Raw genomic sequence first — 57,671 nt, forward strand, 5'->3', positions numbered from 1 at the left:
TTTAAAAAGAATATGGTATAGTATATAGAAGATAATGCATATGCATTATTATAAGTACATAAGTAAAGGAGCGATTTGAATATGAAAAACATAAAATTAAGTAAAGCTAATTTAAATAAAATTAGAATAAATAATGTTATAATTGCAAAAACACAACATATTCATGGGGGAACCTATGAAGGAGGAAGAGTTGATGGTAAGAAACATGGCGAAGGCACTTTTAGTTATAGCGATGGAAGTAAATATGTAGGCCTTTGGAAAAATGATCAAATGCATGGCCAAGGTACACTGGCTTTTTCAGGTGGAGAAAAATATATAGGAGAGTGGAGTAATGATGAAAAACATGGATATGGAATATATACATGGCCTGATGGTGAAAAATACATAGGATTTTGGGAAAATGGTGAAAAATGTGGTCAAGGTATTTGTACATGGCCAGATGGAGACACATATGTAGGTGACTTAAAGAATGGACTTAGGCATGGAGAAGGAATTCATACTTGGGCCCAGGGAGAAAAATATATAGGGCAGTGGCAAAATGATGAAAGAGAAGGGCAAGGAATGTATATTTATTCAGATGGAGAAATTCAAATTGGAGAGTCTAAAAATAACAAATTAATAAGGTGAAGTAATTGTTGAAATAACAGATGAAAAATTCTGTTATTTTTTTATCGTTAATGACATTTCAGCTTCGAAGATGATTTAAGTGGAACCTTTTTGTAATAAGCATAATATTATATAACAACAAAAGAAGCATTAATGGTAGGAACTTAGGAAAAATGACTTTAAACAAAAATATTTGCCTTCGGAGAGGGGGGGAATATATATGTGTTGTTGGTGGATAATATTATTATTACTAGCTGATGATTGTGGCAGGAATGATTGTGACAGAGATGATTGTTGTTGCAATACTGTTGTAATAAATTGCAATAAGAGACATCATAGAAGAAACCGTAATAGATGCGATTTCTAAAATTGTTATAAGGGTTTTGAATGTTAGTATAAAAAAACTAAATTAAGCATTTAAAATTAAGGAGACTTTAGATATTTATTCTAAAGTCTTCTATTTACTATTAAAAAGTATATTTATACTATACTAATCTATTCAAATAAATAAGAACAAGCTGATTAGTATGAATATTTATTGGACAAAATAAAGGTTATGGAGGTGTGAAAATGCTTGAAAGTATATTTTTAATAATGCTTAGATTATAAGGAAACAAAAAAATATGGAACAAATTTATATGTTCTTTTTAATAGATAAATTTTCAAGTAGAATAGTTTATTATGGTTAGACCTTTAGTGTATTATGCAATAACAATATTGATGGGATGCCTTACTTGTTTGATTTTAATAAATAATCCTATTTTAGGTGCAGTTATAGCTGCATCCTTTTTAGCTATAATGTTTTTTACTATATATAAAAAGTTTTTTTATATAGTAGTTTGCTTTTTTATTATTGGAACTATAAATTATTATTCTTATTTTAATACTAATCTACCAAGTAAGCAAAAGTTAAAAGTGAGGATTTCAGAAAAAAGTACATATTATTGCACTGCAAAATATGATAATAAGAAAATTGTTTTGGAAGGCGATATCTTTGAGTTAACGCAGGGAAGAAGTTTTTGGATAAATGGTAATTTTCGAAAATTGGCAGTGTATGAAAGAGGCATCGTTGGAACATATACAGTTAAAAATTATAAGATTTGTAATGAAGATTTAATATCGAAAATTGAAAGTTTTAGAAGAGGCTTATATGAAAAATTTTCAGAAGTATTAGGAAAAGAAAAATCTGCTTTAGTTATGGCAGTATGTTTTGGAGACAGTGGGTACATAGAAAAAACGCAAAAAGAAGATTTTAAAAAATTAGGTATCAGTCATGTTATAAGTGTATCAGGACTACACATGTCAATAGTATATAAGGCTTTAGAAATTATTATGGGTTATAAAATAGCTTTATTATTTTCTTTTGGATATATGATATTTACGGGAGGTCAAGCATCTACAATAAGAGCATTTATAATGATTTTTATATTGAAAATATCAAGTATGGTTTATAAAAAATATGATAGCTTATCTTCTCTTAGCCTAGCGGCAATTATACTATTAATAATTAGACCTTTTTATATTCTTGATATAGGCTTTATGCTCTCATTCCTTTGTGTTCTGGGAATTATAGTATATAATAAGAAAATGAAAAAGGTGCTATACAAATTACCATCTGCTTTAAACGAATCTTTTAGTTTAAGTCTAAGTTCCCAAATATTTTCTATGCCTTATGCAATTGGAGCCCTTAAAACTTTTAGTTTAGGATTCCTTTTTAGTAACTTATTGTTATTGCCATTCTATACGATAGTTGTGGTACTGGGGAATATGGGTTTAGTACTTAGCCCCATTTATCAATTGTTCAATTTAGTAAACTACGGACTATATACTGTTTTAATGATTATAGAATTTATTCAAAAAATGCTAGGTATATTATTACCAGAAATAATTTACTTCTCTTATATAGAGAGTTTAGTTGTATTTGGACTATATCTGTGCTATGTTGGAATTAAAAAAGGTTATGGGCAATTTAAGTATGTTCCAATTTGCATTGTTTTTATTTTTGCTTTTCAAAATTATAAGGTTTTTCCTGAGATTAGCTATATAAATATAAATAAGAATGATATAGTTTTATTACAATATAAAAAAACTACAATTGCGGTGACTACAGGCAATATTAATGTGAAGGATTTAAAAGTGCCTGTGAAGGTAGATAAAGTTTTTAAGGGTTACACGGGAGATTCAACTATCAGACTTTCACAGAGGTATGCAATTAGGCTAATTGGTAATGGTAATAAATTAGAAGCACAAGTGTGTTTTGTGAAAAACACAAATATAGAACCCGATAGGGCGGTATTTAATGATAATGCATCATCTAATAATATCGGTGAAGAAATTATACCATTTAAATGTATTGTAAAGCTAAAAAAGGATGAAACATACACATTGCCAGGTACAATAATAAATAAATATGTAATTATAGGAAACAGAACATTAAAATTTTCACAGGGGTTGGAGGAAATATTTTGATTAACTTTACAGAACTTGAGAAAAAAATCAAGAAACATGAACTAGATAATTGTTATATATTTTGCGGAGCGGATGAAAAACTAATAAAAAATCATGTTGATTTTATAACCGATAATGTATTAAGTAAGGATTTCATGGATTTGAATTACTCGAAATTTGATGGTAGCAAAATTGATTTTGAGACAATTATTGATGCTTGTGAAACCATGCCGTTTATGAGTGATAAAAAGGTTGTGGTTGTATACAGGGCTTCATTTTTAGATGATAGTGGTGGAAGTAAAAATTCGGGAGATATAAAAAGCAAAAATTTCGCTATACTAGGCGAATATTTGAAAAACCCTTCACCACATTGCATTTTAGTCATATATTATGTGTTTTTAAGTGACAGAGAAAAACCAAGCAATAAAATAAAAAAACTAGATAAAAAATCATGTGTCATAAAAGTTGATAAATTAAGGGGGGAATCGCTTCAAAAAAAGTGCAAGAATTTATTTGAAAACGCTGGAACGAAAATTGGGAGATCAGAACTTACTTTATTCTGTGGCCAGGTAGACAATAACATGGATATAATATTAAATGAAATAGAGAAATTAGTTTCATTTACGCAGGGAAGAGAAATTACTAAAGAAGATATTTTGGAGATGATGCCTCAAAAGAGTGAAAATGATATTTTTAATTTAGTTGATTATTTGTCTCAGAAAAATATTAAGAAAGCTCTAGACGTTTTAAATGAACTTATATACAAAGGAGAGAAGATACCACTTATCTTATTTATGCTAGGACGACAATTCAATCTTTTATTTAATCTTAAATTAGGCATTGATAGCGGGAAAACAAAAGAAATTTTGGCGAGTGAATTAAAGCTTCATCCGTATATTTGTGAGAAAATGATCTCGCAGTGTATGAAGTTTACAATAAAGGCACTAAAGAGAAATATTGAACTATGTGTCGATACAGAAAAAATCTTAAAAAGTGCGTCTACTGACGATAAGCTAAATATTGAAATTTTTATGATAAAAACTGTTATGTAACATTACAGCTTCGTATATGACGATTTAATATCATTTCTAAGACTGTCTACCTTTGAATTATTATTCTTTTAAATATCTTATACAAAAAAAACAAATAACCGGTGTAAATCACCGGTTATTTATTATGCTGTTAAACTTAAAGCATTTAACTTAGCTGCTAGTCTAGATTTTCTTCTTGCCGCTTTGTTTATGTGAAGTATTCCTTTTGTTACAGCCATATCTAAAGCTTTAACCACGCTTGCATATGTAACTTTAGCTTCTTCAACATTGCCAGTAACGACAGCTGTCTCAAATTTCTTTACCTTAGTTTTTAAAGCAGATTTAATCATTGTGTTTCTTTGTGTTTTAACTGCAGTAACTCTAATTCTTTTTTTTGCTGATTGAATATTTGCCATTTAATTTCACCACCCTCGTATTTAATAACATGTCAGCAGTCTTGGGTAAAACTGCGTACGAATCTTTTTAATTATTCAACTGATATTATAGCATTAAAATTAAATCACTTCAAGTGAAATTTAATCTATATATATAATTTTTAATATAAGGCACATTTTAAATAAGTGAAAAGGCTAAAAAAATATTTTTGAAGGGATAGGAAAGGGCTATTAGGAAAAGCTAATATTAAAAATATAGTTGAGGTGAAATTATGATAAGTGTAAGAACAGATTTAGCTGTTGAAGCTAAAGAAATATACAAGGCAGAAAACAATGGTGAGATGCCAGGTGTTGATGTAGAAGAGTATAACAAGGGTGATATTAAAATTACTAATGTGAAAATAGTAAGTGATATTGGGGAAGAAATGATGGGAAAACCAAAAGGTACATATATAACTATTGATATTCCAGAATTTGTTCACTATGATGGTGATGCTATGGACAGAGTAAGCATTGTAATGGGAGAGGTGCTCGCTCCGCTAATAAAATTAGAGGATAGTATGACAGCACTCGTGGTTGGACTAGGTAATTGGAATGTTACGCCTGATGCTGTAGGACCAAAAGTTGTTTCGAAAATAATGGTGACTAGGCATTTAAAACAATTAGTACCCGACTCTATAGATGAAGGGATAAGACCAGTATGTGCCATATCCCCTGGAGTACTAGGAATAACCGGTATGGAAACTGGTGAAATTATCCGGGGCATAGTGGAGAAAATCAAACCTAATTTAGTTATTTGCATTGATGCATTGGCTTCTAGAAAAATGGATAGGGTGAATAGAACTATACAAATAGGGACTACTGGTATTTCTCCAGGAGCTGGAATTGGGAATCGGAGGATGGAAATAAGTGAAAAAACCTTAGGAGTGCCAGTTATTGCTATTGGGATTCCAACAGTAGTTGATGCGGCAACACTAGCGAATGATACCATTGATTTAGTACTTGATGAAATGATTAAATCGTCAAATGAAGGCAAAGAATTTTACAATATGCTTAAGTCAATTGATAAGGTAGAAAAGCAAAAGATGATTGCTGAAATATTAAATCCATATGTTGGTAACCTTGTAGTTACACCAAAAGAAATTGATATGGTTATAAATTCAGTTTCTAAAATTATTGCAAATGGTATTAATATAGCGCTACAACCAGCATTAGACTTAGAGGACATAAATAAGTATTTGAACTAGTAATAACTTGATATATTCCCTCATATATATTGTATAAGCGGGGGGGATAAAGATGAGTTACAAAGGTATAGAAATTAAAGGTAAATATAAGAATATGCTAAGTAAAAAAATGAATTTTTCAAAATATGCTATTAAAAAAAATAGTAATGTGAGGATATTTTTTTGTGTTTTCATATTACTCATTATTTTTTTATTAAGCCTCATTTTACCTAAAAGTGCTAAGGCGGACAATGAAGGAAAATATAGAAATTACTTTTATGTTAATGTTATTAATAATTCATTAGCAGTAATTAAGTCCTCAAACACAGAGCAGCAGTATACTAACAGTGAAAATAGCATGAAACTTTCAGCATTATCATTTTTAGGAGTAGATATTTTAAATCCTATATCTATAATAGTGAAAGAAATTGCATTTTTGGATAATAATGACGCTAGCGCTGATGTAAGCAATTCAAAATTTAGTCCTAATCCCTTTAAATTAGAAGATAAACAGGTAAGTAAGTCGGAAGCGGAAGCTAAAGATTCTAATCTGGTAGCGCCCCTTGATAATCCTGCTTTGAAAAAGGCTTTAAATAATGCAAAGCCTAGAGTGCTAATATATCATTCTCATACCTGTGAAGCTTATCGCACATCAGATAATGATAAATCTAATATTGAAAATAGTATGGATCAAACAAGAAATGTTTGTGCTGTAGGTGATGTAATAAAAGATGAACTAGAAAAAAAATATGGAATTGCAGTTATACATGATAAAACTGTGCATGATAAAGGAGATTATAATAGTTCATACAAAAAATCTGGAGTTACTTTAGACAGATATTTAAAGGAATATGAAAAATTCGATTTAATTATAGATTTACATAGAGATAGTGTACAGAATAAGGGTGCAGTAACTACTAAAATAAATGGGCAAAATGTAGCTAAGTTTATGTTCGTAGTGACAGATGGAAACCCTAGATACGCAAAACAAAAGAAATTAATAAATTCCATGATAGGAATATCAAATAAATTATACCCAAATCTTATAAAAGGTGACCCAATTTTTACTTATCATCGTGGAATTAGGTTTTATAGTCAAGATAAAAGTGATAATGCTTTGCTAATTGAAGTAGGCGCAGATAGGAATACTGTCCAAGAGGTAAAAAATACTGGTAAGTATTTATCAAGAATCATTGCAGAGCAATTAAATGGAAAAAAGTGAATAATTTATTTTAAAAAGTGCATCCTTACTAGGGAGATGATAATAATTAGTAATTGTTATCTGTTTAGGGCAATTGTAAGGAGGCACTTTTTATGCTTAAAAAGGGTAGAATTAAATATTTTCTTGTGATTTTTATTTGTTTTTCTATTTTAATTTATGGATTCATCAAAGTTAATATTAATAAGACAGAACTTGCGAGAAATAAGTCGAAATTTACAATAGACTTAAAATTAAAACCTGTCGATTTTAGAATAGAGACTAAGGACTATGGTTTTTATGTGAATAATAAAATATTTGATAAGATGAAAAAAAAATTCATTAGTACATATAATGGTATTTTTTCAAAATAATATAAAAACGCATATATTAAGCGAAATAAGTATAATCATAATACGCTTACAAAACTAGAGATATTTATGATATAATTTAATTTATAAAAACTAATATGCTTTAGGATAAAGTATGTTTATGTTAAACTAAAGCAAATGATTTGATTCATATAGAATAACGGGGGTACAAATTAATGCAGAGTAATAGACAAAAATACATAAGAAACTTTTCGATAGTTGCACATATTGACCACGGCAAGTCTACTCTTGCAGATCGATTATTAGAAAAGACAGGTACTTTAACTAAAAGGGAAATGGAAGAACAAGTACTTGATAATATGGACCTTGAAAGAGAAAGAGGTATTACTATTAAATCTCAACCAGCAAGGCTCGTTTACAAAAGTGAGAATGGAGAAGAATACATATTCAATCTTATAGATACTCCAGGACATGTAGATTTTAACTATGAGGTTTCAAGGAGCTTAGCTGCTTGTGAAGGTGCAGTGCTTGTAGTAGATGCATCACAAGGGATTCAAGCTCAGACTTTAGCAAACTGCTACCTTGCTCTGGACAACAACCTTGACATTGCACCAGTTATTAACAAGATAGATCTTCCTAGTGCAAGGCCAAGCGAGATAATTCAGGAAATTGAGGACGTAATAGGCATTGAAGCTCAGGATGCTCCGCTAATCTCGGCGAAAACAGGGCTTAATATAGAAGATGTTCTAGAAGCTGTAGTAAAAAAGATTTCGCCTCCTAGTGGAGATGAAGAAGCACCACTCAAAGCTTTAATTTTTGATTCTTCATATGATAGTTATAAAGGTGTTGTATGTTATGTAAGAATCAAAGATGGAATTATTAAAACAGGAACAAAGATTAAACTAATGAATACTAATAAGATATATGATGTAGTAGAAGTTGGAGTATTTGTTCCGAATTATCTTCCAGTATCGCAGCTAAGGGCTGGGGATGTTGGATACATAACAGCATCTATAAAAAATGTTAGGGATGCACGAGTTGGAGATACAATAACAGAAGCAGCAAGGCCGGCGTCTAAGCCACTTAAGGGATATAAACCAGCAGTGCCTATGGTGTTTAGTGGTATTTATCCGGTAGATGGTGCTAGATATGGAGAATTAAAAGAGGCACTAGAAAGGCTTCAGTTAAATGATGCAGCGTTAGGGTTTGAACCAGAGACATCTATTGCTTTAGGTTTTGGATTTAGATGTGGATTCTTAGGCCTTCTTCATATGGAGATAATACAAGAAAGAATAGAAAGAGAATTTAATTTAGAAATCATTACGACAGCTCCATCAGTTATATATAAAGTAATGAAAACTAATGGAGAATTAATAGAAATAACAAATCCTACAAATCTTCCAGAACCAACAGAAATTAGTTATATGGAAGAGCCAGTAGTTAAGGCGTCTATCATAACACCATCAGAATATTTAGGATCGGTTATGGAGTTATGTCAAGAAAAAAGAGGCGTATATATTGATATGAAATATATAGAAACCACTAGAGTAGTGCTCAATTATGACATGCCTCTTAATGAAATAGTATACGACTTTTTCGATGCTTTAAAATCAAGAACAAAAGGATATGCATCTTTTGATTATGAATTTAAGAATTATACCACGACCCAGCTCGTAAAACTAGATATTTTACTTAAAGGGGATAAAGTAGATGCGCTGTCTATGATTGTTCCGGAGGAAAGAGCTTACCATAGAGGAAGAATTATGGCTGAAAAACTGAAAGAGCTTATACCAAGACAAATGTTTGAAATACCAATACAAGCATCTATAAACTCAAAGGTAATCGCAAGAGAAACTGTAAAGGCACTTAGAAAAGATGTTTTAGCTAAATGCTATGGTGGAGATATTTCAAGAAAGAAAAAATTATTGTCGAAACAAAAAGAAGGTAAAAAGAGAATGAGACAAGTGGGAAGCGTAGAGGTTCCACAAGAAGCATTTATGGCTATACTTAAAGTAGATTAGGAATAAAGTGAGGCTTAAACTATGAAGAATGTTGCGTTGTATATACATATTCCTTTTTGCAAGCAGAAGTGTTTATATTGTGATTTTCCGTCATTTGCAGGTATTGAGGAGTGTATGCTTGATTATGCCGCAGCTCTAGCAAAAGAAATAAATAGTATAAGAGATAAAAAAATAAAAACTATATTTATAGGTGGGGGAACTCCCACCTATTTATCTTTAGCGGGCTGGGAAATAATAGGGAAAAGTATTGATAGATTGGATATGTGTGACGATTTAGAGTTTACAGTGGAAGGAAACCCCGGAACATTTACAGGGGAAATATTAAACTTTTTAAAAAAAATAGGAGTAAATAGGATCAGCATTGGACTTCAAGCCTTTCAAGATACTTTGCTTAAAAAGCTGGGTAGAATCCATACTATTGAAGATTTTAAACAAAGCTTTCAAATGGCTAGAAATCTAGGTTTTGATAATATCAATGTAGATTTAATGTTTGGACTTCCGTCTCAAACGCTTAAGCAGTGGATAGAGACTTTAGAGAATGTAACTAACCTTAATCCAGAACACTTATCTTGCTATAGTCTAATAGTGGAAGAGGGAACGGCTTTTTATAAAGGACTTGAAGAAGGCACATTAAAGCTTCCGGATGAGGAAATAGAACGAACTATGTACGCACAGACAATAGAATATTTAAGAGAAAAAGGGTATATACAATATGAAATTTCAAATTTTGCAAAAATCAATAAGTCATGTAGACACAATTTAGTATATTGGGAAATGGGCGAATATATAGGATGCGGCGCTTCCTCTCATTCATATAGGGATGGGTTTAGGTATAGAAATGAAGAAAATATAGAAAAATATATTAAGAAAATAAATGTTGATTGTTGTGCAATAGTGGAAAAAATAAAGAATTCATTTAAAGATGATATGGAAGAGTTTATGTTTATGGGTCTTAGAAAGAATGTAGGCATAAGCAAAAGTGAATTTAGGAAAAGATTTGACAAAGATATAGATAGTGTTTATAGGGAAGTAATAAATAAATATGTAAGTAATGGATTCATGGAGGAAAATGATAACAATATTTTTTTAACTTATGAAGGTATTGAAATATCGAATGTGATTATGGCAGAATTTCTTCTATAAATACATTGCCATAAATTTCTGTCTAAAGATATTAATATTATATCACCACGAAAATTAAAGGAAAGCGTAGTATGCTTAATTTAAACCGATATAATCAACATATAGTGGCTGAATTAAAAAATTAAGGTTATTGACAAATACATTAGCAAATGATATTTTTAATACATACTCGTTAGCACTCAACTGTAGTGAGTGCTAATAAAAGAGGTGATATTATGGAAATGGATGAAAGAAAAATTAAAATACTTCAGGCTATAATTACAGATTATATAAATAATGGTGAGCCTGTTGGATCCAGAACCATAGCTAAAAAGTACGATTTAGGTATTAGTCCAGCTACTATAAGAAATGAAATGTCAGACCTCGAAGAGCTGGGATATATAGAACAGTTGCATACATCATCTGGTAGAAAACCATCAGATAAGGGTTATAGATTATATGTTGATAGACTTATGGAACTTACGAAATTATCCAATGAGGAAGAATATATGATCAAAAATCACCTTATTAATGCTGCTTTATATGAGGTTGATAAAATTGTTAAGCAAGCAACACAAATGCTTTCTCTTCTTACAAATCTTACATCTATAGTTAAGGCACCATCTGTTCAAAAGAGCTGTATAAAATATATTCAACTAATGAATCTAGATGCTGAGAGTATTTTGTTTGTAATTATTACAGACAGTGGTATCATCAAAAATAATGTTATTAAGATTAGAAAACCTATTGGTAGTGATAGCATTGCAAAACTTAACAATATGCTTAATTTTAGATTGAGAAAGCTTACAATTGAGCAAATAAATTTAGAAGTTATTAATAATTTAAAAAGAGATTTAGCATTTTATCAAGAAATTTTTGATGGAATTATTCCAGCTCTATATGATAGTTTGTCTGGTGTTGAGACTTCGGAAGTATATATTCAGGGTGCTGCAAATATATTTAACTACCCGGAATATAACAATATTACTAAAGCTCGTGAGTTCTTAGTTTTAGTAGACAATAAAGAGAGTATAAATAGTTTACTAGGAGTAGGGGACATTACAGGTAATATTACAATTAAAATTGGTGGAGAAAATTTTGTTGAATGTGCTCGCGAATGCAGCATTATAACAGCTGTTTATAGCGCGTCCGGAATACCGCTCGGATCTATTGGCGTTATAGGACCAACAAGAATACCTTATGGAAAAGTTATATCTGTACTAACTGGGATAGTTAAAGAATTAAATGATAATATAGCTCAAATTTATGATGACCATAGATAAATTTTAAAATTAAAAGATTTACTTTGAGCCAGAAATGGAGGGATGATTTAGTGAATACAAATAATCAGGAAATTTTAAAAGAAGATTTAAAAGAAGAAAACACATCAATACCTAATAATGGGGCTTCAAGCTCAGTTGATGAAGCTGGCGAAAGTCAAAGCACTATGGAAGAGACAGAGGGTTCTATAGAGGAAACTGCAGAAGAAGCTGAAATAGTAGAAGAAGTTGAAGAACTTTTAGAAAGTGAAAAACATATGAAAAAAAATAAGAAAAAATTAGAAGAAGAAAACATTAAATTACAGAGTGAGCTAGATGATTTTAAAGATAAATATTTAAGGACATCTGCTGAATATGAGAACTTTAGAAAAAGAACAGTAAAAGAGAAACATGGTATATACACAGATGCTTGCGCCGATGTTTTAAAAGAGGTTTTGCCAGTACTTGATAACTTAGAAAGAGCACTTTCTGTTGAAGGAACTGGGGAAGATCTAAGAGTCGGTGTGGAGATGACGGTAAGACAATTTAATGATGCCTTTACTAAATTAGGGGTAGAAGAATTAGTCTCAGAAGGTGAATTTGACCCAAATCTTCATAATGCAGTAATGCATGTTGAAGATGAACAATATGGAACTAATGAAATAGTAGAAGTATTCCAAAAAGGTTATAAAAAAGATAACAAGGTATTAAGGCATAGTATGGTTAAAGTTGCAAATTAAAGATTTGTATTATAAAAAAAATATTATAAAAAAATATTATAAAAAAATATTATAATAAAATATAAGAATTATAACAATTATAATTGTTATGGTCTAAAAGGAATATGAGGAGGAAATAATAATGGGAAAAATTATAGGAATAGATTTAGGTACAACAAACTCATGTGTAGCAGTTATGGAGGGTGGAGAACCCGTAGTAATTTCTAATTCAGAGGGTGCAAGAACTACACCATCTGTAGTTTCATTCCAAGCTAATGGAGAAAGATTAGTAGGTCAAGTAGCAAAGAGGCAAGCAATTACAAACCCAGACAAAACAATAATGTCAATTAAAAGAGAAATGGGTTCCAATCATAAAGTAGATATTGATGGAAAATCACATACACCACAAGAAATTTCGGCGTATATTTTACAAAAAATAAAAGCTGATGCTGAGGCTTATTTAGGAGAAACAGTTACAGAAGCTGTAATAACTGTACCTGCTTATTTCAATGATAGCCAAAGACAAGCAACAAAAGACGCAGGAAAAATAGCTGGACTTGAAGTTAAAAGAATAATAAATGAGCCAACAGCGGCAGCTCTAGCTTATGGTTTAGATAAAATGGATGTTAACCAAAAAATATTAGTATATGATTTAGGTGGCGGTACATTTGATGTATCTATATTAGAACTTGGTGATGGTTTATTCGAAGTAAAATCAACTAATGGTAACACTAAACTTGGTGGAGATGACTTTGACGAAAAGGTTATGAATCACATAGCCGACACTTTTAAAGCAGATAATGGAATAGATTTAAGAAATGATAAAATGGCACTTCAAAGATTAAAAGAAGCTGCTGAAAAAGCTAAAATTGAGTTATCATCATCAATGCAAACAAATGTTAATCTACCATTTATTACTGCAGATGCAACAGGTCCAAAGCATATAGATATAAATTTAACAAGAGCTAAATTTAATGAGTTAACTCACGATTTAGTAAATGCTACAATAGAACCAATGAAAAAAGCACTTGCAGATGCAGGGTTATCACTTAATGAAATAGATAAAATTGTACTTGTAGGTGGTTCAACAAGAACACCAGCAGTTCAAGAAGCAGTTAAAAACTTTACTGGAAAAGATCCTTCAAAGGGAGTAAATCCAGATGAATGTGTAGCACTCGGTGCAGCAGTTCAAGCGGGAGTATTAAGTGGGGAAGTTAAAGATGTTTTACTTCTTGACGTAACTCCATTAACACTAGGAATTGAAACTCTAGGTGGAATAGCTACTCCTTTAATTGAAAGAAATACTACAATCCCAGCTAAAAAGAGTCAAGTATTCTCAACAGCTGCAGATGGTCAAACATCAGTTGAAATTAACATTGTTCAAGGTGAGAGACAAATGGCTGCAGGTAACAAGACTTTAGGAAGAGTTACCCTTTCAGGAATTGCTGCAGCACCAAGAGGAATTCCACAAATAGAGGTTACTTTTGACATAGATGCTAACGGTATAGTCAATGTATCAGCTAAAGATAAAGGAACAGGAAAAGAAGCTAAGATAACAATTACAGCATCAACTAATTTAAGTGATGATGAAATTGATAAAGCAGTAAAAGAAGCAGAAAAATTTGCAGAAGAAGACAAAACTAGAAAAGAAGAAATTGAAGTTAAGAACAATGCAGAACAGTTAGTATACCAAACTGAAAAAAGCTTAACTGAGCTTGGAGAAAAAGTAACAGAAGATGATAAAAAAGATATTGATGCTAAATTAGAAGCTCTTAAAAAAGTTAAAGACGGAGAAGATATAGAAGCTATTAAGAAATCTACTGAAGAATTAACTGAGGCTTTCTATGCAGTAACTACAAAAATATATCAAGCAGAAGCTGAAAAAGAGCAAGGAGCAAACCCAGGCGAAACTAACGCAGATGGAAATGCTCATCAAGATGACAATGTAGTGGATGCTGACTTTAAAGTAGAAGAAGATGAAAAAAAAGAAGATAAATAATTAGTAAAATCAATTTAAAATAAGGGATGGGTAACTACCCTTCCCTTATTTTAATGACATTTCAGGAGGAAAGACTCCCACTTATATAAGTGGGAGTTAAATACCTTAACAAGAATAAAACTTCAGTGGGAGTAAAAATATCCCTATGAAGTCATTGATATGCAGCTCCGCAGGATATGATTTAATGTAAACAGCTCCGCAGGAGATGAGTTATGTAAAGAAATATTAGCAATATGCATAGAAAAACTATATAATAGTGATGGTTAAATTATTTTAAGGATTACTTTATATTAGAGATTAGTTTATAATATAGAAGTATATATATTTTAGGTGGTGAAAAGCTAGATGTCAAAAAAAGATTATTATGAAACTCTTGGCATAGAAAGAGGTGCCAGTGAGGAAGAAGTTAAGAAAGCTTTTAAAAAGGGTGCATTAAAGTATCATCCAGATAGAAATCCAGATAATAAAGCGGCGGAAGACAAATTCAAAGAAATGAATGAAGCGTACCAAGTTTTATCTGATTCAGAGAAAAGATCAAGATATGATCAATATGGTACAGCTGATGCAAATGGAGCAGGCTTTGAAGGTAGCTCTGATTTTTCAGGATTTGGTGGTTTTGGAGATATATTTGGCGACATATTTGGAGGTGGAGGATTCTCTTCAAGAAATCAGAATGGACCTAAAAAAGGTGCAGATTTAGAATATAATCTAAACCTGCATTTTGAAGAGGCCGTTTTTGGGGTAGAAAAAGAGATATCCATTACAAGAAATGAAAAATGTGGGGATTGCAGTGGTAGTGGTGCTAAAGCCGGTACTTCGCCTAAAACATGTGATAAATGTGGGGGAGCTGGGCAGATAAAAGTACAGAGAAACACTGCCTTTGGAAGTTTTGCTAGCATGAGCACTTGTGATAAGTGTGGTGGCAAGGGGCAAATGATTTCTGAGCCATGTAAAACTTGTCATGGTTCTGGGAAACAGAGAAAAAACAAAAAAATTAAAATTGATGTTCCAGGTGGAGTTGATACTGGAAATGTTATGCCTCTAAGAGGTCAAGGGGAACAGGGTGAAAAAGGTGGCCCATCAGGAGATTTGTATATAAATATTAGAGTAGCTCCTCATAAAAGTTTTAAGAGGAATGGAACTGATATTCATATAGAATCTCATATAAGCTTTGGGTATGCAGCTATGGGAACTGAGATTAAAGTGCCAACCGTTGATGGAGACGTTAAATACAAAGTTCCAGGAGGAACACAATCTGGGACTGTATTTAGACTTAAGGGTAAGGGAATACCTAGAGTAAACGGACATGGAAGAGGAGATCAATACGTAAAGGTTATTGTTGATATTCCAAAAGCGATGAATGATAAGCAAAAGGAAGCTTTAAAACTATTTATGGAAGCTAGTGGCGAGAATGTAGATTTTTTTGAAGAAAATAAAAAGTCTATTGTAGATAAAATATTTGGCAAATAATAATAAAAACTCCGTTTTGTAAAACGGAGTTTTTTATTATAAATAAGGAGATTAATAATGAATAAAGATTGGATTGAAGTAACTATAATAACAAGTAGTGAGGCTGTTGAAGCTGTATCTGCAATGTTATACAATACGGGAGTCGAAGGGGTCTCTATTTTAGATCCTTTAGATTTGATTTTTAGACGGGATCATACTACAGATTGGGACTATTTTGATGAAACTATTATAGATACAAAGAGTGGGGTTGTAATTAAGGGATACTATAAAAAGGATGAAAAATTTGAAAAGCACTTAGAAGATATTAAAGCAGGGGTAAATAATTTGCCAAAGTGTGGGTTAGACAAAGGTGCTGGATCTGTAACGGCAGATAAAGTAAATGAAGAAGACTGGGAAAATAACTGGAAAAAGTATTATAAACCAATAAAGGTAGGGGAAAAGATAGTTATAAAGCCTATATGGGAAGAATACAATAAAAATACCGATGAAATAATTGTGGAACTAGATCCAGGTATGGCTTTTGGAACTGGATCTCATGAGACTACTAGAATGTGTATAAAGGCACTTGAGAGGCACGTGGACGCTAACTCAACAGTTTTTGATATAGGAACAGGTTCTGGGATATTAGCTATTGCTGCGGCTAAGCTTGGGGCTAAGAAAGTCATAGGAGTTGATTTAGATCCAGTAGCAGTAGACTCTGCAAAACAAAACGTTAGCTACAATGATATAGGTAACATTGAAATATTATACGGAGACTTAATGGAAGTTGTTAAAGGAAAAGCGAATATAGTTATAGCTAATATAATGGCTGATATAATTATATTTTTGACGCAGCAAGTTAAGGCGTTTATAGTAGAAGGTGGATATTTTATATCTTCAGGGATAATTTTAAGTAAAAAAGATGATGTAATAAATAAGTTAACTGAGTGTGGCTTTAAAATTGAAGAAATAAATATAGAGGGTGAATGGGTTTGCATAGTCGCAAAGTTATAGCAAAATAAGGTGCATGAAAATAGAACAGTGTATTTATTTGAATGTACCAAGGCTTAAGGAGAATAAATAATGCATAAATTTTTTGTATCAAAAAATAGTATAGATGGAAACAATGCTGTTATTGATGGTGAGGATGTAAAACATATATATAAGGTATTAAGGCTTCAAATCGGGGATAAGGTAAGTGTTAATAACTGTGAAGGTAAAGAATATGTAGGTGAAATAACCTTTATAGATAAAAAGGCAGTAAATATAAATTTATTAGAAGAAAATTCTATAAATAATGAAAGTCCTATTGAAGTATACTTATTTCAAGGTATGCCTAAATCAACAAAAATGGATTTAATAGTTCAAAAAAATACGGAACTTGGGGTTAAGGCAATAACACCTATAATTACAGAGAGAGTAGTAGTTAAAACTGATCTTAAGGAGTTCAAAAAGGTGGATAGATGGAATAGGATAGCACTTGAAGCCTGCAAGCAGTGCAAGAGAAGTCTGGTGCCTCAAATTAATGTTCCTATAGAGTTTGACAACTTGTTACAAGAACTAAAGTACATGGATTTAGTAGTGGTTCCCTATGAAAATGAAGAAGGTTATGGTATAAAAAAATTAGTAGAAAATATAGAGAAGATACATATTAATAAAGTTGCTATTGTAATAGGGCCAGAGGGTGGATTTGAAGAAAGTGAAATATTAAAACTTAAAGAAATAGGAGCAAGGATCGTTACTTTGGGACCGAGAATACTTAGAACTGAGACTGCAGGCTTTACATGTTTAAGCCTTATAATGTATGAACTGGGAGACTTGGGAGGGAAGGTGTAATGAAAGTTAAATCGCTGCCTTAGGATGTACGGTAAATTAGTATTAATCAGAAGCAATGATAGGAAGTGCAAGAATTATAAAATTTTTGAGCAATAAATATATGTAGCAGGAGAAAAAAAAAATATGTTGAATACTATAATATAACTAAGGTTATGCAAGGAGGTGATTATGTGGAAGAGGAAGATTGTATTTTTTGTAAAATAGTAAAAAAGCAAATCCCTTGTGAAATGGTTTATGAAGATGAAAAAGTTATAGGATTTAAGGACATAAGCCCTGAGGCACCAGTACATGTTATAATTATTCCAAAGCAGCATATTGCTGACTTAAATTGCTTAAAACAAGAGGAATCAGAAGTAATAGGTCATATATTTATTGTCGCAAAGAAAATTGTAAAAATTCTAGGAATTGCTGATAGTGGATATAGAATTATAACTAATTGTGGAGAACAAGGGGGACAAACCGTTCAACATATACATTTTCATCTGTTGGGTGGAAGAGTGCTTAAGTGGCCACCTGGTTAGCATATAAGGTTTATTCAAACAAATAATGAGGCGGTATTCTAATTTACTTTACAAAATGTTGAATTTTTAAAAGTATTTTATATATAACAAAACAGCAATGAAAATGTTGACATAATGTAAAAGTGTGTTGTATAATAAAAAATGTGCTATTTAGGCCCCGCATTAGCTGCTTTTAAATTGAATTGAGCTAGCGGAGGGAGGGATAATGATGTCAGAAATTAAGGTTGGAGCAGACGAGACAATTGAGAATGCTTTAAGAAGGTTTAAGAAGAAGTGCGCAAGAAGTGGAGTGCTCGGAGAAGTAAGAAAAAGAGAACACTATGAAAAACCAAGCGTTAAGAAAAAGTTGAAATCAGAAGCTGCAAGAAAGAGAAAATTTAAATAAAATTTTTAAAATGGAAACAGGCAATGTTAGAGTGCCTTCCTCAGCAGTTAACTAGATTAGAAATTATAGAGCTATTCAAAAAGGCAGTTGTGTAATTGGTGGATAATGGCATAAAATACATTGAAAAAATTATGTTTGCCTTATTGCTTAAAGTTATAAGCAATGCAGATGGTAAGCTTATTAGTGAAATAGTAAAATAGTAAAATAGTAAAATAGTAAAATAGTATTTGAATAAATGAAAGACTCAGCGGTTGCTGAGTCTTTTTTTTTATTGAAAAAAATTTTAAAATTTAAAAACTGTAATTTGTTAGACTTTTTTTTCATAAATTTAATATGAAGTATAGTATAGTCGGAAAACAATAATTAACAATTTCCATATTTAAGTATTAAAAGTGCTTATTTGAATGAAAAGTTATATTTGAATTAATTACGGACATGACAAAAAGACTTTTTTATACACTATTTTAAAAAAGCCGTAGGCTGGTTATTGAATTGAAATTTATTTTAAATTACGCAGCTATATTTTTAAGAGTTGGGAAAATATCGGCAAGGGCTATTAATCTTTCTGATGCCCAAGCATCTATGAAACAGCAAAATGCACCAAGAAATACCCTTGTTATTCTACACCCAACAGAATAAATAATTGCATCTTCAGCATGAAAATTGTTATTTATTCTATCCCAACATCTTTCAGTAGTTGAACGTCTTTTATAAAGAGATTTCCATTGTTTTGAACCTCTTAATATTGGAGTGAAATACCTTGGGTTGTCTAATGTTTTAGTGTAATAAGATTTATTGCTTTTCATAGGACATTTTTCACAGTTTTCACATTGAACTGGGAATAACCATTTATGTCTATATTGTTTACTAATAATTCCCCAATTACGAAGCTGATGTCCACAAACAGTTCCGTGTGGAATAGCATTCTTATCAAGTTTAACAAATTCACTATTTGATGAAGGTTTTGAAGAACGTGAATTTAAATCAATAATAGGATTTATTCCATAATGCATGCATAAAAGATAAAAAGCATTAGCATCATAAGCAGAATCTAAGGCTACAGAATGAAATTTAATTTCAGGATATAAATCCACAAGTTCTTTAAGTGCATAAACGCCAGTAACAGCATCATGGCGTGCCGCGCTAACAAATTTAATATGGATAGGTAGGCTGTAAAAGCTATCACAGGCAGTAAATCCGTGATAGGTATGACCATAGTAATAATGTTCATTAAAGCTATCCCAACCCCAGCTAGCACTGGGGTCGGTAAACTTTCGATAACAGTCACAATGTTCTCCTGGTTTAAGTTTGCAATCACAAACTTTTTTACCGTAAGGCGAAGCCTGTGTTGGCATACAGGTTCCGTCGCCAGCAATATTTAGTTTAGAAGGATCGCCCAAAATACCCATTGATAAAGAAGGAATAACAAATAATTCTTTAAGTATGTTGTTCATTTTGGATTCGCTTCTGTCAAGGAGCTTTGAATTATCATATTTTAAGATTCTTTTAACTAAACGGTCAACTACACCAGACTTGGAGTTATTCATCTTTTGGTTTTTCTTTTGTTTTTTACGTGGTTTACGTTTAATTTTACGCAGTTTGGATTTATTAAGGATCTTATCCTTATGAATCAGCCTATCCATAAAATCATAAAAAGTACCTACACCAGGAATTCGGTCAACATGTATGCCTTCGGCTTTAGAGTCTGAATAGCAAGCGGGTATAAAGCCAGATAAAATTGAATAGAAAGGGTCTGAACGTAATGTTTTTACCCAAGATGATATACTAGTTTCTTTACAATAAGCCATGATAATAAGTGACCTGAGTAATGCTACCGCATCTTTGGGCGGAGCCCCTTGATTAGATTTAGAGTAAGTACTTTCTATTAGAGGGACAATTCCGGTTAGGTCGGTAGACCAGATTTTAGTTATTTGTGAACTACGCTCAAACAAAGTGATTTGTTGATTGGTTTGAATATAGAATTTTTCTAAAAATGTTTCAAGAAAATATTGATATTGAGAATGAGAAACCTTAACAGTTAACATAAAAACACTCCTCGCAAATGAAATAATGTAAAAAAATATACATATTTAATTTTGCGAATTTTTACTAGCTGTCAAGTCTTATTTCACAATGTTTAAGTAAAAAAGATTAAAAGTAATACGAATAGCTTAAATTTTCTAGGTTATTCGTACAATATGAGGCACCACGAATTTTTGAGGTGAAGTTGATTTTTGAGCAAAATGAATCAAGAGTTAGCAGTACCTTAAGAGTTTCCGAGAGTGCACGAAGTATTTTATGAGGTGAGTGTATGGATAATAAATTTTATAAAACGAAAGAAATTATAGCAAGTAAGTTAGAATTGCCAAGAGATATCCTGTTAGATTTACCGAAAATAACTATTTTAGCTAACAGTGAAATAAATATAGAAAACCATAAGGGTGTAGTAATCTTTGAAGAAGAAGAAATAAAAATAAATTCCAATGTGGGTCCGATTTCGATATACGGTAAAAATTTTAAAATACTATTTATAGGGGGAAACACAATAACTTTGAGTGGCAACTTTAAGTCAGTTGTGTATGAAAGTCATGAATAATTTTAAAAAATATAAAAAAGGTAATATCACAATGGAAATACAATCATTAATGCCAGAAAAATTTATAAATTTACTGTGGACAAATGGTATTCCAGTTAAGAATATAAAAAAAATAAATATAACAACTGTAGTTTTAGAAGTGAGATTAAGCGACTATGGAGAGATTAGTAAAGTGGCAAAACGGACAGACACTAGAGTTAAAATTATAGTAAGGAGCGGAGTATCATTTTTTTTAATAAAACTAAGAAGTCGATCTGCACTTCTACTCGGAGTAATCTTGTTTGGGAGCGTAATATATTATTTATCTACATTTGTATGGAATATAGAAATCAATACGGAAAATTATATAAGCCCATATGAATTGCGTCAACAAATTAAAGGATTTGGGATAAGACCAGGACTTAAAAAGAAAAATATAGATGTTTATGATATTGAAAATAAAATCACAAGAAGTAATGATGAAATAATGTGGGTAAAAGCAAGGATTGACGGTGTTAAGCTAAAAGTCGATGTAATAGAAAGACAATCACCGCCTATTATAATTAGTAACCAAACACCCTGTAATTTAGTAGCAAGCAAACATGGTATGGTAGTTAGAGTATACACTACGGAAGGTACAGCCGTTGTAGAAGCCGGGAAAATGATACAAAAGGGGGAGCTGTTAGTTAAAGGAGAGCAGGGCAAGGAGGAAAGTGTTTATCCTGTACATGCTAAGGGGGAAGTTATAGCAAAAACTTTTTACGAGGAGATTAAAGAAGTCCCATTAAACAATATATCAAAGGTTAAAACAGGAAACAGTATAAGCAATCTATATATTAAATTTGCAAATAAAAAAATTTATCTAAAAAATAACATAATTCCATATAGTAATTATGATAAAATAGAAAATAACAGTAAGTTTATAAATAAAGAAATCTACTATGAAATTGAAGAAAAAAATATACCTGCGGATGAGGGTAAGGTAGTAGAGGGGATGTATTCTAATATTTTAAAAAATTTAGATAAAAGTGTAAAGGTAATAGATAAAATTAAAGATGTAAAAAAGGAGAAAGATAAGTATCTAATAAGAGTGGTGGTAGTTGCTGAAGAAAATATTGCTTCAGAAGGAGAAATAACACCCGAAAAAGTGAGTATACCCGAAAAAAAATAATGCATCTCAAAAACATTAAATATTAAGAAAAAAATATGTTTTTATAGTTTACTCGAGAAGAAAAGGTGGGGATGGGATATGAAAAATATAAGGGAACTTATGAAGCTTAATAAAGCAAAACCATATTTGATTTTTATAGTTACGGCGATTATAATGTATTCAATTTTAGTAACAGCTTTAGTTCCAAAAAAGTATACAATAAATGTGGGAAGTATTGCAAAAGTAGATATAAAAGCTCCTAGGGAAGTTGAAAATGAAGGAGCCACAGAAATCAATAAAACAAAAGCTGTAGAGAGTGTAGGGAAAAAAACAATTAAAGTTTCAGTAAATGACAAGGCTATAGAAAATATCGGTAAATTATTTTCAGCAGTGTCCCAGTTAAACACTAGTAAATCATCCACAAATAATAGCGTAGACGCCTCTAAAAAAACATTATCGGAAAAGGAAAAAATAGATTCACTCAAAAAGAGCAACCCAATTCCTAATTTTACCGATGAAAATTATCAGACTTTAGTAAATTTAGAAATTAAAAAAGCCAAGGAATTAGAAATATTTCTTAAAGATACGATAACAACCCTTTATGATATAACAACAATAAATGAAAATAAACCTGAAGAAATTATATTGGCAAAGGGGATTATTGCTACACTTATTAATAACTCAAATTTTCCTAAGGAAATAAGAACAATAGGGATGTCTGTCGCAAATGTAGAAGTTCGTCCTAATTCGATTTATGATAAAAAAAGTACAGATGTCTTAATAGAAGAAGCAAGGAAAAATGTTAAACCTGTTATGATTAAGAAGGATCAGATCATTGTAAAAGAGGGCGAACCAATAACCTCAGAGCAAAAAACACTTTTAGAATCATTAGGGCTTCTAGATAATACTAGTAATTTTGAATGGTCATTATATACAAGTGTAGCAGCGCTTGTATGTCTAGTAATATTACTTCAATGGTTTTATTTATATAAGTATCATACGGCAATTTTTAATGATACAAAAAAATTAGTTATGATTAATCTTCTTAGCATCATAGCTATACTACTGGCTAGGACATTAGGCATAATTTCTTTGTTTGTAATTCCATTAGCTTGCGTGCCAATGCTTATGACCATTTTAATTGATGATGAAGTATCAATAGCTCTAAATATTCTTAATTGCATTCTAATTAGTGTTGCAGTTAATTTTAATTTTGAAATAACAATATTAGCTGTGCTAAATTCTATTGTTGGGGTAATGATATTAAAGAAAATGCAACAAAGAAACGATATATTATATTCAGCTATATATATTGCAATAATAAACCTTATGGTGTATCTATCTATGGGATTTTTGCTAAGCAATAGTATAATTGATGTTTTAAAAAAGGCAGGACTAGTGTATCTTGCAAGTCTTATATCTGGGGTACTTACTATAGGATTTTTGCCGTTTTTTGAAAGCTTTTTTGATATAGTGACTACAGTGAAACTTTTGGAACTATCAAACCCTAATCACCCACTACTAAAGCGGCTACTTTTGGAGGCGCCAGGAAGTTATCATCATTCTGTGCTTGTAGCTAACTTGTCAGAGGTTGCAGCAGAAGCTGTTGGAGCGAATCCGGTTCTTGCAAGGGCTGCTGCATATTATCATGATATTGGGAAGATAAAGAGACCATATTTTTTCAAAGAAAATCAATTAGGGAATGATAATCCACATGATAGAATAACTGCAAATTTGAGTACACTTATAATTATTTCTCATGTAAAGGATGGGTTAGAGCTTGCAAAAGAATTTAAAATACCTAAAGTAATTCAAGATATCATTAGGCAGCATCATGGGACGACTTTAGTTAATTATTTTTATATAACTATGAAAAACTCTAGTGACAATCCAGATGAAATTAAAGAAGAAGATTTTAGATACCAGGGACCGAGTCCTGAAAGCAAGGAAGCGGCAATTATAATGTTGTCAGATATAGTGGAAGCAGCTGTAAGATCAATTCCAAATCCTACGAAAGGTAAAGTTGAGGAAATGGTTAATAAGCTAATAAAAAGCAGACTTAATGATGGGCAACTAAATAATTGCGATTTAACTTTAAAAGATTTAGAAAAGATAAGAAAGGCATTTTTAAAAGCGCTTTCTGGAATATACCATGAGAGAATAGAGTATCCAATGGACAAATGGCAAAAAGATAAGGAACATGAAGATAAAAAGATGAGGCTAGAATAAAGGAGTAAAAATAAGTATGATTTTTATTGATAATAGGCAAAATAAGATTGAAGTTTCGAGTGAACTTGAAACTATTATAAAAGATGTCATTGAGTATACGCTTAAAGAAGAAAAACTTTTTATAGATAATGAGGTAAGTGTTATATTTATTGACAACGAAGAAATCAGAAAAATAAATCTAGAGCATAGGGGAATAGATAAAATTACAGATGTGCTATCTTTCCCTATGTTACATTATCCAGAAAATAAGGTGTTTAAAGATGTGTATGTAAATTATGAATTTGACCAAAGTGATTTATATGATGAAAGGCTAGTAATTGGGGATGTTGCATTATCCCTGGAAAAAGCGAAGCAGCAAAGTGAAGAGTTCCGTCATTCATTTACTCGCGAATGTGCGTATCTTACAGTGCATTCAATTTTACATCTGTTAGGTTATGACCACATGGAGGAAGACCCAAAAGATATTATGAGAAAAAGAGAAGAAGAAATATTGAACAATTTTAAAATATCTAGGTAGGATACACTTATGGTTAGTTTCATGTGTCTTACTGCATGAGAATATTTTTAAAGGTGGTTAAGGATGAAGGTTAAGAAATTAGTTGATAGTTTTAATTATGCTATTGAAGGAATCATATATTCCATTCGCACGCAAAGAAATATGAAGATACATATGTTAACTACAATAGTAGTGCTTACTGCCACTTTTTTTTATGATTTGTCAAAGATTGAACTTTTAATTATTACCATGACTATAACAATGGTCATAGTTGCTGAAATGATAAATACGGCAGTAGAATGTGCCATAGATGCTACAACAAATTTTTATCATCCACTAGCCAAAATTGCTAAAAATGTCGCTGCAGGCGCAGTACTAGTAACCGCTATAAATTCAGTCTTAGTTGGTTATGTGATATTTTGGGATAGAATAACTCCCTTTAATATGACAGTTATGTTAAAACTTAAAAAATCTGACCCTGACATGATTTTTTTTATGCTGGTTATAATTTGCATTGCTACAGTAATAGTTAAGGCAATTTATGGCGAAGGAACACCACTAAGAGGAGGAATGCCTAGCGGTCACAGTACCATAGCTTTTTCAGTAGCTACAGCCATAACATTATTAACGAATGAACCTTTAATTATGGTGTTATCATACTTGCTAGCTGTAATTGTTGCACAAAGTAGGGTTGATTCAGAAATTCATTCTATCTTAGAAGTGGTTTTTGGTGGTGTTTTTGGGACTTTATTAACATTGCTACTATTTAAAATTTTAGGATAATTAATTTTTTTATGTCTAATGACTAATATCCGAAATATAATTATAATATTATTGAAATACTAATATTTAGTGATATAATTGGTATACGTGATTTTTCGTGTATATGTGAAGAATAACTGTCAAATTATTTGAATAGGAGTGTACTAATGGATTATAAAAAGTTAGCTAGAATAGCAATAGATGCTAGAGTAAATGCATATGTGCCATATTCGAAATTCAAGGTAGGCGCAGCAGTTGTTACTGAAGATGGGTCAATATATACTGGATGCAATATTGAGAATGCTTCCTATGGAGCTACTAATTGTGCCGAAAGAACAGCAATTTTCAAAGCTGTATCTGAGGGGCATAAAAAAATCAAGGCTATTGCTATAGTTGGAGATATGTCAACTAATACCTATCCATGTGGTATTTGCAGACAAGTTATAGTAGAATTTGCCACAAATGATATTGATATTATATTAGTAAAAAATGAAGAAAATTATATAATTAAGACTATGGATGAAATTTTACCAGGTGCTTTTACTAAAGAAGATTTATTAAAGTAAGATAACAAATAATTAATAAATACTATTTACTAAAGATAATCAAAAGGAGGATATATGTTTAAATCGGGATACGTAACTATTATAGGACGACCTAATGTAGGAAAATCTACATTAATAAATTATATTATGGGGGAGAAATTATCAATTGTGTCTAATAGACCCCAAACTACAAGAAATAACATACAAACCATTTTAACTACTAAAGAATCTCAAATAATATTTGTAGATACTCCAGGAATGCATAAACCTAGACATAAACTAGGAGAATATATGGTTAAAGTAGCAAAGCAATCTGCTAGTGAAGTAGATGTTATATTATTTATAACTACGCCAGGAGATGAAATTGATAAAGGTGATATGCATATTCTTGAACAATTTAAAGATACTAAGATACCCGTGTTTTTATTAGTTAATAAGATTGATGAGAATACTCAAGAGAGGGTAGCTAAAACTATTCAAGGTTATTCTGAGTATTTTAATTTTAAAGAAATAATACCAATTGCGGCCATAAAAGGTAAAAATATTGATATAGTTACTAAACTTGTAGAAGAGCACATTCCAGAGGGACCTTTATATTACCCAGAAGATATGATTACAGATCAGCAAGAAAGATTCATTATTACTGAAATTATAAGAGAAAAAGCTTTGAAATTATTATCGCAAGAAGTGCCTCATGGAATAGCAGTAGAAATTATTTCTATGAAAAGAGATAAAAAAGAGATCTACAATATTGAAGTTAATCTGCTTTGCGAAAAAGATTCTCATAAGGGAATAATAATTGGAAAAGGTGGAAAAACCCTAAAACAAATTTCTACTTATGCAAGACAAGATATAATGAAATTATTAGGAGAAAACATACATCTGAGATTATGGGTAAAGGTAAAGAAGGAATGGAGAGATACTTCAAGTATATTGAAAGAGTTAGGATATAAATAGGGGATGATTTTCTGTCAATTTTAAAAACTAGGGCCATTGTTATAAAGACACAAGAGTTTAAAGAGACTGACAAGTTAGTTTGGCTTTTTACTGAAGAATTTGGAAAAATAACAGCCATAGCAAAGGGAGCCAGAAAAAATAAAAGCAGATATATATCATCGACCTTACCTTGCTGCTATGGAGAATTTGTGCTTTTTAAAGGGAAAAATTTATATACAATAAATGAAATTACAATTATAGATTCTTTTCAGCAATTATTAAGGGACCTAGATACAATTACTTATGCCTCGTATTTTAATGAATTAATTGATATAACAATGGAGAATGAAGAGGTTAATAAAGAACTTTTTATAAATTTAGTTACTGCCTTTTATTTCATAAAAAATGACGTTATGGATATAGAAGTCCTAGCCAGAACTTTTGAAATAAGAATTCTAAAGGCAACAGGTTATGCATTAAATTTTAACTACTGCGTTAAATGTAGAAAAAAAATAACCATGTCTAATAACATTGATTTAATATCTTATGGTCCAATTTGTAAAGAGTGTGAAAAATTAAATAGTATATATATTTCAAATCCTACATATAATACATTAAAATTCTTAAACAATTTTGGTATGGATAAAATTAATAGAATTATTGTTTCAAAAACATCCAAGCTCGAGTTGTATAAAATTTTATCCTTTATTATTTCCCAAAATTATACACGTAAGCCGAAGAGCTTAGAAATGTTTAATTACTTAATGACATTTCAAAAGGAAAGTCGCCCACTTTTATAAGTGGGTGAATAACAATGAATAATTGTTATTTACAACTGGATAAATTATAAGGAGGAATATTTTAATGGCAGAAATTACACTAGAGAAGATTGATATTGTTAAAGAACGAACAGGAGTTACGTACACTGATGCTAAGGAAGCTTTAGAAGAATGTGATGGTGATGTAGTTAATGCTTTGATTTATATCGAAGCAAAACAAAAAAAAACTGAAAAATTTAATATGAAAGAAATGTACACGACTAAGGATGAATTTGTAACTTGGATAAAGAATATAGCACGAAAAGGAAATGTAACAAGAATAAAAATAAAAAAAGATGAAACTGTGATTATAGATATACCTGTTAATGCTGGTATTGCAGCAGGTCTCGTTGGATTATATATGCCTTCTTTAATTGGCATAGGATTATTAACAGCAGTAATCACAAAGGTTAATATTGAGATAACTAAAGAGGACGGTTCTGTGGAGTTTATTAATACTATTATAAAAAACACAGTTGAAGATGTAAAAGGCAAAGTGAGTGATATAAGTGAAGATGTAATAGAAAAAATTAATGATACAAAAGACAGTCTTAGCAAAGGTAGCAAAGATATCAAAGATATCAATAATGAAAATGTATATCAATATACTGTAAAATTTGATGAGCAGAAAAAAGAAGAAGAAAAAGAGTAACTAATGTACTCTCTTTTCTATATTTTAAAACTTTGATCAATGCTATTTTCACTTATATAAAGCCAGCAACTTATTAGTTGCTGGCTTTATATAAGTGAAAATCTAACTATATCTTAAACAAAAAGTGATTAAATTATGATACATTTGATTGTAAAAACGTGGTATAATAGTAGGAAGGGTATGTAAAAATTTAGTATAATATCATTTTGTGGAAACGTTTTATTTCAAATATATACCATTTTAAAAAGCCTGAGTATAGTTAAATAATCTTCTGCGAATCTGTAACATTAACGAATTCATAAGGGGACTTTCCTTCCGAAATCTCGTTAATATGGTGTTGATTGTAGTTAATGGTATATTTATATACTAATTATCATATATAATTTAGAAGGAGTTGGGTTAAAATGGAAAACAGAAAATATGTATACTTATTTAGCGAAGGTAATATGTCAATGAAAAACCTTTTAGGTGGGAAAGGTGCAAATCTTGCAGATATGACAAGTCTTGGGATTCCGGTTCCACAGGGATTCACAGTAACTACAGAAGCTTGTAATAAATACTATGAAGATGGTCAATTGATTGCATCCGAGATTACTCATGAAATTCATGCTAAAATGGCTGAACTTGAAAACATTACAGGAAAGAAGTTTGGAAGTTTAGAAAATCCATTACTTGTATCAGTTAGATCTGGGGCAAGAGCATCGATGCCTGGTATGATGGATACGATCTTAAATCTTGGATTAAATGATGATACAGTAGAAGTTATGGCAAAATTAACGAATAATCCAAGATTTGCTTATGACTCTTACAGAAGGTTTATCCAAATGTTTGCTGATGTTGTTATGAATATTGAAAAAAGAAACTTTGAAAACATGATGGATAAAATGAAAGAAGAAAAAGGCGTAAAATTTGATACAGAATTAGATGCGAGTGACCTAAAAGAATTAGTTAAACAATTTAAAGAATTCTACAAAGAATATAAACGTGAAGAATTTCCAAGTGATCCTAAAAGTCAGTTAATAGAGGCTGTTTCGGCAGTATTTAGATCATGGGATAATCCTCGTGCAAATGTATATAGAAGATTAAATGATATTCCAGGAAATTGGGGAACTGCGGTAAGCGTTCAAGAAATGGTATTTGGTAACAAAGGAGAAACATCAGGAACGGGTGTTGCTTTCTCAAGAAATCCATCTACAGGAGAAAAAAGGATATATGCTGAGTACTTAATGAATGCACAAGGGGAAGACGTCGTTGCAGGGATAAGAACACCACAAGATATATCACAACTTGAAAAAGATATGCCAAAAGTATATGAAGAATTCATGGGAATTGTTAAGACTCTCGAAACTCACCACAAAGATATGCAAGATATGGAGTTTACAATCGAAGATGGAAAATTATACTTTTTACAAACAAGAAACGGTAAGAGAACGGTGCAAGCTGCACTAAAAATTGCGGTAGAACTCGTTGAAGAAGGAATGTTATCAAAGAAAGAAGCTATAATGAAGGTCGAGCCAAAACAACTAGATACATTACTCCACCCTAACTTTGATGCAAAAGAATTAAAGAAAGCTATAGTAATAGCTAAAGGCTTACCAGCATCTCCTGGAGCTGCCTGTGGAAAAGTTTACTTTACAGCTGAAGATGCAAAAATTAAACATGAAGCTGGAAATAAAGTTATCCTTGTAAGGCTTGAGACCTCACCAGAAGACATCGAAGGTATGGTTGCTGCAGAAGGTATCTTAACAGTGAGAGGTGGAATGACATCGCACGCTGCGGTTGTTGCAAGAGGAATGGGGACTTGTTGTGTTGCTGGATGCTCAGACTTAAAAGTTAATGAACAAGCTAAGAGTTTCCAAATTGGACAAACGATATATAATGAAGGCGACTTTATTTCAATGGATGGAAGTACAGGGAATGTATACGCTGGAACAATTAAAACGGTTGAGCCTGAAATAAATGGTTATTTTGAAATATTTATGGGCTGGGCTGATGAAATAAGAAGATTAAAAGTTAGAACTAATGCCGACACTCCAAGGGATGCTGCTCAAGCAGTTAAATATGGAGCTGAAGGTATAGGACTATGTAGAACAGAGCATATGTTCTTTGATACCGATAGAATAATGGTTATAAGAGAAATGATTGTTGCTAAAGATGAAGATTCAAGAAGATTAGCATTACAAAAATTATTACCAATGCAAAGAGAGGACTTTATAGGAATCTATGAAGAAGTTGAAGAAAGACCAACTACAATCAGATTTTTAGATCCACCGCTACATGAATTTTTACCGCATGCTGATGAAGATATAAAAGAATTAGCAAGAGACATGGGAATAACTTTTGCAGAGTTAAAAGCTACTGTTGAATCATTGCATGAAGTTAACCCAATGATGGGACATAGAGGATGCAGACTTGCAGTATCATATCCTGAGATAGCTGAGATGCAAACTAGAGCGGTTATTGAAGCAGCTATAGATGTTAAGACTAGAAAAGGATACAATATTGTTCCAGAAATAATGATTCCTTTAGTTGGGGAAGTTAAAGAATTAAAATATGTTAAAGAGATAGTAGTAAGGGTAGCTGATCAAATCATAGCTGAGTCAGGCATTGATTTAAAATACATGGTTGGTACAATGATTGAAATACCAAGAGCCGCACTTACAGCTGATTTAATAGCAAAAGAAGCTGATTTCTTCTCGTTTGGAACAAATGACTTAACACAAATGACTTTTGGATTTTCAAGAGATGATGCTGGAAACTTCTTAAAACATTACTATGAAAAGAAAGTTTATGAATTTGATCCATTCCAAAAATTAGATCAAACAGGAGTAGGCAAACTCGTCAAAATGGCAGCTGTTCTTGGACGAGAGGCTAATCCTGGTATAAAACTTGGGATATGTGGAGAACATGGTGGAGATCCATCTTCTGTTGAATTCTGTCATAATGTAGGACTTGATTATGTATCATGTTCACCATTTAGAGTTCCGGTTGCAAGACTTGCAGCGGCTCAAGCTGAAATAAATAATCCGAGAAAAAAATAATATTTAAATGTAATTAATCAATTAAAAGTAAAAAGCCACTGCAAAGCAGTGGCTCAGACCGTTGACAAACATAAAATGTAAAACACTCTAATTTAAAATTGGAGTGTTTTTTTCATATTCAAAAAGGATTTTAGGACATCAATGTCGAATATATATAGTATACAAACTTTATAATTCGGAGGGCATTATTATGATTAATGAAAAGAACTTCACACAACAAAAACTAGAAATGGTGTATTTAGAAGATTTAGTTCCTAAAGACCATATTCTGAGAAATATAGATAAATACATGGATTTCTCTTTTATAAGAGAACTGACTAAAAAATATTACTGCTTAGATAATGGAAGACCTGGCGTAGATCCTATTATACTTTTTAAAATGCTGTTTATTGGGTACTTATTTGGAATAAAATCTGAACGACAACTTGTAAAGGACATTGAAGTAAATGTGGCTTATAGATGGTTTCTAGGACTAAGTCTTACTGATCCTATTCCAGATCATTCAACAATTAGCCAAAATAGACGTAGACGGTTTAAAGGTACAGATGTGTTTCAAAAAATATTTGACAAAGTAGTATTTAAGGCTATAAATCTTAAGATGGTAACCGGTAAAATACTTTACACAGATTCTACACACCTAAAAGCAAATGCTAATAAGCGAAAGCTTGTGAAAATTGAAGTTGAAAAAACGCCGAAAGAATATGTAGCTGAACTTAATAAAGCAGTGGAAGAAGATAGAATAAACCATGGTAAAAAACCTTTAAAAGAAAAAGAACCTGTTACCAAAATAAAAGAAACTAAAGTTAGCACAACCGACCCCGACAGTGGATATATGATGAGAGATGGCAAGCCGGAAGGCTTCTCATATTTAGATCACAGAACTGTCGATAGCAGACATAATATAATTACTGATGTGTATGTTACTCCTGGAAACATAAATGATGTTGATCCTTATATCGATAGATTAGATGTGCAAATAAAAAAGTTTAATTTTAATACAAAATATGTTGGTGCAGATGCTGGTTATGCTACAAATCTTATATGTAAAAAACTATATGAGAGGGAATTAAAATCTGTAATGGGATACCGTAGGTCTCCACATACAAAAGGAATGTACACAAAAAATAAATTCCAATATGTTAAAGAGCAGGACATTTACGTATGCCCTGACTTAAGGGCTTTACATTATAAAACAACAACAAGAGAAGGATATAAAGAATATGTTGGTAATGCAAAATATTGCGACATATGTCCAAACAGAGCTCAATGCTTTTCTGCAAAAAGCAAGTTTAAAACTATTAGAAGACATGTTTGGGAAACGTATAAAGAAGATGTTGTAAAGTTCACCAGAACAGATAAAGGCAGAAATATATATAGAAGAAGAAAAGAAACTATAGAGCGAAGCTTCGCAGATTCAAAACAACTGCATGGGCTTCGCTATTGCCATATGCGTGGATTAGAAAATGTGCAAGAGCAGTGTCTGCTTACAGCAGCAGTGCAGAATATGAAAAAGATAGCTAGCCTGCTATCTTTAAGGTTTTTTGATTTTCTAACTAAGAACATAGTTGTTATTTTAAATTTATCCATAACTCAAAATGCTATCGCATAATTGCATGTAAAAAGCCCAGTATAATAAAAAAATTATACTGGGTTTGTAAACAACCTGAGCCACTGCAAAGCAGTGGCTCAGACCGTTGACAAACATAAAATGTAAAACACTCTAATTTAAAATTGGAGTGTTTTTTTCATATTCAAAAAGGATTTTAGGACATCAATGTCGAATATATATAGTATACAAACTTTATAATTCGGAGGGCATTATTATGATTAATGAAAAGAACTTCACACAACAAAAACTAGAAATGGTGTATTTAGAAGATTTAGTTCCTAAAGACCATATTCTGAGAAATATAGATAAATACATGGATTTCTCTTTTATAAGAGAACTGACTAAAAAATATTACTGCTTAGATAATGGAAGACCTGGCGTAGATCCTATTATACTTTTTAAAATGCTGTTTATTGGGTACTTATTTGGAATAAAATCTGAACGACAACTTGTAAAGGACATTGAAGTAAATGTGGCTTATAGATGGTTTCTAGGACTAAGTCTTACTGATCCTATTCCAGATCATTCAACAATTAGCCAAAATAGACGTAGACGGTTTAAAGGTACAGATGTGTTTCAAAAAATATTTGACAAAGTAGTATTTAAGGCTATAAATCTTAAGATGGTAACCGGTAAAATACTTTACACAGATTCTACACACCTAAAAGCAAATGCTAATAAGCGAAAGCTTGTGAAAATTGAAGTTGAAAAAACGCCGAAAGAATATATAGCTGAACTTAATAAAGCAGTAGAAGAAGATAGAATAAACCATGGTAAAAAACCTTTAAAAGAAAAAGAACCTGTTACCAAAATAAAAGAAACTAAAGTTAGCACAACCGACCCTGACAGTGGATATATGATGAGAGATGGCAAGCCGGAAGGCTTCTCATATTTAGATCACAGAACTGTCGATAGCAGACATAATATAATTACTGATGTGTATGTTACTCCTGGAAACATAAATGATGTTGATCCTTATATCGATAGATTAGATGTGCAAATAAAAAAGTTTAATTTTAATACAAAATATGTTGGTGCAGATGCTGGTTATGCTACAAATCTTATATGTAAAAAACTATATGAGAGGGAATTAAAATCTGTAATGGGATACCGTAGGTCTCCACATACAAAAGGAATGTACACAAAAAATAAATTCCAATATGTTAAAGAGCAGGACATTTACGTATGCCCTGACTTAAGGGCTTTACATTATAAAACAACAACAAGAGAAGGATATAAAGAATATGTTGGTAATGCAAAATATTGCGACATATGTCCAAACAGAGCTCAATGCTTTTCTGCAAAAAGCAAGTTTAAAACTATTAGAAGACATGTTTGGGAAACGTATAAAGAAGATGTTGTAAAGTTCACCAGAACAGATAAAGGCAGAAATATATATAGAAGAAGAAAAGAAACTATAGAGCGAAGCTTCGCAGATTCAAAACAACTGCATGGGCTTCGCTATTGCCATATGCGTGGATTAGAAAATGTGCAAGAGCAGTGTCTGCTTACAGCAGCAGTGCAGAATATGAAAAAGATAGCTAGCCTGCTATCTTTACTGTTTTTTGATTTTCTAACTAAGAAGATAGTTGTTATTTTAAATTTATCCATAACTCAAAATGCTATCGCATAATTGCATGTAAAAAGCCCAGTATAATAAAAAAATTATACTGGGTTTGTAAACAACCTGAGCCACTGCAAAGCAGTGGCTTTTTACTTTTAACAGAATTTAAATATCAAATTTATTATGTTATTTTAAATTTATTTTTAATATACGTTTTAAACTTTTCAACAAAATCTAATTGATATTCATTATTGTTAGTTGCGTTATCTAGCAGGCGTAAGAAGGCTTTTTTATTACACTTGTTAATATTACCATAATAATCTCTTGATATTTTCCAATATCTTTGTGGGAATGCCAAATAAACAAAAATATATTTGTAATCATCCAAGGTTAAAGGTAGGATTTTATCATATAATTCTAAAAAATTTATTGCTAGCTCTAAATCCCATTTTGTACTATCTCTTTTCAGTAAGCGCCTTAAACAATAGGAAATATCATGGGCGCAAAAGTCATTTCTACATTTATCAAAATCAATTACCCATATTTCATTATTAGTATCAAATATAATATTTTTATTAACATAGTCAAGGTGGCATAATGATTTTGTAAGATTATTGGGGTTGATATCATAAGCAATGTTTGCAGAATATTTAGCTAGCTTACTACTTATTTCAAAATGATTAAGATATAGATTTGAAAAGGCATCATTATATTTATAAGCCAAATTAGAGGAATTAAGAAGGCCTTCATAGTGTTTATATATGGAAGGGCTCAAAGGGCTAAAGTCCTCTTTTATGGAACTTCCATATATAGGCATAAAGTTAATGCTGACTTTATGCATATTTGCAAGATTGGTACTACATAATAGAATATGATTAATATTATCATAATCACATTTTATACCATTAATCCAGGGGGTGAGTATAAATAACATATTATTATAGTTTACAAATCTGTTATTTGTGTTTGTGGGAAGGATGCGAGGTACATGGATATTATTTCTGTATAACCACTCTATAGCTGAGTATACAAATAATAAATCGTTTATAGAATAATAAACTTTTTTTAAACAATAGCATTTATTAAAGTCTTGAACTTTATATACAGCCCTTTGTTTATCTGTATCTTTAAATTTGATTTGCGTGATATCAGCATTAGTTAAGTTATATTGAGGCAGAATGTGTCTTTTTACATTTTCGGCAGACAATAAATTTATGTTATTAAAGTTTTTAGCCGTAGATGGCATCTTAACACTCCTAAAAAATTATTACATTATTAGGATATTAATAAAACTTTAATATTATACATTTAACATTAAAAAAGGGAAATTAATTTAATTCGTAGAATACTAACTAAGGCGTCTTTAAAAAATAATAAGTATACTTATCAGCCGTTTTTAGAAGATGCCTAAATTTAGGAGGAAAACCATGGATATTCGCAAAAAAATAGAAACTAATGAAGGTAATAGCATTATACGATATGGGGCGTTATCTCTAAACTCAAAAGGACGGAAAGTATTAGAGGATAAGGATGAGGTAAGAACCTGTTATATGGTGGATAGAGATAGGATAATACATAGTAAATCATTTAGAAGATTGAAGCATAAAACCCAAGTATACATAAAGACTAGTAGTGATCACTATAGAACAAGATTAACACATACCTTAGAAGTTGCACAGATAGCTAAAACTATAGGGAGAGGCATAGGCTTAAATGAAGATTTAATAGAAGCTATAGCAATGGGTCATGATATAGGGCACGTACCTTTTGCTCATAATGGTGAAGAGGTGCTTAATGATATTTTGCCACAAGGATTTAGGCACAATGAAAATAGCATTAGAGTTTTAACAAAAATTGAAAAATTAGGTGCTGGGCTTAATTTGAGCGCGGAAGTACTAGATGGAATTCTCAATCATAGTGGGTTTTCTTCTAAAATTGGAAAGGCTTCAACACTTGAAGGTCAGGTTGTTAGGTATAGTGACAAGATTGCATACGTAAATCATGATATAGACGATTCTATAAGAGCAGGATTGTTAACTGAAGCAATGCTACCTCCAGGTGCTATTGAAGTATTAGGGGCAAATCATGGCAAGCGGATAGATACTTTAGTTAAAGACTGTATTTATAACACTATAAATAACTTAGATATAGGGGATATAGATGTATCACTTAGTGAAGGTGTTGGAAGTGCATTGGGTGATTTAAGAAATTTTATGTTTGAAAATATATACAAAGGTGAAATCTTAAAGGCAGAAAGACAAAAATCACAATTTGTGGTAACACATGTATTTAAACATTACTATAATAATCCACTGGCTATGCCGGACTTTTATAAAAGCATAGTTAAGTATGAAGGTCTACATACAGGGGTAGCAGATTATATTTCTGGTATGAGTGATGACTATTGTTTAATGCTTTTTAATGATTTATATGTGCCTAGGGTTGTTATTTATTAAATTACGATAGAAACAAATATTGGGTTTGGAAAACATATTAATATAAAATTTATAAATAAAAAATAAAAAATAAAAAATACAAATATTGAAGGAAATTTGTGTTTTATAAAGAATATAGTATAAGCAAACATAATTTTTTTTAAAAAAAATGATTTTAAAGAAGGATAATACACTTTTTTGTCGAATAAAATTATATTGTAACTTATATAAGTAAGGTGGTAATAATCTATTGATTGCTGAAGATGTTATCCGAAAAATTAAGGAACAAAATGATATTGTGGATGTAATATCTGAAAGAGTTAAACTTAAGAAAGCGGGGCGAAATTATATTGGTCTTTGTCCTTTTCATAATGAGAAGAGTCCTTCTTTCACAGTGTCTGAGGAAAAGCAAATTTATAAATGCTTTGGATGTGGTGAAGCTGGGAATGTAATCAGTTATATTATGAAGGATAGGAATGTAAATTTTCCTGAAGCAGCAAGGGTACTCGCTGAGAGAGCTAACATTAGTATAGAAATGGACAATGAGGAAAATAATGTTCAAAAAGACATGTATAAAAAAATGTACAACATTAATGTAGCAGCGGCTAGGTATTTTTATGACAATTTAAGAAAGGACAAGAAGGCTGAAACATATTTATTAAACCGAGGCATTACGGAAGTTACTATGAAAAAATTTGGTTTAGGGTTTTCGTTTGATAAATGGGATGGATTGTTATTATACCTGAAAAGGAAAGGCTACTCCGAATTAGATTTACTTAGTATAGGATTAATTATTAAAAGTTCTAAAAATTCCTATTACGATAGGTTTAGAAATAGAATAATGTTTCCTGTGTTTGATTATAAAGGCAGCGTCATCGGATTTGGAGGAAGGGTTTTAGATGATTCAAAACCTAAATATTTAAATTCACCTGAGACACCATTATTTCATAAGGGGCTACACCTTTATGGATTGAATTTTGTAATAAAAAATAATAGGTCTCGAACAATAATAATTGTAGAGGGATATATGGATTGTATTTCACTTCATCAATATGGGTTTTCAAATGCAGTTGCGTCCCTTGGGACGGCACTTACTATTAATCAAGCAAAATTATTGAAAAAACATGTAGACAAAGTTATTATTTCATATGATGCTGATGTAGCAGGCCAAGCAGCAACATTAAGGGGACTTGAGATATTAAGGACTGAAGGTTTTGATTTAAGGGTGCTGATAGTTCCAAAGGATAAGGATCCTGATGAATATATAAAAAACAACGGAAAGCAGGCTTTTCAGAAATTAGTGGATGATGCTCTCCCCTTAATATATTATAGGATTAAAAGAGCAGGTGACGGAATAAATTTTTCAAATAGTGAAATGATAATACAATATGTGAAAAAGGTTACTGAAATTATTGCAGATTTAGATCCTGTCGAAAAAGATGTTTATATAAAAAAGGTTTCTGAGGAAACAGGCATCAAAGAACAGGCAATATATGACCTACTAAGTGACGAAATCAACAAAAATGCAAAAAAAACCAAAAAAATGAATATGCAACAAGATTTTGGACAAAAATTATACTTAGAGCCAGCTTATATTAAGGCTGAAAGAAATTTGTTGAAATTTATGTTTATAAATGAAGAAAATTGTAATTATATCACAGAAAACTTGGACCTAGAACAATTGGTACTTCAAAGTCATAAAAGTATATATACATTAATTGTTAAATATAAAAACTTAACAAAAGATGAAAAAACTAAAAAAATTGAATTTATATGTAATGATATAGAATGTACAAAAGAGTGGATAAATACTATGGAAATTGAATTTTCAGGAGATGAAGAGGATCATAAAAAACTTATAAATGACTGCATTAAAGAACTTAAAAAATTCAAGTTAGAGGAGTCGAAAAAAGAAATTATGAATAAAATCAAACAATATGAATCAAAAGGTTTGTTAGAAGAATCTATACAATTAGCTCAAAAACTTATAGAAATGCAAAAAGATCTAAAACAATTATAGTAATTTGAAAGGAGGTAATATGATGAAGGATAAAAGTTCGAAAATGACTATAGTCAAAAAACTTATGGAAAAAGGGAAGAAAAAAGGATCTTTAACTTATAAAGAAATAATGGAAGAACTTTATGAAATAGATTTAAGTCCAGAACAAATAGAAAAGGTTTATGAAGTTTTAGAATCAATGGAGATAGAGGTTATTGGGGATATGCATCAAGCTGCTGCACCTGCGACTGGAGCTCAAGCTGAAACTGAACCAGAAACTGAAGAACTGGATGTTAGCATACCAGAAGGCGTATCTATAGACGACCCTGTTAGGATGTATTTAAAAGAAATTGGAAAAGTTGCTTTATTATCATCAAGTGAGGAAATTGATCTTGCTAAAAGAAACGAAGAAGGAGATCTAGCTGCTAAGAAAAAACTAGCAGAGGCTAATTTAAGACTCGTAGTAAGTATAGCTAAAAGATATGTTGGTCGCGGAATGCTATTTTTAGATCTTATTCAAGAAGGTAATTTAGGACTAATAAAAGCCGTAGAAAAATATGATTATAGAAAGGGCTTTAAATTTAGTACTTATGCTACATGGTGGATTAGACAGGCAATAACTAGAGCAATAGCCGACCAAGCAAGAACTATAAGGATACCTGTACATATGGTTGAAACTATAAATAAGCTTATTAGAGTTTCAAGGCAATTGCTACAAGAACTCGGACGTGAACCCCAACCAGATGAAGTTGCTGAAAAAATGGAAATGCCTGTAGCAAAAGTTAGAGAAATTATGAAAATCGCACAAGAGCCAGTATCGCTAGAGACTCCTATAGGTGAAGAAGAAGATAGTCATTTAGGCGATTTTATTCCTGACGATGATGCTCTTGCACCAGCGGAAGCTGCTGCATTTACAATGTTAAAAGAGCAATTAATCAACGTTTTAGATACTTTGACTCCTAGAGAAGAAAAGGTTTTAAGATTAAGATTTGGACTAGATGATGGAAGGGCAAGGACCCTCGAGGAAGTTGGAAAAGAGTTTAATGTAACTCGTGAAAGAATTAGACAAATTGAAGCAAAGGCTTTACGTAAATTAAGGCACCCAAGTAGAAGTAAAAAACTAAAAGATTACTTAGATTAGAACAGTATACTTAAGAAAACACCTTATTTAAGGTGTTTTTTCTACTCCATGTAGAATCATGTATGAATATTTACAAGGTCGGTTTAAATATGCTATAATATGCTTTAGAAGGTGATTAAATGGGAAAGTACATATCAAAGAGGGGACGCGGTTTAGGGTTTATTTTGCTCACGACTGCATTATATAATATATTAATATTAATAGTGCTCAGGTTTACTAATTCATACATTGTAGTTAGTTTATTAAAGGTCTTATTAGTGTCTTGTAATATATATCAAGTATATTACATCTTGCTTTATGCATCACTTAAATGTACTATTGATGACGAAAATCTTAAAATTTATGCTGTTGGATCATTAAAAAAAATAATTATACCATTAAATGAAATTGGAGGATACACTATCTCAACTGGTACAATTGAGGGAGTTAAGCTTAATGGTATAGCTACGAATAATTTTGCAATGGGTAGATTTGTAATTGAAAAAATAGGAATGTGTAGAATGTTTGTTACAAATAATAAAAATGTTTTTTACATAAAAACTAAAAACATGAATTATGCAGTTTCGCCTCTAGATTATAAAAAATTTGAGGAAACTTTAATACATCATGATATACATGTGGTAGAGTGGAAATATAAAGTAAATAATAGCTATAATCTTCATAAAGACAAGCACTTCATTTTACCTTTAATGGGTGTAAGTATAATAATAATAATATTAACCTTAAATCCACTTATACTATATTTGAAACGTAATATACCTAATATTATGCCCTTAAACTTTGATGCGAATTTTAATCCAATACAAATGGGGACAGGCAAACAATTTGCATTTACTCAGATGATTTACGGGGTATTAAATATGGCGTTGCTTTTTTGTATGTATTATGCAAGTTATTTTTGCGCAAAACATGATAGGAAATCAGCATATAAATATATTTATATGGCACTAATTGTGGCAATGATATTTTTAATATTGCAGTTTAAAATATTAATAAATTTTAGATAAGGATGAGAGATATGGAGCTTAGTATAAGATTAAAATGGATTGCAAGTATGATAGAAGAATGTGATAGTGTTATCGACGTAGGCACGGATCATGGGTATGTTCCTATTAATTTAGTGAAAAATGGTGTAATAAAAAAAGCTATTGCCTCTGATATAAATAAAGGGCCTGTTGAGAAGGCCAAAAATAATATTATTCACAATAATATGTGTGGTCAAATTACTTGTAGACTGGGAAGTGGACTATCTACAGTTGAAAAGGGAGAAGTCCAGGTAGCTATTATTGCAGGAATGGGTGGTAATTTAATAAGAGACATTTTAGAAGCTGACTTAGATGTTGTTAAACAATTTAAATATATGATACTTCAGCCAGTTCAAAATGCTGAGGTTTTGAGAGGATATTTATATGTCGCTGGATATGATATCCTTGATGAAGAAATTTGCAATGATGATGGTAGATTTTATGAAATTATCAAGGCAAGGTATAATACTAAACCAGTAGAAGTAGACAGTATATATTACGAGATAAGTAAAATATTATTAGATAAAAAACAATTAGTAATGCAAAAATTTATAGAATATAAGTTGCAAAAATATTCAAAAATATATGATACTTTAAATGAAGATACAATTTTATCTGAAAATAGGAAAAAACAACTTTATCTTGTTATAATACGGCTTAAGGAGTTTTTGAAATGCTTTTAAAAGTAAGTACTATTGAGCATATTATGCAGCAGGTTGCTCCACATATACTAAAAGAGGATTATGATAATGTAGGATTAATGGTTGGGGACAAAGATGCGCAGGTTACAAAAATTTTAATTGCATTAGATTGTACAATGGACGTGATTCGCGAGGCAAAGAATAAGGGGTGCAATTTTATATTGACTCATCATCCTCTTCTTTTTGTTAAACCCAAAACTATTACCACAGACACTTTAGTAGGAAAAAAAATTATTGAGCTAATTGTGAATGGTATAAATGTATATGCTAGTCATACAAATTTAGATTCAGTTAAAGGTGGACTTAATGATATTGTCACAGAAATTTTAGGGTTTACTAATTATAAGGTAATAGAGAATTCAACAATTCAAGGGTATAATAATGGTGATAATGGTATTGGAAGGCTAGTGATTCTAGATACCCCAATTTTATTAATGTCCTTATGTGAAAAGGTTAAAGAACTTTTAAATACTGAGTATATTAGGTATGCAGGCGACCATAATAAAGTAATAAAAACCATTGCAATTATAAATGGCAGTGGAGAAGACTTTTTTGAGGAGAGCATAAAATTGGGTGCAGATTGCATTATTACAGGAGATACTAAATACCATCATGTTAGTAATTTATTAGAAGAAAACATAGCGCTGATTGATGCTGGGCATTTTGCAACTGAGTGGACACCACTCATAATATTTGCAGAAAAGTTCAAAAAGCAACTGATAGAAAATGGATATGACAATGAGGTTATAATTTCTAAAAATACACATGATCCATATAAAGTTAAGTAATAATAAAATACTATTTGCTTTTATTTTAATAGTATGATATCATTGGTTTTACGAGTAAGCCAGACAATCGCTGCTAATTATTGCGTGCGATAATTAGGAGAGGAAAGTCCGAGCTCCATAGGGCAGGGTGCTGGATAACACCCAGTGAAGGTGACTTTAAGGAAAGTGCAACAGAGATATACCGCTAAAGGCATTCAAAAGTTTAGTTTTTCTAAATTTTTGAATGTACTAGCAAGGATGGAAAGGCGAGGTAAGAGCTCACCAGCGCAATGGCGACTTTGCGGCTATGTAAACCCCACCTGGAGCAAGATCGAATAGGAGAACATTATGAGGCTGCCCGTCTCGTTCTCGGGTGTATCGCTTGAGCCTATTGGTAACAATGGGCCTAGATAGATGATTGTCTAATACAGGACTCGGCTTATAGGCTTAGTCGTACCAAAAAACACTCACTTTATAGTGAGTGTTTTTTTATTGACTAAAAATGAATAATATGGTATAGTCATGCGAAGTATTACAAATTAATAATTTCGGGTGAAGATATTTGGAGAGAGATGTATAACATCCACCGAAGAAGTTAAACTTTCAGGTATCCATTTTTGGAGAAGTACTGATATCGGACGAACCTCTGGAGAGACTTATATAAGCACCGAAGGAGAAAGCTAAACATTATTTAATTACATATTATTTATATGCAATTAAATAGTGCATTAGTGAAACTCTCAGGTAAAAGGACAGGGTTATTTTCAAGAGGTCATTTCATTTTGATCTCTATTTTTTTGCGTGTTTTAAAAAATAATGGTCTCACAGAGTATTAATTGGTATAAATATATTCTTTACACAAGAAATTTTTTATCTGAAAAAATTTTAATAACTAGAAGGAGCGTGTGTTTATGGACTTTTTATCAATTATTAAAGGTATTAACGGTGTTTTGTGGGGGTATGTACTAATATTTTTGTTATGTGGTACTGGAATTTATTTTACGATAACGTTAAAATTTGTTCAAGTAAGAAAATTTAAAGATGCATTTAAAAAGACTTTTGGAGGAGTTAAATTCGGAAATAAAGCAGGAAAAGATGGAATGTCATCCTTTCAAGCAATGACAACTTCAATAGCGGCTCAAGTAGGAACAGGAAATTTAGCAGGAGCCGCAACGGCTATAGCATCAGGAGGACCGGGTGCTATATTCTGGATGTGGCTAAGTGCTTTCTTTGGCATGGCAACTATTTTTGCGGAAGCAGTGCTTGGTCAAAAGTACAAACAGACAGTTGACGGTGAGGTGACGGGAGGACCTGCTTACTATATTAGTAAAGGCCTTGGGAGTAAAAAGTTGGCAGCATTTTTTTCAGTAACTATAATAATTGCATTAGGATTTATAGGAAATATGGTGCAATCTAACTCAATAAGTGCAGCAATAAGCTCAAATACCAATGTTCGTATATTCATTGGTGTGATAGTTGCAGCATTAGCGGGTATGATTTTTATTGGAGGAGTAGGCCGAATTGCAGCCTTTACTGAAAAAGTAGTTCCATTTATGGCTATATTTTATATATTAGGTAGCTTAGGAATCATTATAATGAATTTTGCTAATTTAGGACCGGCATTTAAAATGATATTTGTAGGAGCTTTTAACCCTAAAGCGGCTACTGGCGGTTTAATAGGAGTTGGCGTAAAAGAAGCTATGAGATACGGCATTGCAAGAGGTTTATTTTCTAATGAAGCTGGAATGGGGTCAACACCACATGCACACGCAGTTGCAAAAGTTAATCATCCAACTGAGCAGGGACTCGTTGCAATAGTATGTGTATTTATTGATACCTTTATAATTTTAACATTAACTGCACTTGTTATATTAACTACAGGAGCATTAGATGGAAAAACTACTGGTATAGCGTTAACTCAAAAAGCTTTTTCGAATGGTATGGGAAGTCTTGGAGGTCCCTTTGTAGCTATAGCGTTATTTTTCTTTGCTTTTTCTACCATAGTAGCCTGGTATTTTTTTGGAGAGGCAAATGTTAAATACTTATTTGGGAAAAAAGCGTTAACGATATATAGAGGATTAGTTCTTGTGTTTATAGTATTAGGTGCAGCTCTAAAGGTTGATCTAGTTTGGGAACTCGCTGATACTTTTAATGGATTAATGGTTATACCGAATTTAATTGCATTATTAGGTCTTGGAGCTTTAGTTAAAAAGACTTTGAAAAATTACGAAAATGATTTTGAAAAGAAAAACTAAATTTTATAATTTACGTTTTAGAATAAAACAGGATGGCATATTTATGCCATCCTCAGACCGTTGACAAACATAAAATGTAAAACACTCTAATTTAAAATTGGAGTGTTTTTTTCATATTCAAAAAGGATTTTAGGACATCAATGTCGAATATATATAGTATACAAACTTTATAATTCGGAGGGCATTATTATGATTAATGAAAAGAACTTCACACAACAAAAACTAGAAATGGTGTATTTAGAAGATTTAGTTCCTAAAGACCATATTCTGAGAAATATAGATAAATACATGGATTTCTCTTTTATAAGAGAACTGACTAAAAAATATTACTGCTTAGATAATGGAAGACCTGGCGTAGATCCTATTATACTTTTTAAAATGCTGTTTATTGGGTACTTATTTGGAATAAAATCTGAACGACAACTTGTAAAGGACATTGAAGTAAATGTGGCTTATAGATGGTTTCTAGGACTAAGTCTTACTGATCCTATTCCAGATCATTCAACAATTAGCCAAAATAGACGTAGACGGTTTAAAGGTACAGATGTGTTTCAAAAAATATTTGACAAAGTAGTATTTAAGGCTATAAATCTTAAGATGGTAACCGGTAAAATACTTTACACAGATTCTACACACCTAAAAGCAAATGCTAATAAGCGAAAGCTTGTGAAAATTGAAGTTGAAAAAACGCCGAAAGAATATATAGCTGAACTTAATAAAGCAGTAGAAGAAGATAGAATAAACCATGGTAAAAAACCTTTAAAAGAAAAAGAACCTGTTACCAAAATAAAAGAAACTAAAGTTAGCACAACCGACCCTGACAGTGGATATATGATGAGAGATGGCAAGCCGGAAGGCTTCTCATATTTAGATCACAGAACTGTCGATAGCAGACATAATATAATTACTGATGTGTATGTTACTCCTGGAAACATAAATGATGTTGATCCTTATATCGATAGATTAGATGTGCAAATAAAAAAGTTTAATTTTAATACAAAATATGTTGGTGCAGATGCTGGTTATGCTACAAATCTTATATGTAAAAAACTATATGAGAGGGAATTAAAATCTGTAATGGGATACCGTAGGTCTCCACATACAAAAGGAATGTACACAAAAAATAAATTCCAATATGTTAAAGAGCAGGACATTTACGTATGCCCTGACTTAAGGGCTTTACATTATAAAACAACAACAAGAGAAGGATATAAAGAATATGTTGGTAATGCAAAATATTGCGACATATGTCCAAACAGAGCTCAATGCTTTTCTGCAAAAAGCAAGTTTAAAACTATTAGAAGACATGTTTGGGAAACGTATAAAGAAGATGTTGTAAAGTTCACCAGAACAGATAAAGGCAGAAATATATATAGAAGAAGAAAAGAAACTATAGAGCGAAGCTTCGCAGATTCAAAACAACTGCATGGGCTTCGCTATTGCCATATGCGTGGATTAGAAAATGTGCAAGAGCAGTGTCTGCTTACAGCAGCAGTGCAGAATATGAAAAAGATAGCTAGCCTGCTATCTTTACTGTTTTTTGATTTTCTAACTAAGAAGATAGTTGTTATTTTAAATTTATCCATAACTCAAAATGCTATCGCATAATTGCATGTAAAAAGCCCAGTATAATAAAAAAATTATACTGGGTTTGTAAACAACCTGAGGATGGCATATTTATGCCATCCTGTTTTTTTTGTTAGTATTAAAACAATAAAAGTATGGAACTTATTAAGATAAGAAATTTCATAATTACTATACGTGTTAAATTTCGTAATTTAATAATATTATAGAAAAATTAAAAATCACTTTATTATAAAATATGCTTTTATAATTAGACGAAGTATATTATAATGTGATTATAACGAATTATAATATAAAATCATTGCTTAATATTCGTATAAATTTAAATTTTGGAGGTATTAATCATGAAAAATAAGATATATAGGTTATATGTAGAAAAAAAAGCGAACTATAATGTTGAAGGTGAAAAAAGATTAAGAGATATAAAAACAAATTTAGGTATATCGAACTTGGATGGGCTTAGACTAGTTAATAGATATGATGTTATGGGAATAACCAAGGAGCAGTACCTAATGTCAAGGAATACAATATTTTCTGAACCTACAGTAGATCAGGTTTATGATGAAGAGTTAGATATTCAAAAGTACGATACTGTATTTGCTATTGAATTTTTGCCTGGACAATATGACCAGAGGGCAGATTCAGCTGCTCAATGTATACAAATTTTAACTCAAGAGGATAAACATATAGTTAAAAGTGCAAGAGTTATAGTGTTAAAGGGAAATATTACTAATGACGAACTAAATAAAATTAAAGAGTATTGCATAAATGCTGTAGACTCAAGAGAAGCAGAGTTGGGAAAACAGAATGATTTACAGCAAAGGTTTAATGAGCCAGAACAAGTAAAAACAGTAGAATCTTTTATTGAGATGAATGATACGGATTTAAAAGAGTTCTTAAAAAGTAATGGACTTGCTATGAGCTTTGAGGATTTGAGATATTGTAGAGATTATTTTAAAGAAACTGAAAAGAGAGACCCATCTATAACGGAGATAAAAGTTATAGATACGTATTGGTCAGATCACTGTAGGCACACAACTTTTAATACTGTAATTGATGATGTTTACATAGAAGATGGTAAATATTCTAAACCAATTAAGATGGCTTACTCGGAATATTTAAATACTAGAGAGTTTGTTTATGATAAATCAAATAGGGACGTAACACTTATGGATATGGCTGTTATTTCCATGAAAGATTTAAGGAAACAAGGGAAATTAAAGGACCTTGATGTTTCAGATGAAATAAACGCCTGCAGTATAATTGTGGAAGCAGACATTGAAGGAGAGAAGGAAAAGTGGCTAGTAATGTTTAAAAATGAAACCCACAACCACCCTACTGAGATAGAACCTTTTGGTGGTGCAGCTACTTGTCTTGGTGGATCAATAAGAGACCCATTATCAGGTAGAAGTTACGTGTATCAGGCAATGCGTGTTACTGGCTGCGGTGATCCAAGGGCGAAAATTTCAGATACAATAAAAGGCAAACTTCCTCAAAGAAAAATAACACTTGAAGCTGCTCATGGATTTAGTTCTTATGGAAATCAGATAGGACTTGCTACAGGACTCGTTTCTGAAGTTTATGATGAAGACTTTGTGGCTAAAAGAATGGAAGTAGGGGCAGTTATTGGAGCTGCACCTTATAAGAACGTAGTTCGGGAAAAACCAATGGCATCTGATGTTGTTATACTTCTTGGTGGCAAAACAGGACGTGATGGATGCGGAGGAGCTACGGGGTCATCTAAGCAGCATAGCGAGAGCTCAATACTAACTTCAGGATCAGAAGTTCAAAAGGGTAATGCGCCTACAGAAAGAAAGATTCAAAGATTATTTAGAAATCCAAAGGTTACGACGCTTATAAAAAGATGTAATGATTTTGGTGCAGGCGGAGTATCCGTAGCTATAGGGGAACTCGCAGATTCACTTATAATAAATTTAGACAAAGTCACTAAAAAATACGAGGGCTTAGATGGTACGGAGCTTGCTATATCAGAATCCCAAGAACGTATGGCTGTTGTTGTTAGGCGCGAAGATGCTATCGTATTTATAAAGCTAGCAGAAGAAGAAAATTTAGAAGCTGTAGTGGTGGCGAAAATAACTGATGATAATAGGCTTAAAATGGTATGGAAGGGAAAAACTATTGTTGATGTGAGTAGAAGTTTCTTAGATACAAATGGAGTTAATCAGCGTATTAATGTAAAAGTAGCAGCACCTAAAGAGAATGAATACTACTTTTCAAAAAATTCAAAATGGAGCGAAGGTAATTTAAAATCAATAAAAGATTTATGGAATTCTAATCTATCAGACTTAAATGTTTGTAGTCAAAAAGGATTAGCTGGGAGGTTTGATAGCACAATAGGAGCAGGAACGGTGTTAATGCCTTTTGGTGGAAAATTTCAGAAAACACCAATTCAGTCCATGGTAGCAAAATTACCTGTACTTCGCGGAGATACAACCACTGGTACAATAATGTCCTATGGGTACGATCCTAAATTATCAAAATGGAGTCCATTCCATGGAGCTGCTTATGCAGTAATAGATTCTGTAGCAAAGGTAGTGGCTAGTGGTGCTAATTATGAAAATATTAAACTAACATTTCAAGAGTATTTTGAAAAATTGTCAAAAGAACCGTATAAGTGGGGTAAACCATTTTCATCACTTTTAGGGGCATTACATGTACAAAAACAATTCAGCATAGCGGCTATTGGTGGAAAAGATAGTATGTCAGGTACATTTAATGATATGAATGTACCACCAACGCTTATATCCTTTGCTGTCGATGTTATAAATACAGATAAGGTTATATCTCCAGAGTTTAAAAATGGAGATAGTCAGGTTGTTTTAGTTTACGCAAATACTTGTGAAGGTGGATTACCTGATTTTGGAGAGCTTCGTCAAAACTATAAATTGGTAAAGAAGTTAATAGATAGTGGCAACGTGTTATCAACCTATGCAGTAGGGATGGGAGGTCTGTCAGAAGCTATATCAAAAATGTGTTTTGGTAATAAAATAGGATTTGAATTTAAAGAGGATATTCAGGTGGAAAGCATATTTAAAGAGGATTATGGCAGCATTGTAATGGAAATAGATAAATGCACGCTTTCAGAGCTAATTAAAGAGAATTTAAATATTAAGATACTTGGACATACTCAGGTAGAACCATTTATCAAAGTCTTAGGGGAAACTATTAGTCTAGAAGAAGCGTTAAGTAATTGGGAAGGACCTTTAGAAAGTGTATTTAGCACGAAAGTAAATACTAGTAAATTAAATATCAGAAATGATAAAATTTATGCAAGTGTTGAAAATCCAAAATTCAAATCGGCTCCTGCAATTAAAATAGCAAAGCCTAGAGTTATAATTCCTGTGTTTCCGGGTACTAATTGTGAATATGATTCTATGAGAGCCTTTGAAAGGGCTGGAGCTGAAGTGGAAATTATGGTAATAAAGAATCTATCATCAAGGTATATTGAAGAATCTATAAAAGCTATAGCAGAAAAAATAAAAAGCTCTCAAATTGTTATGCTTCCAGGTGGATTCAGTGCTGGTGATGAACCAGATGGGTCTGGTAAATTTATTGCTACATTCTTTAGAAATCCTATAATACGCGAAAGCATACATCAGTTATTAAAAAATAGAGATGGGTTAATGCTCGGAATATGCAATGGCTTTCAAGCCTTAATAAAACTTGGGTTACTTCCCTTTGGCGAAATAACGGATATAACACAAAACAGCCCAACCTTAACGTATAATGAAATTGGTAGACATGTATCTTGCACAGTGCAAACTAAAGTGGTTTCAACCCTGTCTCCTTGGCTTAGTAATTTAAAAGTTGGAGATGTGCATTCCATTCCAGTATCACATGGAGAAGGTAGGTTTGTAGCAAATGAAGAAGTAATTAAAAAATTATTCGCAAGTGGTCAAGTAGCCACTCAATATGTAGATTTTGACGGAATGCCAAGTTATGATATAAACTTTAATCCTAATGGTTCAATGCATGCTATTGAAGGAATCACTAGTTTGGATGGAAGGGTTTTCGGTAAAATGGGTCACTCTGAAAGAGTAGGCGTTAACACTTTAAAAAATATTATTGGTGAGAAGGATCAAAAGATATTTGAGGCAGGAGTAAATTATTTTAAATAAAAGATAAGAAGCAGTAAGGGTACAAATTGTGCCCTTGCTGCTTCTTTTTTATTTTTTTGGAATTCGGATATAAAAAACTGGTTGAACTTAAAAATGCGAACAATTTATTAATGATAGTAATTAAATGTACATATATGCAGAAGAAACACGAACGATAATAATAAAAATAGCATTAATGAATTGACTTAACGAAAAAAAACTGTTAAGATGAAATTATAAAAGTTGTTATTTAATTACATTGGGGAGGTAATAAAATGAAGGTAGGAATTATTTTTGGAAGTAAATCAGATAAGGATATAATGAAAAATGCAGTGATAGCACTTAAGGAATTTGATGTAGATTACGAAGTACATATTCTCTCAGCTCACAGAGTACCAGAAAAATTAAAAGAAGTAATAAGTGGAATGGAATATAATGGGGTGGAATGTATCATAGCAGGGGCAGGACTTGCAGCGCATCTTCCAGGTGTAATTGCATCACATACAGTAATGCCGGTGATTGGAGTGCCCATTAAAGCGGCTCTTGGTGGTATAGACTCACTACTTTCAATTGTTCAAATGCCAAAAGCAATTCCGGTTGCTACTGTGGGTATCAATAACAGCTATAATGCTGGAATGCTTGCAGTTCAAATTTTATCCCTTAAGTATATTGAACTTAAAAATAAATTAATTAAATATAGAGAAGAAATGAAAGAAAAATTTATAGCAGAGAATGAAGAAGATATAGAATTTTAAAATGAAATTTAAGGAATGCGGGTTATAAATTAAAATTTGAGGAGTGATTGTTAGTGGAAAATTCAGTATTGTTATATGAAGGAAAAGCAAAAAAAATGTTTAGCACAGATAATAAGGATGAGGTCAGAGTATATTACAAAGATGATGCAACAGCATTTAATGGAATTAAAAAAGCTCAAATTGAGAAAAAGGGAATTTTAAATAATAGCATAACTACTATGTTATTTGAGTTATTAGAGAAAAAAGGTATAAAAACTCACCTTATTAAAAAAATAAGCGATAGAGAACAACTTTGTAAAAAGGTTGAAATAGTGCCTCTAGAAGTAATCGTAAGAAATGTGGCCGCTGGTAGCATGGCAAAACGATATGGAATAGAGGAAGGAACTAAGCTAAAAACAACAGTCCTCGAGTTAAGTTATAAAAATGATGAATTAGGTGATCCACTTATAAACGATTACCATGCAGTAGCAATGGGGCTTTCGACTTTTGACGAATTATTAGAAATATATAAAATGGCTTCAAAAATAAATGATATTCTAAAGGAAATTTTCTTTAAAAAAGATATTAATTTAATAGATTTCAAATTAGAGTTTGGGAGATTTAATGGAGAAATAATTTTGGCAGATGAGATATCACCAGACACTTGTAGATTTTGGGATGTTAAAACTGGAGAGAAATTGGATAAAGATAGATTTAGAAGAGATTTGGGTAATGTTACAGAAGCTTATGAGGAAATATTAAGCAGAATAAATAATAAATAAGATATATACAAGAAATAGTGAGGAGGGATTTCTTTGAATAAAGTTGTAGGATTAAACCAAATATCCATTAATGATGAAAATAAGCTAAAAGATGAAGATAAGTTTAAAGAGGAATGTGGTGTTTTTGGGGTTTTTTCACCGGATAAAGACTTAGATGTTGCATCTTTAACTTATTATGGACTTTATGCTTTGCAGCATAGGGGAGAAGAAAGTGCTGGGATAGTATATTCGAATGGAACTACCCTCACTTGTGAAAAGGATATGGGCCTTGTGTGTGATGTTTTTAATGATGAAAAGATTAAACTAATGAAGGGTCATGCTGCCATAGGGCATGTTAGATATTCAACGACAGGAGGCAGTGAAGTAAAAAATGCACAGCCACTTTTAAGTAAATTTAGTCTTGGGGACATAGCTATAGCGCATAATGGTAATTTAGTAAATGAAGATGTCATAAGAGAATTACTAGAGGATTGTGGATATATGTTTCAAACATCCATAGATTCAGAAGTTATATTAAATCTAATTGCTAGAGGCGCAAAAAAAGGCATTGAAAAGGCCGTAGTGGATGCAATACAGGCTATTAAAGGGTCTTATGCAATAGTAATGCTTACAAAGGAAAAGTTAATAGGAGTTAGAGATCAAAATGGTATTAGGCCTCTTTGCATCGGGACAATAGGTAATAATTATATTCTTGCATCGGAAAGTTGTGCACTTGATGCAGTAGGTGCAGACTTTTTAAGAGATGTAAAGCCTGGTGAGATAGTAATAATAGATAAAAATGGACTTACATCAATTAATTTTGCGGAAAAAACTAAAAATGCAACTTGTTCATTTGAATATATATATTTTGCAAGACCAGACAGTACTATTGATGGGATTAATGTGTACACTTCAAGAGTGGCAGCTGGAGAACAGCTATTTAAAGAATCACCAGTCGATGCCGATATGGTTATAGGGGTTCCAGATTCAGGTATGGCCGCAGCAATAGGATATTCTAAAATATCTGGAATACCTTTTGGAATGGGTCTTATAAAAAACAGATATGTAGGTAGAACCTTTATAAGTCCCACTCAAGAAATTCGGGAAAGGGCAGTGTCTGTAAAACTAAACGCATTAAAAATAAATGTAGAAGGTAAAAGAGTTATTCTAATAGATGATTCAATAGTTCGCGGAACCACAAGTAAAAGATTAGTTGAAATATTAAAAAAAGCTGGAGCGAAAGAAGTTCATTTTAGGGTTTGCTCACCAGTAGTGAAATATCCATGTTATTTTGGAATAGATACACCTTATAGAAAAGATTTAATTGGGGCGAATACTTCCGTAGATGAAATTAGACAAGAAATAGGTGCAGATAGTTTAGGATATCTAAGCATAGATGGATTATTAAAATCTCTTGGTCATACTGAATTTTGTTTAGGGTGCTTTAATGGTACATATCCAGTATCAGCTCCATATGAAAATGAAAAAGAAAGATTAGAAAGGTAGGGGATATTCATGATAACTTATAAAGATGCAGGTGTTAATATTGAAGAAGGATACAAATCAGTAAAGCTTATAAAAGAATATGCGGCAGCCACATTTACAAAAGGTGTTTTAAACCATTTAGGAAGTTTTGCTGGTATGTTCGAAATAGGCGAGGGTTATAAAAATCCTATTTTAGTTTCTGGCACTGATGGAGTAGGTACAAAACTTGATATTGCATTTAGAATGAATAAATATGACACTGTAGGAATTGATTGTGTTGCTATGTGTGTAAATGATGTCCTTTGCAATGGTGCAAAACCACTTTTCTTTTTAGACTATATAGCTTGTGGTAAATTAGATTCTAAAGTATCATCACAACTGGTAAAAGGTGTATCTGATGGATGTATTCAATCAGGATGTGCACTTATAGGTGGTGAAACTGCGGAAATGCCAGGGTTCTATAGAGATGGGGAATATGATATGGCGGGATTTACTGTTGGCATAGTGGATAAACACAAAATTATTGACGGCTCTGCAATCAAAGATGGGCATTCACTTATAGGTATTGAGTCAACAGGTCTTCATAGCAATGGGTATTCATTAGTTAGAAAATTAATACCAGATTTAGATATTGATTTTAATGGTGAAAAGATTGGAAAGACACTTTTGACCCCAACAAAAATTTATGTGAAAACTATATTAAGTCTTTTAGAAAAATTTGATATAAAGGGAATGGCACATATAACAGGTGGTGGTTTTTATGAAAACATACCTAGAATGTTTAGTGAAAAATTCACAGCAGTGGTAGATAAAAACAGTTTTAATACTCCAGATATTTTTAGGCATCTTATGTCTCTCGGGGTAACGCAGGAACATATGTTTAATACATATAATATGGGAATAGGATATGTATTATGCGTTGAAGATAAGGATACTTTAAAGATTATAAAGACAATTAATGATTTAGGGGATAGAGCATATAAAATTGGGCACGTTGAAGCTGGGGGTGCAGGAGTTTGCTTAAAATAGCTGTACTGATATCAGGGAGCGGAAGCAATCTTCAAGCTATAATAGATAATATAGAAAGTGGATACTTAAACTGCTCTATAGAAGCAGTAATTAGTGATAAAAAAGATGCATATGGCATAGAAAGATCAAAATCTAAAAATATAAAAACATATATATTAGATAGAAAACAGTTAGGTACTGGGGTTTCAGATGAAATATTAAGAATTGTCAACGGAAAAGTAGATCTAATAGTGCTCGCTGGGTTTTTATCTATACTTCAAGGGGAACTTCTTTGCGTATTTAAAAATAAAATTATTAATATTCACCCAGCGCTTATTCCATCTTTTTGTGGGGAGGGAATGTACGGTATGAAAGTTCATGAAAAAGCTATAGAATACGGTGTTAAAGTTTCAGGATGTACAGTCCACTTTGTAGATGCTGGTACAGACTCAGGACCAATTATAATTCAAAAAGTTGTAGAGGTTTACAGCGGCGACACGGCAAAAGATTTGAAGCTAAGGGTTCTAAATGAGGAACATAAAGCACTACCAGAAGCTATTAAATTAATAAGTGAGAAAGAAATAGAAATTAAAGGAAGAAAAGTATTGGCTATTGGAAAGGTGGAGTAATAATGATTAAAACAGCACTTATAAGTGTTTTTGATAAAGAGAATATTTTAGAACTTGCTACATCCCTTCAAAAAAGTGGAGTAGAGATTATATCTACAGGTGGAACTTTTAAGTACTTAAAAGAAAATGGCATAAAAGTTTCGGAAATATCTGATGTTACAGGATTTGAAGAGATATTAGGTGGAAGGGTTAAAACATTACATCCAGTTATTCATAGTGGAATACTAGCAGTGAGAGATAATGAAGAGCATATGGCAACTATAAAAGCTAAAGGAATAAAACCTATTGATATGGTAGTAGTTAATCTTTATCCTTTCTTTGATAAAGTATGCGAAGAGATAAATTTTCAAGAGAAAGTTGAATTTATTGATATCGGTGGACCAACTATGCTAAGGGCAGCAGCTAAAAACTTCAAAGATGTTATTGTACTAAGTGACACAACAGATTATCAAAATATTATAAAGAAAATGGATGCTAAAGAAGAAGTGGATTTAAAAACTAGAAAATATCTAGCAGGCAAAGTGTTCAATTTAATATCAGCTTACGATGCGGCAATAAGTAATTTCTTACTGGGTGAGGATTCATATCCAGATTATTTGGCTGTTTCTTATAAAAAACAAATGGATTTAAGATATGGTGAAAATCCTCATCAAAGCGCAGCTTATTATGTATCGGCTGCAGGAAATGGAGCAATGAAGGATTTTAATCAATTAAATGGCAAGGAATTATCTTATAACAATATAAAGGACATGGATATTGCTTGGAAGGTAGTCTGCGAATTTGATGAAATTGCTTGTTGCGCGTTAAAACACAATACCCCTTGCGGCGTAGCTACTGGTAGCAGCGTACTTGATACATATAAAAAGGCATATGAATGTGATCCAATGTCTATTTTTGGGGGCATTGTTGCTTTTAACAAAAAGATAGATAAAGAAACTGCAAAAGAACTTATAAAGATATTTTTAGAGGTTATTATTGCACCAGAGTTTGATGAGGAAGCATTACTAGTTTTAAAAGGTAAGAAAAATTTAAGAGTCATAAAATGTTTAAGTAAAGCAGTTGGCACAAAAAATATTGTTAACGTCGATGGTGGAATATTGGTACAAAGTTCAGATGATAAATTAATAGATGATATAAAAGTAGTTACAAAGAAGGGCCCAACAGAAGATGAAATGAAAGATTTGATATTTGCCATGAAAGTAGTTAAGTATGTTAAATCAAATGCTATTGTAGTGGTTAAAGATGGGGTTACTAAGGGGATTGGTGCAGGTCAGGTAAATAGAATATGGGCAGCAGAGCAATCATTAGAAAGGGCAGTAGATGCTACAATAATGGCATCAGATGCATATTTCCCATTTGGAGACGTTGTGGAGCTAGCTGCAAAATACAGCATAAAAGCAATTATACAACCAGGTGGATCTATAAATGATCAAAAATCAATAGATGCATGTAATGAAAATGGAATTTCCATGGTGTTTACGGGCACTCGACATTTCAAACATTAGGAGGCTTATTTATGAAGGTATTAGTTATTGGTTCTGGAGGACGCGAGCATGCTTTAGTATCAAAGGTTGCAGAGAATTCCATTGTCGAGAAGGTGTATTGTGCTCCTGGTAATGGTGGCACATGCAGAGAAAATAAGTGTGAGAACATTAATATTAGGCAAATAGATGAGCTTTTAGCATTCGCTATAAAAAATAAGATAGATATCACAATAGTTGGATCAGAGGAATGGCTTGTACAAGGTATAGTAGATAAGTTTAAACAAAAAGGACTTAAGATATTAGGTCCTAGTGAAAAAGCGGCAAGGCTTGAAGGTAGTAAAGCTTATTCTAAAGAATTTATGAAAAAATATGGTATAAAAACAGCTGTATATGAAGTTTTTGAAAATGAGAATGAAGCTATAGGGTATTTGAAAAACTGTGAATATCCTATAGTAATTAAAGCAGATGGCTTGGCAGCAGGTAAAGGAGTTATTATATGTAATGACTTTACTGAGGCTGAGAAAAGCATAAATGATTTTATGGTATTAGATATATTTAAAGGTAGCGGAAAGAAAATTATAATTGAAGAGTTTTTAGAAGGCGTAGAATCGTCGATACTCT

At 31.7% G+C, this 57,671-nt stretch carries 48 protein-coding genes, 1 other RNA gene and 1 riboswitch (1 of these 50 cut by a window edge); of the genes, 46 read left to right on the forward strand and 3 right to left on the reverse strand.

Annotation, left to right across the window (positions count from 1 at the left end; genetic code table 11):
- Positions 1-81 precede the first annotated feature (81 nt).
- The 4 genes from ACWJKP_RS07460 to holA all read left to right on the forward strand — a co-directional run bounded on the left by ACWJKP_RS07460 (position 82) and on the right by holA (position 4,106).
- Positions 82-627, forward strand: a complete 546-nt coding sequence (locus tag ACWJKP_RS07460; RefSeq protein ID WP_165413722.1) for an MORN repeat-containing protein — start codon at positions 82-84, stop codon at positions 625-627.
- 199 nt (positions 628-826) lie between these two features.
- Complete coding sequence (locus ACWJKP_RS07465) at positions 827-973, forward strand: hypothetical protein (protein ID WP_165413723.1); 147 nt, start codon at positions 827-829, stop codon at positions 971-973.
- 314 nt (positions 974-1,287) lie between these two features.
- Positions 1,288-3,075 (forward strand): ComEC/Rec2 family competence protein, encoded by a 1,788-nt coding sequence (locus ACWJKP_RS07470; RefSeq protein ID WP_462961475.1) that lies wholly within the window; start codon positions 1,288-1,290, stop codon positions 3,073-3,075.
- Entirely contained in the window at positions 3,072-4,106 is a 1,035-nt protein-coding gene (gene holA / locus ACWJKP_RS07475) for a DNA polymerase III subunit delta (protein ID WP_165413725.1), read from the forward strand. Before ACWJKP_RS07470 ends, holA begins: the two co-directional genes overlap by 4 nt.
- A gap of 122 nt (positions 4,107-4,228) precedes the next feature.
- Here holA and rpsT read toward each other — a convergent pair whose 3' ends face one another.
- Entirely contained in the window at positions 4,229-4,501 is a 273-nt protein-coding gene (gene rpsT, locus ACWJKP_RS07480; RefSeq protein WP_165413726.1) for a 30S ribosomal protein S20, read from the reverse strand.
- 251 nt (positions 4,502-4,752) lie between these two features.
- Here rpsT and gpr point away from each other — a divergent pair, with 251 nt between their 5' ends.
- The 13 genes from gpr to rpsU all read left to right on the forward strand — a co-directional run bounded on the left by gpr (position 4,753) and on the right by rpsU (position 18,547).
- On the forward strand, positions 4,753-5,727 hold the full coding sequence (gene gpr / locus ACWJKP_RS07485; protein ID WP_165413727.1) for a GPR endopeptidase: 975 nt from the start codon (positions 4,753-4,755) through the stop codon (positions 5,725-5,727).
- 52 nt (positions 5,728-5,779) lie between these two features.
- Positions 5,780-6,928 (forward strand): stage II sporulation protein P, encoded by a 1,149-nt coding sequence (locus tag ACWJKP_RS07490; protein ID WP_224578996.1) that lies wholly within the window; start codon positions 5,780-5,782, stop codon positions 6,926-6,928.
- A 92-nt stretch (positions 6,929-7,020) separates the two neighbouring features.
- Positions 7,021-7,278 (forward strand): hypothetical protein, encoded by a 258-nt coding sequence (locus ACWJKP_RS07495; protein ID WP_462961476.1) that lies wholly within the window; start codon positions 7,021-7,023, stop codon positions 7,276-7,278.
- Between the two features lie 173 nt (positions 7,279-7,451).
- Positions 7,452-9,257, forward strand: a complete 1,806-nt coding sequence (gene lepA, locus ACWJKP_RS07500) for a translation elongation factor 4 (RefSeq protein ID WP_165413729.1) — start codon at positions 7,452-7,454, stop codon at positions 9,255-9,257.
- Between the two features lie 21 nt (positions 9,258-9,278).
- The gene (gene hemW / locus ACWJKP_RS07505; protein WP_165413730.1) at positions 9,279-10,400 is read left to right on the forward strand and encodes a radical SAM family heme chaperone HemW; all 1,122 of its coding nucleotides are present in this window, start codon (positions 9,279-9,281) and stop codon (positions 10,398-10,400) included.
- A gap of 215 nt (positions 10,401-10,615) precedes the next feature.
- Entirely contained in the window at positions 10,616-11,662 is a 1,047-nt protein-coding gene (gene hrcA / locus ACWJKP_RS07510) for a heat-inducible transcriptional repressor HrcA (RefSeq protein ID WP_165413731.1), read from the forward strand.
- A gap of 50 nt (positions 11,663-11,712) precedes the next feature.
- Positions 11,713-12,378, forward strand: coding sequence for a nucleotide exchange factor GrpE (grpE, locus tag ACWJKP_RS07515; protein ID WP_224578995.1), 666 nt, complete (start codon positions 11,713-11,715; stop codon positions 12,376-12,378).
- 121 nt (positions 12,379-12,499) lie between these two features.
- Positions 12,500-14,356 (forward strand): molecular chaperone DnaK, encoded by a 1,857-nt coding sequence (gene dnaK, locus ACWJKP_RS07520; RefSeq protein WP_165413732.1) that lies wholly within the window; start codon positions 12,500-12,502, stop codon positions 14,354-14,356.
- Positions 14,357-14,701: 345 nt separating this feature from the next.
- Entirely contained in the window at positions 14,702-15,826 is a 1,125-nt protein-coding gene (dnaJ, locus tag ACWJKP_RS07525) for a molecular chaperone DnaJ (protein WP_165413733.1), read from the forward strand.
- A 57-nt stretch (positions 15,827-15,883) separates the two neighbouring features.
- On the forward strand, positions 15,884-16,819 hold the full coding sequence (gene prmA, locus ACWJKP_RS07530; RefSeq protein WP_165413734.1) for a 50S ribosomal protein L11 methyltransferase: 936 nt from the start codon (positions 15,884-15,886) through the stop codon (positions 16,817-16,819).
- A 69-nt stretch (positions 16,820-16,888) separates the two neighbouring features.
- Positions 16,889-17,641 (forward strand): 16S rRNA (uracil(1498)-N(3))-methyltransferase, encoded by a 753-nt coding sequence (locus ACWJKP_RS07535; protein WP_165413735.1) that lies wholly within the window; start codon positions 16,889-16,891, stop codon positions 17,639-17,641.
- A 170-nt stretch (positions 17,642-17,811) separates the two neighbouring features.
- A complete protein-coding gene (locus tag ACWJKP_RS07540; protein WP_224578993.1) occupies positions 17,812-18,162 on the forward strand; it encodes a histidine triad nucleotide-binding protein in 351 nt (116 codons plus the stop codon).
- Between the two features lie 208 nt (positions 18,163-18,370).
- A complete protein-coding gene (rpsU, locus tag ACWJKP_RS07545; RefSeq protein WP_165413737.1) occupies positions 18,371-18,547 on the forward strand; it encodes a 30S ribosomal protein S21 in 177 nt (58 codons plus the stop codon).
- A 509-nt stretch (positions 18,548-19,056) separates the two neighbouring features.
- Here rpsU and ACWJKP_RS07550 read toward each other — a convergent pair.
- Positions 19,057-20,592 carry a transposase gene (locus ACWJKP_RS07550; RefSeq protein WP_224578784.1) on the reverse strand — a complete coding sequence of 512 codons (1,536 nt, stop codon included), beginning with the start codon at positions 20,590-20,592 and terminating at the stop codon, positions 19,057-19,059.
- Positions 20,593-20,858: 266 nt separating this feature from the next.
- On the opposite strand from ACWJKP_RS07550, the gene yqfC reads away from it, so the two are divergent.
- The 12 genes from yqfC (at position 20,859) to ACWJKP_RS07610 (ending at position 34,993) form a co-directional block, all read left to right on the forward strand.
- On the forward strand, positions 20,859-21,143 hold the full coding sequence (gene yqfC, locus ACWJKP_RS07555; RefSeq protein WP_165414659.1) for a sporulation protein YqfC: 285 nt from the start codon (positions 20,859-20,861) through the stop codon (positions 21,141-21,143).
- Positions 21,136-22,293, forward strand: coding sequence for a sporulation protein YqfD (gene yqfD, locus ACWJKP_RS07560; RefSeq protein WP_224578991.1), 1,158 nt, complete (start codon positions 21,136-21,138; stop codon positions 22,291-22,293). The genes yqfC and yqfD overlap by 8 nt, the downstream gene beginning before the upstream one ends.
- 78 nt (positions 22,294-22,371) lie before the next feature.
- Complete coding sequence (locus ACWJKP_RS07565; RefSeq protein ID WP_165414661.1) at positions 22,372-24,501, forward strand: HD family phosphohydrolase; 2,130 nt, start codon at positions 22,372-22,374, stop codon at positions 24,499-24,501.
- Between the two features lie 16 nt (positions 24,502-24,517).
- Positions 24,518-25,018: an rRNA maturation RNase YbeY gene (gene ybeY / locus ACWJKP_RS07570; protein WP_165414662.1), complete on the forward strand. Its 501-nt coding sequence runs from the start codon at positions 24,518-24,520 to the stop codon at positions 25,016-25,018.
- A gap of 63 nt (positions 25,019-25,081) precedes the next feature.
- The gene (locus ACWJKP_RS07575) at positions 25,082-25,780 is read left to right on the forward strand and encodes a diacylglycerol kinase (protein ID WP_165414663.1); all 699 of its coding nucleotides are present in this window, start codon (positions 25,082-25,084) and stop codon (positions 25,778-25,780) included.
- 146 nt (positions 25,781-25,926) lie between these two features.
- On the forward strand, positions 25,927-26,325 hold the full coding sequence (locus tag ACWJKP_RS07580) for a cytidine deaminase (RefSeq protein ID WP_165414664.1): 399 nt from the start codon (positions 25,927-25,929) through the stop codon (positions 26,323-26,325).
- A gap of 54 nt (positions 26,326-26,379) precedes the next feature.
- The gene (era, locus tag ACWJKP_RS07585) at positions 26,380-27,261 is read left to right on the forward strand and encodes a GTPase Era (protein ID WP_165414665.1); all 882 of its coding nucleotides are present in this window, start codon (positions 26,380-26,382) and stop codon (positions 27,259-27,261) included.
- On the forward strand, positions 27,258-28,040 hold the full coding sequence (recO, locus tag ACWJKP_RS07590; protein WP_165414669.1) for a DNA repair protein RecO: 783 nt from the start codon (positions 27,258-27,260) through the stop codon (positions 28,038-28,040). Before era ends, recO begins: the two co-directional genes overlap by 4 nt.
- A gap of 64 nt (positions 28,041-28,104) precedes the next feature.
- On the forward strand, positions 28,105-28,710 hold the full coding sequence (locus ACWJKP_RS07595) for a DUF4342 domain-containing protein (RefSeq protein WP_165414666.1): 606 nt from the start codon (positions 28,105-28,107) through the stop codon (positions 28,708-28,710).
- 404 nt (positions 28,711-29,114) lie between these two features.
- A complete protein-coding gene (gene ppdK / locus ACWJKP_RS07600) occupies positions 29,115-31,751 on the forward strand; it encodes a pyruvate, phosphate dikinase (protein WP_165414667.1) in 2,637 nt (878 codons plus the stop codon).
- A 190-nt stretch (positions 31,752-31,941) separates the two neighbouring features.
- Positions 31,942-33,360: an IS1182 family transposase gene (locus ACWJKP_RS07605; RefSeq protein WP_462961477.1), complete on the forward strand. Its 1,419-nt coding sequence runs from the start codon at positions 31,942-31,944 to the stop codon at positions 33,358-33,360.
- A 214-nt stretch (positions 33,361-33,574) separates the two neighbouring features.
- On the forward strand, positions 33,575-34,993 hold the full coding sequence (locus ACWJKP_RS07610; RefSeq protein ID WP_224578821.1) for an IS1182 family transposase: 1,419 nt from the start codon (positions 33,575-33,577) through the stop codon (positions 34,991-34,993).
- A gap of 112 nt (positions 34,994-35,105) precedes the next feature.
- Here ACWJKP_RS07610 and ACWJKP_RS07615 read toward each other — a convergent pair whose 3' ends face one another.
- Positions 35,106-36,170, reverse strand: coding sequence for a CotS family spore coat protein (locus ACWJKP_RS07615; protein ID WP_165414738.1), 1,065 nt, complete (start codon positions 36,168-36,170; stop codon positions 35,106-35,108).
- Between the two features lie 181 nt (positions 36,171-36,351).
- Between ACWJKP_RS07615 and ACWJKP_RS07620 the strand changes: the two genes are divergently transcribed.
- The 17 genes from ACWJKP_RS07620 to purD form a co-directional block, all read left to right on the forward strand.
- Entirely contained in the window at positions 36,352-37,380 is a 1,029-nt protein-coding gene (locus ACWJKP_RS07620; RefSeq protein WP_165414739.1) for a deoxyguanosinetriphosphate triphosphohydrolase, read from the forward strand.
- A gap of 229 nt (positions 37,381-37,609) precedes the next feature.
- Positions 37,610-39,379 carry a DNA primase gene (dnaG, locus tag ACWJKP_RS07625; RefSeq protein WP_165414740.1) on the forward strand — a complete coding sequence of 590 codons (1,770 nt, stop codon included), beginning with the start codon at positions 37,610-37,612 and terminating at the stop codon, positions 39,377-39,379.
- A 22-nt stretch (positions 39,380-39,401) separates the two neighbouring features.
- Positions 39,402-40,499, forward strand: coding sequence for an RNA polymerase sigma factor RpoD (gene rpoD / locus ACWJKP_RS07630; protein ID WP_165414745.1), 1,098 nt, complete (start codon positions 39,402-39,404; stop codon positions 40,497-40,499).
- Positions 40,500-40,618: 119 nt separating this feature from the next.
- Positions 40,619-41,506 (forward strand): PH domain-containing protein, encoded by an 888-nt coding sequence (locus ACWJKP_RS07635; protein WP_165414741.1) that lies wholly within the window; start codon positions 40,619-40,621, stop codon positions 41,504-41,506.
- An 11-nt stretch (positions 41,507-41,517) separates the two neighbouring features.
- Complete coding sequence (locus tag ACWJKP_RS07640; RefSeq protein ID WP_165414742.1) at positions 41,518-42,207, forward strand: tRNA (adenine(22)-N(1))-methyltransferase; 690 nt, start codon at positions 41,518-41,520, stop codon at positions 42,205-42,207.
- The gene (locus ACWJKP_RS07645; RefSeq protein ID WP_165414743.1) at positions 42,198-43,013 is read left to right on the forward strand and encodes a Nif3-like dinuclear metal center hexameric protein; all 816 of its coding nucleotides are present in this window, start codon (positions 42,198-42,200) and stop codon (positions 43,011-43,013) included. The genes ACWJKP_RS07640 and ACWJKP_RS07645 overlap by 10 nt, the downstream gene beginning before the upstream one ends.
- Positions 43,014-43,064: 51 nt before the next feature.
- Positions 43,065-43,450: RNase P RNA component class A (gene rnpB / locus ACWJKP_RS07650), an RNA gene on the forward strand.
- A gap of 178 nt (positions 43,451-43,628) precedes the next feature.
- A riboswitch (glycine riboswitch) is annotated at positions 43,629-43,758 on the forward strand.
- Positions 43,759-43,903: 145 nt separating this feature from the next.
- A complete protein-coding gene (locus tag ACWJKP_RS07655; protein WP_165414744.1) occupies positions 43,904-45,247 on the forward strand; it encodes an alanine/glycine:cation symporter family protein in 1,344 nt (447 codons plus the stop codon).
- Between the two features lie 189 nt (positions 45,248-45,436).
- The gene (locus ACWJKP_RS07660; RefSeq protein WP_224578821.1) at positions 45,437-46,855 is read left to right on the forward strand and encodes an IS1182 family transposase; all 1,419 of its coding nucleotides are present in this window, start codon (positions 45,437-45,439) and stop codon (positions 46,853-46,855) included.
- Between the two features lie 320 nt (positions 46,856-47,175).
- Complete coding sequence (locus ACWJKP_RS07665; RefSeq protein ID WP_165412155.1) at positions 47,176-50,970, forward strand: phosphoribosylformylglycinamidine synthase; 3,795 nt, start codon at positions 47,176-47,178, stop codon at positions 50,968-50,970.
- A gap of 254 nt (positions 50,971-51,224) precedes the next feature.
- Positions 51,225-51,704 (forward strand): 5-(carboxyamino)imidazole ribonucleotide mutase, encoded by a 480-nt coding sequence (gene purE / locus ACWJKP_RS07670; protein WP_165412154.1) that lies wholly within the window; start codon positions 51,225-51,227, stop codon positions 51,702-51,704.
- Between the two features lie 53 nt (positions 51,705-51,757).
- Positions 51,758-52,465 carry a phosphoribosylaminoimidazolesuccinocarboxamide synthase gene (gene purC, locus ACWJKP_RS07675; RefSeq protein ID WP_165412153.1) on the forward strand — a complete coding sequence of 236 codons (708 nt, stop codon included), beginning with the start codon at positions 51,758-51,760 and terminating at the stop codon, positions 52,463-52,465.
- Positions 52,466-52,525: 60 nt separating this feature from the next.
- Positions 52,526-53,950, forward strand: coding sequence for an amidophosphoribosyltransferase (purF, locus tag ACWJKP_RS07680; protein WP_187351403.1), 1,425 nt, complete (start codon positions 52,526-52,528; stop codon positions 53,948-53,950).
- A gap of 9 nt (positions 53,951-53,959) precedes the next feature.
- A complete protein-coding gene (gene purM / locus ACWJKP_RS07685) occupies positions 53,960-54,958 on the forward strand; it encodes a phosphoribosylformylglycinamidine cyclo-ligase (protein WP_165412152.1) in 999 nt (332 codons plus the stop codon).
- Positions 54,946-55,566 (forward strand): phosphoribosylglycinamide formyltransferase, encoded by a 621-nt coding sequence (gene purN, locus ACWJKP_RS07690; RefSeq protein ID WP_165412151.1) that lies wholly within the window; start codon positions 54,946-54,948, stop codon positions 55,564-55,566. The genes purM and purN overlap by 13 nt, the downstream gene beginning before the upstream one ends.
- 2 nt (positions 55,567-55,568) lie before the next feature.
- Positions 55,569-57,071: a bifunctional phosphoribosylaminoimidazolecarboxamide formyltransferase/IMP cyclohydrolase gene (gene purH, locus ACWJKP_RS07695; protein ID WP_165412150.1), complete on the forward strand. Its 1,503-nt coding sequence runs from the start codon at positions 55,569-55,571 to the stop codon at positions 57,069-57,071.
- An 11-nt stretch (positions 57,072-57,082) separates the two neighbouring features.
- Positions 57,083-57,671, forward strand: the 5' portion of a protein-coding gene (purD, locus tag ACWJKP_RS07700) for a phosphoribosylamine--glycine ligase (protein WP_165412149.1). It continues 662 nt past the right edge of the window; the window shows 589 of its 1,251 coding nt (coding positions 1-589); it begins with the start codon at positions 57,083-57,085; the stop codon falls past the right edge of the window.

This window comes from Clostridium sp. CM037 (genome assembly GCF_055081095.1).

What these genes read in the sequence shown, in the direction of transcription:
- dnaK (WP_165413732.1), top strand. Translation starts at nt 12,500, where the DNA reads ATGGGAAAAATTATAGGAATAGATTTAGGTACAACAAACTCATGTGTA.
- purE (WP_165412154.1), top strand. Translation starts at nt 51,225, where the DNA reads ATGAAGGTAGGAATTATTTTTGGAAGTAAATCAGATAAGGATATAATG.
- ACWJKP_RS07580 (WP_165414664.1), top strand. Translation starts at nt 25,927, where the DNA reads ATGGATTATAAAAAGTTAGCTAGAATAGCAATAGATGCTAGAGTAAAT.
- ACWJKP_RS07575 (WP_165414663.1), top strand. Translation starts at nt 25,082, where the DNA reads ATGAAGGTTAAGAAATTAGTTGATAGTTTTAATTATGCTATTGAAGGA.
- rpoD (WP_165414745.1), top strand. Translation starts at nt 39,402, where the DNA reads ATGAAGGATAAAAGTTCGAAAATGACTATAGTCAAAAAACTTATGGAA.
- purM (WP_165412152.1), top strand. Translation starts at nt 53,960, where the DNA reads ATGATAACTTATAAAGATGCAGGTGTTAATATTGAAGAAGGATACAAA.
- ACWJKP_RS07595 (WP_165414666.1), top strand. Translation starts at nt 28,105, where the DNA reads ATGGCAGAAATTACACTAGAGAAGATTGATATTGTTAAAGAACGAACA.
- ACWJKP_RS07460 (WP_165413722.1), top strand. Translation starts at nt 82, where the DNA reads ATGAAAAACATAAAATTAAGTAAAGCTAATTTAAATAAAATTAGAATA.
- yqfD (WP_224578991.1), top strand. Translation starts at nt 21,136, where the DNA reads ATGAATAATTTTAAAAAATATAAAAAAGGTAATATCACAATGGAAATA.
- ACWJKP_RS07550 (WP_224578784.1), bottom strand. Translation starts at nt 20,592, where the DNA reads ATGTTAACTGTTAAGGTTTCTCATTCTCAATATCAATATTTTCTTGAA.
- ACWJKP_RS07610 (WP_224578821.1), top strand. Translation starts at nt 33,575, where the DNA reads ATGATTAATGAAAAGAACTTCACACAACAAAAACTAGAAATGGTGTAT.
- ACWJKP_RS07465 (WP_165413723.1), top strand. Translation starts at nt 827, where the DNA reads ATGTGTTGTTGGTGGATAATATTATTATTACTAGCTGATGATTGTGGC.
- ACWJKP_RS07535 (WP_165413735.1), top strand. Translation starts at nt 16,889, where the DNA reads ATGCATAAATTTTTTGTATCAAAAAATAGTATAGATGGAAACAATGCT.
- hrcA (WP_165413731.1), top strand. Translation starts at nt 10,616, where the DNA reads ATGGAAATGGATGAAAGAAAAATTAAAATACTTCAGGCTATAATTACA.
- ACWJKP_RS07490 (WP_224578996.1), top strand. Translation starts at nt 5,780, where the DNA reads ATGAGTTACAAAGGTATAGAAATTAAAGGTAAATATAAGAATATGCTA.
- rpsT (WP_165413726.1), bottom strand. Translation starts at nt 4,501, where the DNA reads ATGGCAAATATTCAATCAGCAAAAAAAAGAATTAGAGTTACTGCAGTT.
- rpsU (WP_165413737.1), top strand. Translation starts at nt 18,371, where the DNA reads ATGTCAGAAATTAAGGTTGGAGCAGACGAGACAATTGAGAATGCTTTA.
- ACWJKP_RS07565 (WP_165414661.1), top strand. Translation starts at nt 22,372, where the DNA reads ATGAAAAATATAAGGGAACTTATGAAGCTTAATAAAGCAAAACCATAT.
- ACWJKP_RS07635 (WP_165414741.1), top strand. Translation starts at nt 40,619, where the DNA reads ATGGGAAAGTACATATCAAAGAGGGGACGCGGTTTAGGGTTTATTTTG.
- yqfC (WP_165414659.1), top strand. Translation starts at nt 20,859, where the DNA reads ATGGATAATAAATTTTATAAAACGAAAGAAATTATAGCAAGTAAGTTA.
- ACWJKP_RS07495 (WP_462961476.1), top strand. Translation starts at nt 7,021, where the DNA reads ATGCTTAAAAAGGGTAGAATTAAATATTTTCTTGTGATTTTTATTTGT.
- ybeY (WP_165414662.1), top strand. Translation starts at nt 24,518, where the DNA reads ATGATTTTTATTGATAATAGGCAAAATAAGATTGAAGTTTCGAGTGAA.
- lepA (WP_165413729.1), top strand. Translation starts at nt 7,452, where the DNA reads ATGCAGAGTAATAGACAAAAATACATAAGAAACTTTTCGATAGTTGCA.
- gpr (WP_165413727.1), top strand. Translation starts at nt 4,753, where the DNA reads ATGATAAGTGTAAGAACAGATTTAGCTGTTGAAGCTAAAGAAATATAC.
- ACWJKP_RS07615 (WP_165414738.1), bottom strand. Translation starts at nt 36,170, where the DNA reads ATGCCATCTACGGCTAAAAACTTTAATAACATAAATTTATTGTCTGCC.
- ACWJKP_RS07620 (WP_165414739.1), top strand. Translation starts at nt 36,352, where the DNA reads ATGGATATTCGCAAAAAAATAGAAACTAATGAAGGTAATAGCATTATA.
- dnaJ (WP_165413733.1), top strand. Translation starts at nt 14,702, where the DNA reads ATGTCAAAAAAAGATTATTATGAAACTCTTGGCATAGAAAGAGGTGCC.
- ACWJKP_RS07470 (WP_462961475.1), top strand. Translation starts at nt 1,288, where the DNA reads ATGGTTAGACCTTTAGTGTATTATGCAATAACAATATTGATGGGATGC.
- ACWJKP_RS07655 (WP_165414744.1), top strand. Translation starts at nt 43,904, where the DNA reads ATGGACTTTTTATCAATTATTAAAGGTATTAACGGTGTTTTGTGGGGG.
- ACWJKP_RS07665 (WP_165412155.1), top strand. Translation starts at nt 47,176, where the DNA reads ATGAAAAATAAGATATATAGGTTATATGTAGAAAAAAAAGCGAACTAT.
- ACWJKP_RS07605 (WP_462961477.1), top strand. Translation starts at nt 31,942, where the DNA reads ATGATTAATGAAAAGAACTTCACACAACAAAAACTAGAAATGGTGTAT.
- era (WP_165414665.1), top strand. Translation starts at nt 26,380, where the DNA reads ATGTTTAAATCGGGATACGTAACTATTATAGGACGACCTAATGTAGGA.
- ppdK (WP_165414667.1), top strand. Translation starts at nt 29,115, where the DNA reads ATGGAAAACAGAAAATATGTATACTTATTTAGCGAAGGTAATATGTCA.
- hemW (WP_165413730.1), top strand. Translation starts at nt 9,279, where the DNA reads ATGAAGAATGTTGCGTTGTATATACATATTCCTTTTTGCAAGCAGAAG.
- prmA (WP_165413734.1), top strand. Translation starts at nt 15,884, where the DNA reads ATGAATAAAGATTGGATTGAAGTAACTATAATAACAAGTAGTGAGGCT.
- ACWJKP_RS07645 (WP_165414743.1), top strand. Translation starts at nt 42,198, where the DNA reads ATGCTTTTAAAAGTAAGTACTATTGAGCATATTATGCAGCAGGTTGCT.
- purH (WP_165412150.1), top strand. Translation starts at nt 55,569, where the DNA reads ATGATTAAAACAGCACTTATAAGTGTTTTTGATAAAGAGAATATTTTA.
- ACWJKP_RS07640 (WP_165414742.1), top strand. Translation starts at nt 41,518, where the DNA reads ATGGAGCTTAGTATAAGATTAAAATGGATTGCAAGTATGATAGAAGAA.
- ACWJKP_RS07660 (WP_224578821.1), top strand. Translation starts at nt 45,437, where the DNA reads ATGATTAATGAAAAGAACTTCACACAACAAAAACTAGAAATGGTGTAT.